General features: G+C 30.4%; 46 protein-coding genes (1 of these 46 cut by a window edge). 12 read left to right on the forward strand and 34 right to left on the reverse strand.

Going from position 1 to position 45162, the window contains the following annotated elements:
- The 3 genes in view from B5X81_RS18695 to B5X81_RS18705 are tightly spaced (at most 48 nt apart) and all read left to right on the forward strand, a layout consistent with a single transcriptional unit that may run on beyond the window.
- Positions 1-102, forward strand: the final stretch of a protein-coding gene (locus B5X81_RS18695) for an SHOCT domain-containing protein (RefSeq protein ID WP_208985095.1). It extends 135 nt beyond the left edge of the window; 102 of the gene's 237 nt are visible here — the last part of the coding sequence; its start codon lies beyond the left edge, outside the window; its stop codon occupies positions 100-102.
- 48 nt (positions 103-150) lie between these two features.
- The gene (locus B5X81_RS18700; RefSeq protein WP_079493906.1) at positions 151-846 is read left to right on the forward strand and encodes a response regulator transcription factor; all 696 of its coding nucleotides are present in this window, start codon (positions 151-153) and stop codon (positions 844-846) included.
- Positions 847-849: 3 nt separating this feature from the next.
- The gene (locus B5X81_RS18705) at positions 850-2268 is read left to right on the forward strand and encodes a HAMP domain-containing sensor histidine kinase (RefSeq protein WP_079493908.1); all 1419 of its coding nucleotides are present in this window, start codon (positions 850-852) and stop codon (positions 2266-2268) included.
- Positions 2269-2323: 55 nt separating this feature from the next.
- Here the strand turns inward: B5X81_RS18705 and B5X81_RS18710 are convergent, their stop codons facing one another.
- The 5 genes from B5X81_RS18710 to B5X81_RS18730 all read right to left on the reverse strand — a co-directional run bounded on the left by B5X81_RS18710 (position 2324) and on the right by B5X81_RS18730 (position 7716).
- The gene (locus B5X81_RS18710) at positions 2324-3610 is read right to left on the reverse strand and encodes an L-cysteine desulfidase family protein (RefSeq protein WP_170917494.1); all 1287 of its coding nucleotides are present in this window, start codon (positions 3608-3610) and stop codon (positions 2324-2326) included.
- A gap of 409 nt (positions 3611-4019) precedes the next feature.
- Positions 4020-5456: a sigma-54 interaction domain-containing protein gene (locus B5X81_RS18715; protein WP_079493911.1), complete on the reverse strand. Its 1437-nt coding sequence runs from the start codon at positions 5454-5456 to the stop codon at positions 4020-4022.
- Between the two features lie 134 nt (positions 5457-5590).
- Positions 5591-6160: a GNAT family N-acetyltransferase gene (locus tag B5X81_RS18720; RefSeq protein WP_079493912.1), complete on the reverse strand. Its 570-nt coding sequence runs from the start codon at positions 6158-6160 to the stop codon at positions 5591-5593.
- 16 nt (positions 6161-6176) lie between these two features.
- Positions 6177-6938 (reverse strand): DUF2087 domain-containing protein, encoded by a 762-nt coding sequence (locus B5X81_RS18725; protein WP_079493914.1) that lies wholly within the window; start codon positions 6936-6938, stop codon positions 6177-6179.
- 169 nt (positions 6939-7107) lie between these two features.
- Positions 7108-7716, reverse strand: coding sequence for a YhcN/YlaJ family sporulation lipoprotein (locus B5X81_RS18730; protein ID WP_079493915.1), 609 nt, complete (start codon positions 7714-7716; stop codon positions 7108-7110).
- Between the two features lie 490 nt (positions 7717-8206).
- Between B5X81_RS18730 and B5X81_RS18735 the strand changes: the two genes are divergently transcribed.
- From B5X81_RS18735 to B5X81_RS18745, 3 genes are all read left to right on the forward strand, one after another.
- Positions 8207-8524: an ArsR/SmtB family transcription factor gene (locus B5X81_RS18735; protein ID WP_079493917.1), complete on the forward strand. Its 318-nt coding sequence runs from the start codon at positions 8207-8209 to the stop codon at positions 8522-8524.
- Positions 8525-8686: 162 nt separating this feature from the next.
- The gene (locus tag B5X81_RS18740) at positions 8687-8917 is read left to right on the forward strand and encodes a thioredoxin family protein (RefSeq protein ID WP_079493918.1); all 231 of its coding nucleotides are present in this window, start codon (positions 8687-8689) and stop codon (positions 8915-8917) included.
- 129 nt (positions 8918-9046) lie between these two features.
- A complete protein-coding gene (locus tag B5X81_RS18745) occupies positions 9047-9241 on the forward strand; it encodes a thioredoxin family protein (RefSeq protein WP_079493920.1) in 195 nt (64 codons plus the stop codon).
- A 65-nt stretch (positions 9242-9306) separates the two neighbouring features.
- Here the strand turns inward: B5X81_RS18745 and mgsA are convergent, their stop codons facing one another.
- From mgsA to B5X81_RS18760, 3 genes are all read right to left on the reverse strand, one after another.
- Complete coding sequence (gene mgsA / locus B5X81_RS18750; RefSeq protein WP_079493921.1) at positions 9307-9711, reverse strand: methylglyoxal synthase; 405 nt, start codon at positions 9709-9711, stop codon at positions 9307-9309.
- A gap of 168 nt (positions 9712-9879) precedes the next feature.
- Positions 9880-10548 (reverse strand): DNA-3-methyladenine glycosylase, encoded by a 669-nt coding sequence (locus B5X81_RS18755; protein WP_330397413.1) that lies wholly within the window; start codon positions 10546-10548, stop codon positions 9880-9882.
- Positions 10549-10637: 89 nt separating this feature from the next.
- Positions 10638-11135 (reverse strand): hypothetical protein, encoded by a 498-nt coding sequence (locus tag B5X81_RS18760; RefSeq protein ID WP_079493924.1) that lies wholly within the window; start codon positions 11133-11135, stop codon positions 10638-10640.
- A 130-nt stretch (positions 11136-11265) separates the two neighbouring features.
- On the opposite strand from B5X81_RS18760, the gene B5X81_RS18765 reads away from it, so the two are divergent.
- Complete coding sequence (locus B5X81_RS18765; RefSeq protein ID WP_139380392.1) at positions 11266-12990, forward strand: 2-oxoacid:acceptor oxidoreductase subunit alpha; 1725 nt, start codon at positions 11266-11268, stop codon at positions 12988-12990.
- The gene (locus B5X81_RS18770; protein ID WP_079493926.1) at positions 12991-13851 is read left to right on the forward strand and encodes a 2-oxoacid:ferredoxin oxidoreductase subunit beta; all 861 of its coding nucleotides are present in this window, start codon (positions 12991-12993) and stop codon (positions 13849-13851) included. It begins immediately after the preceding gene.
- Positions 13852-14010: 159 nt separating this feature from the next.
- Here B5X81_RS18770 and B5X81_RS18775 read toward each other — a convergent pair whose 3' ends face one another.
- From B5X81_RS18775 to B5X81_RS18790, 4 genes are all read right to left on the reverse strand, one after another.
- Entirely contained in the window at positions 14011-15738 is a 1728-nt protein-coding gene (locus tag B5X81_RS18775) for a S8 family serine peptidase (RefSeq protein WP_079493927.1), read from the reverse strand.
- A gap of 521 nt (positions 15739-16259) precedes the next feature.
- Positions 16260-17600 carry a tetratricopeptide repeat protein gene (locus B5X81_RS18780; RefSeq protein WP_170917496.1) on the reverse strand — a complete coding sequence of 447 codons (1341 nt, stop codon included), beginning with the start codon at positions 17598-17600 and terminating at the stop codon, positions 16260-16262.
- 303 nt (positions 17601-17903) lie between these two features.
- Complete coding sequence (gene glnA / locus B5X81_RS18785; RefSeq protein WP_079493930.1) at positions 17904-19334, reverse strand: type I glutamate--ammonia ligase; 1431 nt, start codon at positions 19332-19334, stop codon at positions 17904-17906.
- Between the two features lies 1 nt (position 19335).
- The gene (locus B5X81_RS18790; protein WP_079493932.1) at positions 19336-19806 is read right to left on the reverse strand and encodes an Lrp/AsnC family transcriptional regulator; all 471 of its coding nucleotides are present in this window, start codon (positions 19804-19806) and stop codon (positions 19336-19338) included.
- Between the two features lie 451 nt (positions 19807-20257).
- Between B5X81_RS18790 and B5X81_RS18795 the strand changes: the two genes are divergently transcribed.
- Positions 20258-20962 carry a lysophospholipid acyltransferase family protein gene (locus B5X81_RS18795; protein ID WP_079493933.1) on the forward strand — a complete coding sequence of 235 codons (705 nt, stop codon included), beginning with the start codon at positions 20258-20260 and terminating at the stop codon, positions 20960-20962.
- Positions 20963-20988: 26 nt separating this feature from the next.
- Here the strand turns inward: B5X81_RS18795 and B5X81_RS18800 are convergent, their stop codons facing one another.
- Positions 20989-21171: an asparagine synthase gene (locus B5X81_RS18800; protein WP_079493935.1), complete on the reverse strand. Its 183-nt coding sequence runs from the start codon at positions 21169-21171 to the stop codon at positions 20989-20991.
- Between the two features lie 309 nt (positions 21172-21480).
- On the opposite strand from B5X81_RS18800, the gene B5X81_RS18805 reads away from it, so the two are divergent.
- The gene (locus B5X81_RS18805) at positions 21481-22032 is read left to right on the forward strand and encodes an RNase H family protein (RefSeq protein ID WP_079493936.1); all 552 of its coding nucleotides are present in this window, start codon (positions 21481-21483) and stop codon (positions 22030-22032) included.
- Between the two features lie 40 nt (positions 22033-22072).
- Here B5X81_RS18805 and B5X81_RS18810 read toward each other — a convergent pair whose 3' ends face one another.
- From B5X81_RS18810 to B5X81_RS18885, 16 genes are all read right to left on the reverse strand, one after another.
- Complete coding sequence (locus B5X81_RS18810; protein WP_079493938.1) at positions 22073-22534, reverse strand: hypothetical protein; 462 nt, start codon at positions 22532-22534, stop codon at positions 22073-22075.
- Between the two features lie 148 nt (positions 22535-22682).
- Entirely contained in the window at positions 22683-24140 is a 1458-nt protein-coding gene (locus B5X81_RS18815; protein ID WP_244282158.1) for an aminotransferase class I/II-fold pyridoxal phosphate-dependent enzyme, read from the reverse strand.
- A gap of 232 nt (positions 24141-24372) precedes the next feature.
- The gene (locus tag B5X81_RS18820) at positions 24373-24942 is read right to left on the reverse strand and encodes an HDIG domain-containing metalloprotein (RefSeq protein ID WP_079493939.1); all 570 of its coding nucleotides are present in this window, start codon (positions 24940-24942) and stop codon (positions 24373-24375) included.
- A gap of 225 nt (positions 24943-25167) precedes the next feature.
- Positions 25168-26352 carry a sn-glycerol-1-phosphate dehydrogenase gene (locus B5X81_RS18825; RefSeq protein WP_079493941.1) on the reverse strand — a complete coding sequence of 395 codons (1185 nt, stop codon included), beginning with the start codon at positions 26350-26352 and terminating at the stop codon, positions 25168-25170.
- A 169-nt stretch (positions 26353-26521) separates the two neighbouring features.
- Positions 26522-27313 (reverse strand): HAD-IIA family hydrolase, encoded by a 792-nt coding sequence (locus B5X81_RS18830; protein ID WP_079493942.1) that lies wholly within the window; start codon positions 27311-27313, stop codon positions 26522-26524.
- A 19-nt stretch (positions 27314-27332) separates the two neighbouring features.
- A complete protein-coding gene (locus tag B5X81_RS18835; RefSeq protein WP_079493944.1) occupies positions 27333-28256 on the reverse strand; it encodes a transketolase family protein in 924 nt (307 codons plus the stop codon).
- The gene (locus B5X81_RS18840; RefSeq protein WP_244282160.1) at positions 28256-29086 is read right to left on the reverse strand and encodes a transketolase; all 831 of its coding nucleotides are present in this window, start codon (positions 29084-29086) and stop codon (positions 28256-28258) included. Before B5X81_RS18840 ends, B5X81_RS18835 begins: the two co-directional genes overlap by 1 nt.
- Positions 29067-29537, reverse strand: coding sequence for a ribose 5-phosphate isomerase B (gene rpiB / locus B5X81_RS18845; protein ID WP_079493947.1), 471 nt, complete (start codon positions 29535-29537; stop codon positions 29067-29069). The genes B5X81_RS18840 and rpiB overlap by 20 nt, the downstream gene beginning before the upstream one ends.
- 16 nt (positions 29538-29553) lie before the next feature.
- Positions 29554-30225 carry a deoxyribose-phosphate aldolase gene (gene deoC / locus B5X81_RS18850; RefSeq protein ID WP_079493948.1) on the reverse strand — a complete coding sequence of 224 codons (672 nt, stop codon included), beginning with the start codon at positions 30223-30225 and terminating at the stop codon, positions 29554-29556.
- 21 nt (positions 30226-30246) lie between these two features.
- Positions 30247-31278 (reverse strand): zinc-binding dehydrogenase, encoded by a 1032-nt coding sequence (locus B5X81_RS18855; protein WP_079493950.1) that lies wholly within the window; start codon positions 31276-31278, stop codon positions 30247-30249.
- 213 nt (positions 31279-31491) lie between these two features.
- A complete protein-coding gene (locus B5X81_RS18860; protein ID WP_079493951.1) occupies positions 31492-32754 on the reverse strand; it encodes a PTS galactitol transporter subunit IIC in 1263 nt (420 codons plus the stop codon).
- Between the two features lie 12 nt (positions 32755-32766).
- Positions 32767-33048: a PTS sugar transporter subunit IIB gene (locus tag B5X81_RS18865; RefSeq protein WP_079493953.1), complete on the reverse strand. Its 282-nt coding sequence runs from the start codon at positions 33046-33048 to the stop codon at positions 32767-32769.
- Position 33049: 1 nt separating this feature from the next.
- Positions 33050-33532: a PTS sugar transporter subunit IIA gene (locus tag B5X81_RS18870; RefSeq protein WP_079493954.1), complete on the reverse strand. Its 483-nt coding sequence runs from the start codon at positions 33530-33532 to the stop codon at positions 33050-33052.
- Positions 33525-36467, reverse strand: a complete 2943-nt coding sequence (locus B5X81_RS18875) for a sigma 54-interacting transcriptional regulator (protein WP_079493955.1) — start codon at positions 36465-36467, stop codon at positions 33525-33527. Before B5X81_RS18875 ends, B5X81_RS18870 begins: the two co-directional genes overlap by 8 nt.
- Positions 36468-36874: 407 nt before the next feature.
- Positions 36875-37984 (reverse strand): M20/M25/M40 family metallo-hydrolase, encoded by a 1110-nt coding sequence (locus tag B5X81_RS18880; RefSeq protein WP_079493957.1) that lies wholly within the window; start codon positions 37982-37984, stop codon positions 36875-36877.
- Positions 37985-38128: 144 nt separating this feature from the next.
- Complete coding sequence (locus B5X81_RS18885; RefSeq protein WP_079493958.1) at positions 38129-39616, reverse strand: S-layer homology domain-containing protein; 1488 nt, start codon at positions 39614-39616, stop codon at positions 38129-38131.
- 222 nt (positions 39617-39838) lie between these two features.
- Here B5X81_RS18885 and B5X81_RS18890 point away from each other — a divergent pair, with 222 nt between their 5' ends.
- Positions 39839-40309 carry a DUF3189 family protein gene (locus B5X81_RS18890; protein ID WP_079493960.1) on the forward strand — a complete coding sequence of 157 codons (471 nt, stop codon included), beginning with the start codon at positions 39839-39841 and terminating at the stop codon, positions 40307-40309.
- A gap of 160 nt (positions 40310-40469) precedes the next feature.
- Here B5X81_RS18890 and B5X81_RS18895 read toward each other — a convergent pair whose 3' ends face one another.
- From B5X81_RS18895 to B5X81_RS18910, 4 genes are all read right to left on the reverse strand, one after another.
- A complete protein-coding gene (locus B5X81_RS18895) occupies positions 40470-40742 on the reverse strand; it encodes a metal-sensitive transcriptional regulator (RefSeq protein WP_079493961.1) in 273 nt (90 codons plus the stop codon).
- A 414-nt stretch (positions 40743-41156) separates the two neighbouring features.
- Positions 41157-41396 (reverse strand): hypothetical protein, encoded by a 240-nt coding sequence (locus tag B5X81_RS18900; RefSeq protein ID WP_079493963.1) that lies wholly within the window; start codon positions 41394-41396, stop codon positions 41157-41159.
- A 58-nt stretch (positions 41397-41454) separates the two neighbouring features.
- Positions 41455-41940: a hypothetical protein gene (locus tag B5X81_RS18905; RefSeq protein WP_079493964.1), complete on the reverse strand. Its 486-nt coding sequence runs from the start codon at positions 41938-41940 to the stop codon at positions 41455-41457.
- A gap of 312 nt (positions 41941-42252) precedes the next feature.
- Entirely contained in the window at positions 42253-43527 is a 1275-nt protein-coding gene (locus B5X81_RS18910; protein ID WP_079493966.1) for an ArsB/NhaD family transporter, read from the reverse strand.
- Positions 43528-43980: 453 nt separating this feature from the next.
- On the opposite strand from B5X81_RS18910, the gene B5X81_RS18915 reads away from it, so the two are divergent.
- A complete protein-coding gene (locus B5X81_RS18915; RefSeq protein WP_079493967.1) occupies positions 43981-44424 on the forward strand; it encodes a rhodanese-like domain-containing protein in 444 nt (147 codons plus the stop codon).
- Between the two features lie 156 nt (positions 44425-44580).
- Here B5X81_RS18915 and B5X81_RS18920 read toward each other — a convergent pair.
- Positions 44581-45162, reverse strand: a 582-nt coding sequence (locus tag B5X81_RS18920; protein ID WP_208985096.1) for a hypothetical protein, incomplete at its 5' end; no start/stop codon positions are given.

The following is a 45162-nucleotide window of genomic DNA, read 5'->3' on the forward strand; positions in this document are numbered from 1 at the left end:
AGAAAAAATAATGCTCTAAAAATTTTAGATGAAAAGTATGCTTCCGGAGCAATCACAGAAGATGAATATCTCCATAAGAAAAGAATTCTAAAAGACGACTAATGTCGTCTTTATTAACATTTGGAAATTAGACTATGAAGGGTGAGAGTTATGAATGAGCAATTTAAAATCCTAGTTATTGAAGATGAAGAAAAAATTTTAAATGTTATAGAAGCTTATCTTAAAAATGAAGGATATACTATTTATAAAGCCAAAAATGGATTGGAAGGGCTAAATATCTTTAAAAGCTCTTCTCCACATCTAGTAGTTCTGGATTTAATGCTTCCTGGTTTATCGGGAGAAGAAATATGTAAAAACATAAGAAGCTCTTCCGATATTCCAGTAATCATGCTTACTGCAAAAACCAATGAAAAATCTAAGCTTGAAGGTTTCTCCCTTGGAGCCGATGACTATGTAACTAAACCCTTTAGCCCAAGGGAATTGGTGGAAAGGGTTAGAGCAATATTAAGAAGAAGCTATAGAAAACAAGGTCCTTTGTCAGATATATTATCCTTCAATAATAATGAGCTTACTATTAATATCAAAAAACATGAAGTTACTAAAAATGATAAACTAATTAATTTGACTCCCAACGAATACGATATTTTATTAATTCTTGCTTCAAATCCCGGTCAGACTTTTTCTAGGGAAAGACTTGTAGAAACAGTTTTTGGATTAGATTACGATGGATACGATAGGACAATAGATACCCATGTAAAAAATATTAGACAAAAAATTGAAGAAAATCCTAAGTCTCCAAAGTATTTACTTACCGTATACGGTATAGGTTATAAGTTCGGAGGTTAGATAATGAAAATAAGTTTAAATAAAACCTTACTTATAAGTTTTATATCAATAATTTTAATATCTCTTATAATCACAGGGATTACATCAACTTATATGATTGATAAAGAATTTAATATTTATTTGTTCAAAGAACATGAAGAAAAAATTGAAAATATTAAATCTATAATCAATTCAGCTATTAGTCAAAATCCTGTGTCTCCTGATTTTGATGGTGTAGGACTTAATAAATATGCTCTAGCAGAAGAGTATCTCATTAAAATTGTAGATGCAAACAACAATTTGATTTTCGATACTGGTATGTATCCTCTTATGGGCCATGAAAACAATAGTCATATGAATATGATGGGACATATGATGGGAAGAATGTTTGGCAATTCCCTTGAAAATTATAATGAAGAAACCTATACAATAAGCTATGATGATAAAAAAATAGGAACAGTAACTATAGGTTATATAGGACCATCAAATATTTCAGGAGAAGCAATAAAATTTAAATTCACCCTTTATAAATCAATATTAATCTCTAGTTTTATAGCTATTATTATTAGTGTTTTAATAGGTATAATAATTTCACGTCAATTAGGTATACCTATAAGAAAAATTACCACTGCTTCTAAAAATATTAGGGAAGGAAATCTTTCAATTCGCACCAATATTAAAACCAGAGTAGAAGAAATATCCCAGCTTTCTTCTTCAATAAATAACCTAGCCAGCACTTTAGAAAAACAGGAGTCCTTGAGAAATCGTCTTACTTCAGATATGGCACATGAAATACGAACTCCTTTAACAACAATAAAAAGTCATATTGAAGCCTTTATAGATGGTATATGGAAACCAACACCGGAAAAGCTAAATGATTGTTACGATGAAATTAATAGACTTCACAGCTTAGTTGAAAATTTAGAAGATATAAATAAACTGGAAAAAGCTAATTATGTTTTAAATAAATCAATATTCAGTTTAAATGATGAGCTAGAAAAAATAATAAATTCTCTTATACCACAATTTAATAAGAAAAATCTTAAGTTCAATTTAAACATTAAAGATAATATAAAGGTTTTTATGGATAAAGATAAGTTTAAACAGATAATGTATAACTTACTTTCAAATGCTATTAAGTATTCCTATGATAATGGTATTATAAATATTAGTTCATATATAAAAAATGAAAGATTGTATATTGATGTACAGGACTTTGGAATAGGAATTTCTTCAAAGGATTTGCCCCATATATTTGATCATCTCTATAGAGGTGATTTATCCAGAAGTAGAACTCAAAATACAGAAGGCTCAGGTATTGGTTTAACTATAACTAAAACCTTAGTAGAAGCTCATAATGGTACAATTAAAGTAAAATCTGACAACATTAATGGAACTGTCTTTACTATTGAATTTCCTTTAAGTAAAGTTTTAAAGAATTAAGGAAGGAAGCAGGCCCAAAGGTCTTTTAAAAAACCTCTGGGTCTGCTTTTGTTTCTTACACACAATTTTTTTGCATAACTTCAACAATAGCCGCATTGGTACTCTTCATTCCAGGGCCACACACATATCCAAGATTAGATATTACTTTACTGAATTCCCCGCACAATATTCCATCATTATAATTCACTACTGCACCATTAATTGAAAGTAGTGCCGATTGGATGGCCCATCCCGATGCTAATGCCAGTTTGTATGCACATCCTTCTTTAGCCCCATCACATATAATACCAGAAATACTCCCTACCATATTTAATATTGTTCCAAATATCTGGTCACTACTGCCATCCATCATAGAAACTATTCCGCAGCTTGCTCCAATACCAGCAGCTATACCACATCCACACATAGCAGATAGTGCCCCTGTATGATTTTTTATATAAACATTTATCAATTGTCCCAGTGCCAGTGCCCTTGTGATTTTTTCATCACGGATATTTAATTTCTCTCCAGCCGCTGCAATAGTTAGAAATAAAGTAATACCATGATTGCCGCTTCCTGTACTTGTCATAACTGGAAGCTGTACTCCTGACATTCTTCCATAGGAAGCCCCACTACATAATTTTTGGGCATAAACAGCTGGGCTTTCTCCCATTGAATATCCTTTATCGATAAGAGTATCAAATTTATTACCTATGGAGTTAACATCTTTTAACCCAGCCTCTGCCATTTTCAAGTTGTATTCTATTCCTTCTTTTAAAAACTCTATTTTTGTTAAATCAACATTTGTTGCAAATTCTATGAAATCATCTAATGTATAGTTACTTATAGGGTTAGATTTTTCTTTCTTTTTCAAATATTCTACAAAGTCAAAATCTTCCACTGTATTTTTTGAAATATCAACTATATTATTATGTTTTTCAAGGGTAACTACCCTTATAATTTCTTTATCTGTTTTTAAAATGCTTTGTATAAATAAAATATCACAGTTGTCTACGACTTTAAGCTTAATTGCGTTTCTTTTTAAAAGGTCCTTAGCCTTTTTTATAACTTCCTCACCCATATCCTTTAAAAGATTTAAACCCTTCTTAGTATCTCCAATAATAAGACCTAAAGCTGCAGCCGCTTTGACTCCTTTTTGATCAAATCCTGGTATTGAAACGTTTAGAGCGTTCTTATACAGATATGAATCTACCGTTATTTCTAATTGTATTATATCCCCAATTACTTTTTCCCTTGCACTTGCACATGAATATGCAATGGCTGCTGGTTCAGTACATCCCGTGGCAAGTCCAATAGTATCTTTTAGTATATTTATTAATTCATTTTCTCTTTCAATAGCCATCTTTTTTCCTCCTTTCATATAAATTCTTTATATTATTTATAGAAGCATAATTCATGCCAATATATCTAAGAAAAGAAATAAAAAAACTCAAAACCCTTAATCTAAGTATATATAAGGTCTTGAGCAATTCTTGTTTTTTGAAAATTATTTATATCATTTAAATGATAGATAAAATTTACTTAAAATTTATCAAGCTTGATTAACATTTCTCACCCATGAGAAATGTTAATCGACAAACTTGCATAATTGAGGAAATTGCATAACTCTAACTTGGCAAAATTGCATATGCGAATATTATCCTTAATTTAATTATTTATAATCAAATATATTTTGGTGGTGCATCTTTGTAGATTCTAAAACTATATATAGTAGATAGTTTTTGCTGAAGGTAATTATGCAATTTGCTCAATTATTTTAACAGGTCGTATTTCCTTAATTTCCTATATAATGTTGCAGTACTTATTTGAAGCTTTTTAGCTGCTTCTTTTTTCTCATCCACCGACATATTTTTATCAATATATTTTTTTATTATATCCCTTTCATAATTTTCCACCATTTCTTCTAAACCAATGTTTTCTCTTTTATGTTTCTTAGCAAATAAATATTCTGGAAGATTCTCTAAAGTTATAATATTTGTTTCACACATATTTACAGCATATTCAATAACATTTATTAATTGTCTAACATTCCCCAGCCATTCATAATGATGAAGCCATTTTTTTACTTCTTCATCAAAGATCATTTTCACCTTTGATAAATCTTTACATGTTTTATCTAAATAATAGTTTGCCAATAATAAAATATCATCTCTTCTTTTCCTAAGGGGCTTAAGGTGAAGAGGAATTACATTTAATCTATAATATAAATCTTCTCTGAATTCCTTGTTTTCCATCATCTCTTCCAAATCCTTATTGGTGGCTGAAATAATTCTTAAATCTAAAGGAACAGCCTCACTTCCTCCAATTTTACTAACTTTCTTATCCTGCAATACTCGTAGTAGCTTGGCCTGCATTGTTAATGGCATATCGCCTACTTCATCTAAAAATAATGTTCCTCCATTGGCTAATTGGAATTTTCCTAGTTTCCCACCTTTTTTAGCACCGGTAAAGCTTCCTTCTTCATATCCAAATAGTTCACTTTCCATAAGGTGCTCAGGAATAGATGAGCAGTTTATAGCTATAAATGGTTTGTTCCTGCGGTAACTATTGTAATGAATTGCCCTAGCCAGAATCTCCTTTCCCGTTCCACTTTCTCCCCTTATAATGACAGTTGAAAGACTGTTGGATATTTTCTTTGCCTTTTTTATTATTTTAAGGAAAGCCGGTGTATTTCCAATAATAGAATCAAAGGAGTAGGATTTATTGTAATTTTCAAGGGTTTCATTAAATTTTTCATTAATCCTTATATTTGCTTCAAGTAAAAGAATTTTGTTAACAAAGAGTTCATTTATATATTTTATAAATTCACTAATTTTTTTTAGGGATGATATTAGTATTTCTCTTTGTTCTTCATTGAAGGCAATTATTCCTATTACACCTATTACTTCACCCTTTTTATGTATAGGAAAACCAATATTGGCTAATTCACGGCAATAATAATTTTTCTCGCATTTTTTGCATCCAAACTCTTTTCTAACATTTTTAATCATACCCATCTTACCTGTATGTAGTATTTCTCTAAAAAAAGATGTATGGGGAACTTCCTGCCCTATTTCCCTCTCGTATATACCTGTTCCTGCTATTCTAATACATTCTTGGTCAGTTATGGTTACCTCTACATCTAATATTGCCGCAATGGCTTTGGCACATTGCTGAGAAAAAATTTTAATATTTCTTAAATCGGCCATTTAATCACCTCCAATAAATTGATAAGTTTTATATATTTCTTCTTTTAAAGAAATTTCTATTCATTTGAAACTTAACAACTTATCTATAGTTTATCACATCATTTAACCCAAATTAACAATATTTAAGATTAAAACTACTTTACGGACTTTGGATATTTATCCATATTTTTTATAATGCTATTTTCCATTCTAAATACTGTTGTCTCAATATTTCCTATCTTATAATTTTCTATCCTTTCTATAACAACGAATCCCATTTTATTCCAAAATCGTAATCCTTTTATATTGTCTTTTAGCACCCCTAAATTTATACTATTAACATTATTCATTAATGCCAATTCTTCAAAGCCCTTATAAAATTTTTCTCCTAAGCCTCTATTTCTATAATTTTTTGATATCATCATTTGTCCTATATACCATATATCCTTTTTAGGAAAATCTCTAATTCCTTCTATAATTCCGATTAAAGTATCTTTATTATTATAAACCCCTATAACCATCTTGCTTTCATCCTCTTTCCCTGGAGGTAATTCTTCAAACACTTCCTTAGCTGTATCTAAATTTACTGATTTTATTCCAATGAGCTTATAATAATCTAAACATTCCTCACAAAGCTTCAGTAAATCTTTTAAATTCTCTTCAACCTTCATTTTTTTTACTTTATAACCCTTTACTTCAAATAGAAAATTTTTAATACTATTCATACTAATCTCCTTCTTTCTAGTTCTTAACCCAATAACTGCTGCAATCCTTTGTTCGATTCAAAAAACCATATTCTATAAGATATCTTCTTAAAACTACATAGTCATCCTGTATTTTTTTAAGTATATTGTTTACTTCCTTTTCAGTATATTTCTTATTGCTTATAAATTTTTTAGATATATGACTAAGAACTATAATTTTTCTCTTTTCTTTTCTAGGTAACGATATCAATTTACCATTTCCTTCCTTCTCAAAGTATCTGTTGATTATGCTTTCTCTTTCTTTTTCTGTAATGGCATATCTTTCATCCACCATTGTAGCCCCCTTATGAATATTAATTAAACTCTCATCTTTTCCTTGATTATTTTCAAGTAAACCCATTATGGCTAAAAATACTCTAGCCTGCTTTTCTTTTTCTTTAAGTCTAAAACGATGATTTCTTATTGTAGATGTACTTCCACCACCATTTTTTTCTACAATTTGCCTATCGCTTAATCCTTCATAAAAATATTTTATCATTTCATTTTGAATGTCAGTTAAACCTGTATATTTCTTATTCATATTAATGAGATATTCAAAAACTGAACTATGCTTTTTCTTTATATGATTTTTGACAGCTCTTTCTGCTTCAAATAAAACTTCATTCTGTGGATAAATTATTCCTTTTTCAAATTCTTCTCCACATATTAAACATACATATTTTTCACTTCTAGAAATATATATATATCCCTGTTTAATTTCATCTATTGTGGCATCCCAAAACAATTTATCTATATCCATTCAAACACCTCTATATTTTGTTTTTATTTTTACAAACATTTTATTATAACGTCTTTATTTTGTCAAACTTTTGCCTTGCATAATATTTTCCAATTTTAAAAAACAACTTTAAATTACTATAAATTTCATAAAAAAAGCTTCCCTTTATATCAGGGAAGCTTTTCTATACCTATCTAAATAAATTTTCTAAATCATTCATGAAATTTCTTGCAGGTGTACCTATATTCATGTCTCTTACCATATTCTTTAATCTGGTTATTTTATTTGAATCTACTGTTACAACTACCTTATTAACAGATGGATCAATTTTTCTAATTCTATTGGCACATTCTGTACGAAGTGCTGCAAGATTCTCGTTTGTTCCTTGATCTTTGTCGACACCTACATAAGCTGTTTCTCCATTTCTTACAACAGTAACATCATTAACTCCTTTGATATCCTTACATGAATCTTCCATTCTTTTTACTTCCTGAGAATTTGCTGCGGTCCTAGATGGAATCATCATATTATTTGGTATATTGTCATAGCCTATTCCTCTTCTATTATCACCAGTATCAAAGAAGCCATACATTCTATTGTCTGGAAGATTTCCCTGTCCATAATTATATGGGCTAGTTCTATCATATCCTACATTGTATCTATTATTGTCCATGTAATACCTAGTACCGTATTTTTCTGGTGTAGGTCTTTGTTGTGGTGTACATCCTATGATAAAGGCTGAGACAATAAGCACTAATGACAGGGTAAGAATAAGCATCCTTAACTTATTGTTTTCCACAATAATTCTCCTTTCCAAATTAGTTTCTAAAGCTCTTGCATAGATAAACAACTATTATTTAAATTTTTTAATTTCTGAAGTTGTTTATCTTTAATTTGTAAATGTATAATGCAAAATAGTTTTCTATATTTTATGTTTCAAAATTTTATTTACAAATAGACTTTTTAAAACATAAAATATAGATTTTAAATACATTATACTTAAGTGATACATTTATATTTTTTGTTATTTTACATTCAATTATCTGTTGTACTTTTTTGAATACTTTCTATTATTTTCTAAATTAAAATATAGTGAAACAAATTAAAAGATGAATTTATACATCAAAAAAATCGTAAAAGAATCCATATTTTTATAATTTATAAATTGCTTTTTGAGATTTTTTCACTATAACTGCACAATATTTAACTAAAAACTATTGAAATATTTTATAAAAATTATATAATTACATTAGAATATTCTAATATAATAATTTTAAAAAGGAGGAATTATGTCAAATATACATTTTGATTTAACTTCATCGTTTTTAAAGGCCCTGGCCCATCCTACTCGTCTTAAAATTATAGAACGCTTAAAGGATGAGGATGAATTATGTGTATGTCATATTTATGAAGACCTTGAACTTGAGCAGTCAAATGTATCTCAACATTTAAAGATTTTAAAGGATAATAATATATTGACCAGTAGAAAAGACGGTATTAAAGTTATGTACAGTATAAAGCATAAAGAAGTTTTAGAAATAATTAATCTTGTAAAAAAAGCCCTATACAGTCAACTAAAGGAAGAACAAGAATATTTTCAAATATAATAGGTATTATAATAGGTACTGCACTATCATTTATGATGTCGGTAGTGGCTGTCTATCGCTCCCTGAAATGATTCTATTAAAGCAGGTTATTAAACCCAAGCTAATTGCTATATTTGTTTAATATTATCTTGTAATCCAACAACTAATTTAGGAGGTATTTATATGAATATTAAAATTTTAGGTTCAGGATGTAAGAAATGTAATAAACTATATGAGCTTGTAGAAGAAAGTGTTAAGGAAATTGGTGTAAATGCCGATATTGAAAAGATTACTGATTTTAAGGATATCGTTTCATATGGTGTAATGAAAACCCCTGGCTTAGTTATTGATGGCGTTGTAAAAGCTTCCGGAAGAATTCCATCAAAGGATGAAATTAAGAAGCTTTTAGGTTAATAATATAAATTTCTCATAGTATAAATTAACTATTTTACTGGAATATCTATAGAATAATATCAAGATATCTTGGGAGGTTAATTGATGAAAATTAAAATTTTTGAAAGAACATGTTGAGGTGGAAGTAAAATGGCACCTATCGTTGATAGGGTATTAACTGAATTGAATTTAGATGATGATTTTGAAATTATTGGGGATATTCCTTCAATAGTAAAGGCAGGTATAATGGATCCACCTGCTTTGATGATTAATGATAAGATTAAATTAGTTGGTAAAGTACCTACTTTTGATGAAGTTAAAAAGGCAATAGAGGAAGAAATGTAATTTTTATATTAGAGAAAGGCCGTAGTATATAACCTATGGCCTTTTTGGCAGTCTTTATTTTTATTTTAGTATCTATCCTTAATTTCACGCCAATTTGTAACTTCTTCTCTATGAAGAGCATTTAATAAAATTTCTGCAGTACTTATATTTGTAGCTATAGGTACTGAATGTACATCGCAGAGCCTCATTAGTGCAATTATATCGGGTTCATGGGGCTGAGCTGTAAGGGGATCCCTTAGAAATATAACTAAATCTATTTTATCACACGCAATCTTTGATCCTATTTGCTGGTCTCCTCCTAATGGTCCAGAAAGGAATCTTTCTATATCCAAATTTGTTTCTTCGTTGATAAGTCTTCCTGTTGTACCTGTTGCACAAAGATTATGTTTACTGAGTATATCCTTGTATTTCTTTGTGAAATTAATCATTTGTTTTTTCTTCTTATCATGGGCTATGAGCGCAATATTCAAAATTATCTCCCTTTCATATTTAATTTTATTTAAATATTCTATCAAATATAGATAGATAATGCTAGAATTTAAGATGTTATATCTAAAATTTACATTATCCCAGATTACATAGAATTAGGATCAACATATTATAAATATCTAAAACAGAAAAATATAGCTTAAACTTCTCTATTTTGAAACATTTAAGTTTCCCTTTATAAAAAATCTCCATGGAAAATCCTTGGCTTCCTCTGCATAGTCTATATTTATTCTCTTAGAGATTCCTATATCAAAACATTTATACCCATCATCGGTTATAAATAATTTATCTCCTGTCAAATCATCACCATAATTATCCTTTGTGATATTTAATGCTCTACATAATTTCCCAGGTCCATTGGTTAAATTTTTTATCTGTCTTTTATTGATTTCTTCTAGGGTCTTTCCATACCGATTTAAGGCCATCTGATTTATTCCATTTATTGGCTCCAATGCCCTTATGAGAATTGCCGCTCCTTCTCCCTTTTTCTCTGTTACTACATTCATACAATAATACATTCCATATATAAGGTATACATAAGCATATCCCGGTGGACCAAACATCACTTTGGTTCTCTCAGTACGTCTATTATCATAACAGTGACATGCTTTATCAACGGCTCCCACATAGGCTTCTACTTCAACTATTCTTCCCATAATTTCTACTCCATCTATTCTATGAACCAAAAACTTGCCTAAAAGCTTTTTCGCTATTTTAGTGGTATCTCCTTCATAAAAATTTTTACTTAGTTTATTCACTTCTACCCAGCCCTTCAATTTGTTTTGTTGATATCTTTTAAAATCTTCGAACTTATCCACAAAATTTTATACAATTTAATTTTATTACAATCTTAATCAGTTTTAATAAAAAAACTGATCTTCATAATTAAAAATCAGTTTTTTAAAATTTATTTCAATATTTTTATATTTCCAATCATACTTTTTATTTTTCCTTCTTCCTCTATTGTAAATCCATCCTTTTTATAAATCAATAAATTAATTATTTTTTCATTTACCCTAAATTTATAATAAAACATATAGCCATTGGTAGAATTGTCTCTAACAAGTATACCATATATTTTACCGGTTCCCTCTACGTCTAAGGTCTCTTTTCTCTCAATATGTAGATAGGAATCTTCTCCAAGATCTTTCTCTATACTTTCTTCATTTACAACGGTTTCTTTATCGTCTACTTCATTTATACTAAAAATGCCACCATCTTCATTTTTATAGGAAATAAAATAAAAACCATCCTTAGTTTCTTCCTTGTCCTTTTTATATTCATTTGGTATTTCAATACTCCAGTCCTTGTCCATACTTTCATATGAAAAAACTTCTTTTTTATCACAGCCCAGCATAATCAGCCCTATAACCATAATCATCATAATCGTAAGTATTTTTTTCAATTTAATCCCCCTTGTTAAATTGTTTTAAAATTCATAATATATATTATACTATATATTTTCTTGATTCTGGGAAATAATTTGATTAAATTGGAAAATCTTTTGGTAATAATAAATTAGAGGAGGTGTCATTTTGAGTAATAATATTACATTAATGATCGGCGGAATTCAGGGAGAAGGAATTGTTAGTACTGGAAACATACTTATAAAAACCCTTTCAAGACTCGGTCTTTATACATATGGTTTTAGAAATTTTGCTTCCAGGATAAAGGGTGGCCATACCAATTATATAATAGAAATAAGCAGTGAAAAAGTTCTAGCTAAAGATGATAAAATAGATATTTTAATTGCTTCAGATATGGAAACGGTAGAAAATAATATAAACATCCTCAAAGACAATGGACTCCTTATTCATGATTCTACAATTGATCCCAAGGACTATTTTACTAAGGAAAATTTCCACATTCTATCCTTTCCATTTACTGATATAGCAAAAAAACATGGAAAAGCCATTATGAAAAATACTGCTTTAATTGGTTTTTTGGGAAAGCTTTTGAGGATTCCTATGGAAAATATAGATGAAATAATTAGGGAAACCTATAATAAAAAGGGAAAAGATACGGTACTAAAAAATCTCCTTATCCTTGAAAAAAGCTATAGCTATCCTGTAGACATTGAAAATTTTTCTGACAAATATGGATTAAAAATTACTTCTTCTAAAGAAGCAAGGGCCTCTATGGTTGGAAATGAGGCTGTGGCTCTAGGTGCACTAATGGCCGGATGCAGGCTAATGACTGCATATCCAATTACACCTGCATCTGAAATTATGGAATATCTATCTAAAAAACTTTATAAATATAATGGAAAACTAGTTCAAACTGAAGATGAAATAGCCGCTGTTACCATGGCTATAGGAGGAAGCTATGGCGGGGTACGAAGCATGACGGCAACTTCTGGGCCTGGTATTTCCTTAATGATGGAGGGAATAGGTCTTGCAGGTATGGCCGAAATTCCCCTTGTAATAGTAGACTCCCAAAGAGTTGGCCCAAGTACAGGACTTCCTACCAAGCATGAGCAAAGTGATATAAAAATACTTTATAATGGAAGCCACGGAGAAATACCCTTGATAATTGTTACTCCTTATTCAGTTGAAGAATGCTTTTATAGAACCATAGATGCATTTAATCTAGCTGAAAAATATCAATGTCCAGTATTCATTCTCAGTGATCTTACTCTAGGGTTATCTCGTCAAACCATTGCCCCTTTAGATAAAAATAAAATAATTATTGACAGAGGAAAAATTGTTGATGTAGATAAATTGTCAGAATCCACCTGTGATTTTAGAAGATTTGATTTTACTACAGACAATATTTCTCCAAGAAGTCTTCCTGGAATGGAAAATGGTATCCATAAGGTCACTGGCCTAGAACACTCTGTTATCGGTGTTCCCAACAATAATCCTGAAAACAGAAAAAAGATGATGGACAAACGTCTAAATAAGCTTAAGGAGATGGAGCTTCAAGATAATATTGATCTATTTGGTAATTTAAGTAGTGAGCTATTGGTGCTTTCTATTGGCTCTAATTACGGAATAATTAAAAAAGCTGTTGAAGATTTTGACCTCCCTGTGATCTATGGAATGTTTAAAATGATAAAGCCCTTACCTAAAAAGCAGCTGGAATATTTATTTAATAAATATTCTAAAATTCTCATAGTTGAGAATAACGCAACTAAACAATTATTTTCAATAATTAAGCAAGAATTTTCTAACCATGAAAAACTTTATAGTCTGACTAAATATGATGGCTTACCCTTTAAGATTAGGGAAATAAAGGATAAAGTTGAGGAGTTGATATAAATGAATACAATTGATAAATATAGTAATAATGTAACTCCTACCTGGTGTCCAGGCTGTGGTGATTTTTCAGTTTTGCGTTCTATTAAGGCAGCTGCCATGAAGCTTAATATAGATAACCATGATTTAGCAATTGTTTCCGGTATTGGATGTTCAAGTAGAATTTCAGGATATATTAATGCCTATGGATTTCATAGTATCCACGGAAGATCCCTACCTGTGGCTCAAGGAATAAAGCTTGCAAACCAAGGGCTTACTGTAATTGCCACTGGTGGAGATGGAGACGGCTTTGCCATAGGTACAAATCATACTATTCATGCTATGAGAAGAGATATAGATATAACATATATAGTTATGAATAATCAAGTCTATGGTCTTACAAAGGGGCATACTTCTCCTTTGAGTCAAGAAGGTTTTATAAGTAAAAGTACTCCCCTAGGAGCTTCTGAGCCTCCATTAAAACCAAGTCTTTTAGCCCTTGCTTCTGGAGCTTCCTTTGTGGCTCAAGGCTTTTCTGCACAGCAGGATCAATTAATAGATTTGATAATAAAGGGTATTAATCACAAAGGCTTTTCTTTTATAAATGTTTTTAGTCCATGTGTTACTTTCAATAAATTCAATACATATCAATGGTTTAGAGAAAATCTTATTGATTTAGATAAGGAATCAGGCTATGAGCCAAGTGAATATAAAAAAGCTGTGGATAAATACATTAAAACCAGTGGCTTATTTACAGGACTGCTTTATAAAAAAGATTTTTCACATGTTCAAGATAAATCTAAGGAAGAAACTATTACCCCTATGGTATTTGAAAATTTAGATATAAAAAAGGATTTTGATGAATTAATGAAGGATTTTCTATAATTTATTATATAAATAACCAGCCCCTCTTGATTTAAAATCAAGAGGGGCTGGTTATGACAATTGTATCTTTTGAGAGGAATTTACAAATAATTATTTCAAATGTCTATTTTAATTTTATAGCCATGCTAAAATAATATTATTGAAAATTTAACTTTTGAATTATTGATTTTGAACTAATGTTAAATTATCAGCTCCTGCGCTTAAATCTAGGAAGTAATCACCACTATCTGAATAAGAATATACTTCTATTTTATATGTTCCTGTAGTTGAAGGAGTAAAGTTAATAGTTTCCTGTCTAGTTGACCCAGTTGAAGATGCTAATTGATTTTGATTTGAATCATAAAGATATAGGTCAAAGTCAGGTTCTCCACCCCACCATGAGCCTCCTTGCCAATTAGGCATTATTAATGTTATTGCAATTGGATAACTGGTATCAGTAACAGTAAATTCCCAAACATCTGTTGAACCTTTGTTGGCTAAGCTATCGGAATCATATATGTGATTAGGTAGGTCTATATTATTGCCACTAAATCCGCCAGCTTCTTTAATAGCTTCATATCCATCTAACTTACCAAATCCATAATCTACATCTTGTCCATTTCCTCCCCAGTCCTGAGCAGTAGAAATTAAATTATCTTTTATTTGGGTAGGTGTTAAATTAGAATTGGCATCTAACATTAGAGCAACAGTTCCAGCTGTAAATGGAGTAGCCATACTTGTCCCACTAAATTCTACATAGTTATTTGTACTATTAGCCTCTGGAGCAGTAATTTTGTATCCTGGTGCACTTATATCGGGTTTCATTCTTTCATCAGCAGTTGGTCCTCTACTTGAAAAATCTGTAATATTAAATCCATTTTCTCCTACATCAGCCATCGCTGCCACAGTTATAGCTTTTTCAGCTGCCCCTGGTGAACCTACTGTATATTTAGCTGGTCCAGAATTTCCAGCTGCTACTAATACTGCTATTCCACTGTCAGCAGCTCTATTTACCGCCAATGATGTTGAGTCAGTTCCATCTGAGCTTCCACTTGTTCCTAAACTCATATTAATTATATCTATTCCATACAAATCTTTGTTTGTAATACACCAATCTATCGCAGCAGTTACATCACTCATTGATCCGCTCCCTTGATCATTAAGCACTTTAAGACCGACGAGGGCAGCACCTTCAGCAACACCTTTATAATCTTGATTTCCATCTCCTTCTCCAGCAATTATTCCAGATACATGTGTACCATGACCATGATCATCGTATGGAGAAGATTGATTTCCTACATAATCTTTCCAAGCAATTATCTTTCCTCCATCTAAATCAACATGGTTTCCATCTATTCCAGTATCTATAACTGCCACTACCACGTCATCCTTTGAATAGTTATTTATATTGCCATCTCTGTCTCCGTCTAGATCAAAATCATTTCTTGCCTTTTCCGTACCAAACCAATAATTTGCTGTATCATTAAAGGTTTTAACTTCTTCATCATATTCTATATGCTTTACTATATCAAGTTTTGATAATTCTTCAATTTCTTCCTTATTTAATTTCATTGCTGCAGCAGGAATATTTTTGTATTCATGCTTAACTTTATATTTTCCTAATAAGCTTTTTATATTATTGCTTTTTACTTTATCAGATTTTTCATTAAATACTATTATAACAGGAAGTTCATCTTCTGTTTTCTTCATTTCTTTAGATAAACTTTCGAAAATTTTATCCTTGTTCTTATCAAAAATTTCTTTCATCTCTATTTTTTCAATCTTAACTTTAGGTTTATCTGCTTTAATCTTATCATCACTTGCAAACCCACAGATACTAAGCGAAGCTACCATTGTCAAACACAACATAATTGAAATTGCTTTTTTACCTGAAAATATTTTTCTCATTTTCCTTCCTCCTATTCTTATTTAATATAAAATCTGTAGTGCTCAAAAATCGATATACATGTACATTGGAATCACCTCCCTTTCTTTATTCAAGATTTAGTAAATCGTTATTTTATAATTTTAGTATTTTAAGTAAATTATTATTGGATTTCTATTTACTTTAATTGTAATGGTATTTTTTTACTTTGTCAATATATTTTTTATTTTTTAGTAATTGTTTCCATATGCTTCAATTAATATATATTCGGCTATATCAGTACATCACAAGGTCTTTACACACATACCAAAAATATTTGCTTTCTTTAAAAATAAACAAAAAAAACTGCTGTCAAAATCTAACAGCAGCTTTTAAATATTTTAATTATTACTTTTCTAAAATAATGGTTTCTACTGGGTCAACTGACCAAGGGCGTGGTTCAGCTATATCCGCCATAGCCACTAAGCCTAATGAGGCACTTAAAATCCCAGTAACCAGCATAATAACTAATGCTTTTTTAAATTTCACTATAAGTCCTCCTTCCTTAAGCTATTATTTCTAAACTAAATTTTAATAATTTTTCACTTTTTTCAACATTTTTATTAATATAGTAATGGGCAGCTTGAAAAAATATATCCTTAATCTGATTGATTTTATTATATTTGTAAGCTTTTTCTTTTAAATCTTCTATTAATTTATCCATGGTTTTGTCATTATTGCTAAGCATGTAATTATTCATCAGTTCTTTATAGATATCTATCTGTAAAGATGAATCTTTTATCTTAACATCTTCTTTCGATGCTTTTAGCAAATATTCTTCTGCAAGTTCAAATTCATTTATTTGATTATATAATCTGCCTAAAGATAAGTATAAATTGACTATATAGAAACTATTATTACAAAAAATATTGTTATCTAATCTAATTTTGATACTCTTTTTTAAATTTTCGATGGCTTTTTCTATTTTATTTTGCTTAACATATATTTCACTTAAATTTTTTAATGTCATTGATTTAATTTCCAAATAATTTTTCTTATTTGTGATATCCATAATCTCATCGTATATTTTTTCTGCAACAGTATATTCTTCTTTCTTAAAATAACAGTTTCCTTTAGATAATAAAATGTTCAGATGCTGTTCCTCTGTTAAATGGTCTGCCATTTCATTTTCTAATTTCTTTAATAAAGCCAAAGATTCATCATATTTATTTATTCTTCTATAGGCTAATGAATTATTAAATAATATCTTTTTAACTATTGACATATCTTCAATATTATTTTCCTTTAAGAACATAAATGCATACTTGTTAAGATTTATGGCTTCTTGATAGTTTTTCATCCAAATGACACATTTGGCTAATTCTGAATATATAAAAGCAGTCTTTAAATTGTTTGAAATTCTTATATAATTCTCTAAAGCCTTTAGATAGCTGATATAGCTTTCATCGAATTCTTCTTGTCTATAGTAATATTCACCACATATTTCAAAAATTTTTGCTTTTTTCTCTGTAATATCCCAATCCTTTAGAATTTTTTTTGCTGCAAGTAACTCATTTTCAAATTTTTTATTTTGTTCATTCATATATTTTTTTAATTTTTCTATATATTTCTCTAGCAAAATATTAGCTTGGCTAATTTCATCTAGCATTATATATTCTACATCAATATTAAGGGGAATTTTCTTTTTCTCAGCCCATTCATTCATATTGTCTACAATTATTTTAGCAGTATTTTCCACTAATTTTGTTTTTCCATTTTCTATATAGCTAATTAAATTTCTAGTAATTTTTCCACCAGTTATTTCATATTGCTTAAGTCCTAAATATCCTCGTATTCTTCTGATTTTCTCACCTGGAGGCAGAATAACTTCTTCTAAAAAATACACATACATTCCTCCTCATTTCCTATTATACATAATATATATTGTACGTCATCTACCTCATAGTAACATATATATTGCCGATAAGTAAATAATATTCCAATTCTTTTTTATTTTTGTCAAGTAAATAAAAATATATCATTTACTTTTTACAAGTTTTTATCTGATTCTATCTTGGGTTAATTAATCATATAATCAAACCTAAAATAGGCTCTAAAAAAACAGTAACACCCACCTCTAAAAGTGAGTGTTACTTTACGTAATCCAGAATAAGATATACTATTTGTTATAATTTTCTTATAGCATTTCCTATAAATCAAAATACATTTCATATTCCATTGGATGGGGAATTGTATTGATTTTTGAAAAATCTTCTCTTATTCTCTTTATTTGGTCTTTTATAATACCTAAGTCAAATACTCCACCTTCAAGTAAAAATTCATGGTCTTTTTCTAAAGCAGCAGCTGCTTCTTCTAAGGATTTTGGTAATCCTTTTATTTTTTTCTTTTCTTCCTCAGGCAAGTCAAAAACATTGACATCATAGGGTCCATAGCCTTCTTTTACGGGATCTATCTCGTTTTTTATTCCATCTAGCATAGCCATAAGTAGTGCCGAATAAGCCAAATATGGATTGCAAGTAGCATCTGATGGTCTAAATTCAAATCTCTTGGCATCAGGTTTTTTTGCATATCCCGGTATTCTTACCACTGAGCTTCTATTGGCTGTTGCAAAACAAATACTTACCGGGGCTTCATAGCCAGGGACAAGTCTTTTATATGAATTTGTACTTGGATTGGTAAATGCCATTAGGGAAGGTGAATGTTTAAGTATTCCTCCTATGGCATAAAGAGCTGTTTTACTTAACTGGGAATATCCCTTTTCATCATAGAATATTGCCTCATTATCTTTAAACAATTGAAGATGGACATGCATTCCATTTCCTGCTTCTCCCACAAATGGTTTTGGCATAAAGGTTACTGTTTTATTATGCTTTATAGCTTCATTTTTTATTATGTATTTACTCAGCATGGTTCTATCAGACATTTCAACTAATCCACCAAAGCTAAGCTCTATTTCAAGCTGACCCGGGCCCCCAACTTCAGGATGATGATATTTTACCGGTACTCCATGTTCTTCCATCATTAGCATAATACTGTTTCTTAAGTTAAAATTAATATCTGCCGGTATATCTACATGATATCCCCCTTCATGACCTACTTTAAACCCTAAATTTTTAATATCCCTTTTATTAGTATTCCACTGGGCCTGCTCAGAATCCAGATAAACTTCCATATGGTTTGATGAATTTTCAAATGAAATATGATCTAATATGTAAAATTCAAATTCCGGACCAAATAAAGCTTTATCGGCAATTCCTGTGTCCTTCATATATTTTTCAGCTTTCTGTGCAACATATCTTGGATCACCTTCAAATCTTTTAGTTTCATCTCCTAAAGAATAAATATTGCCTATCATTGTTATAGTTGGAATTTTACTAAATGGGTCTAAAAAAGCACTACTTAAATCAGGCTTGAAAACCATATCTGATTTTTCCACTGTTAAAAAACCATAACTTGATCCGTCGAAGCCTATGCCATCTTCTAAAATTTTCTCAGAAAATCTTGAAGCCGGTATTGTAAGGTGATGCCATCTTCCAGCTAAATCAATTATTTTAAAGTCTACAATCTTGATTTCATGATCAATATAATAATCTCTAAATTCTTTTAAATTCTTAAACATATTAAATCCCCCTATCCCTTGTTTTGAAATCGTTTTCCTCAAGGCTGATTTTAATTGTTTCTTTAGTAGTAGATAGTGCTAAATATGTATAGGTATTCCTAGCCACTCTATTAATCCGGTCTATTAGGTGTTCTAATTTTTTAGTGTTTTTGACTTTAACCTTTATAAGGTAGCAAGTATCTCCCGTTACCTTGTGACACTCTAAAATTTCAGGCATTTCAGATAAAAAATTCTCCATTTCATGTATTGATAAGTCACTAACTGGAACCGATATAAATGCCGTTATATCCATTCCCACCTTATCACCATCTATTACTGCAGTATATCCCTTTATTATCCCCTCCTGCTCTAATTTTTTTATTCTCTCCTTAGTTGCCGTAGTTGAAAGTCCTATTTTCCTACTTAGCTCTGCAGTACTTATCCTTCCATCATCTTGAAGCTCCATAAGTATTAGATAATCATATCTATCCATGGTCCACTTCCTTTCTAATATAATTATATATTAAATTAACTATCTTTTCTATATATCTTAGTTGATTTGAATTATTTTTTAATATAATTTAGTTGTTGTATTTCTATATTTCATTATAAATAGTTCATTGAGGAAATTGCATAACTCTAACTTGGCAAAATTGCATATGCGAATATTATCCTTAATTTAATTATTTAGAATGAAATATATTTCGGTGGTGTATCTTTGTAGATTCTAAAACTACATATAGTAGATAGTTTTTGCTGAAGGTAATTATGCAATTTGCTCAATCAAATTAATTTTTATACATATAAATTGAGTTATAAATTTTTTTGACTATATAATAACAGGAAATACAAATCACCATACTAATGGTATAATAATTAAGTAGAAAAATTAAATTGTAATTATACAATTAGAAAGGAGGAGCTGGATTTTATCAGCTTAAATAATGAGTTTAATTCTTAATATATTTGCCAAGACAACAAGTATTTTACCTAAAAGTACAAGAATAAAACTGACTGAAAAACTAATAGATAAGTTTTTAGATAAATATGCTAAAGTAAAGGTGATAAATGAAGATATTATTACAAGTCGAAGGGGTATGCCAACAATATATATTGGAAATCATCTTAGTAATGCCGATGGAGTTATTTTAAATAAATTGTTAAAAGATAATGATGTGGCTTTTATAGCAGGGGTAAAGTTAAGTAAAAACATTGTCACCAATCTGGTGCTTGAAACTGTAAACACTATACAAATAACTCCCAATACTGCTGATAAGCAGGCTATAAAGCGAGCTATAAATCACTTGAATAATGGAGGCTCATTATTTATTTTCCCCGAAGGTACTAGAAGCAGAACAGGCTCAATGATACCAGCTAAAAAAGGATTTCTTTTAATAGCTAAAATGGCTAAAGCTGATTTGGTTCCCATGGGTATTGAGGGAACTGAAAAATTATTACCTATTAATACTGAAGACATGGGGAAAGAAAGCTTTAATTATTCAGATATTAATATTATTATAGGTAAGCCTTTTAAGCTTCCAGCAAAAACAAAAGAAAATAAAGAAACGTGGACAGAGTTTTCTACTGAATATTCTATGAAAAAGATAGCTGAGCTTTTAAATCCAAAGTATCGGGGAGTGTATAAATAGATAAAAAAAGTAAGGGAGAAACTCCCTTACTGATCTCTATGCTGTACCATATCTATTGTACCCAAAAGTATATGTGCCAGTCCTAATCCCATTATTCCCCATGCAACTTTATCTCTATTGCCACGTGAATTTCGTGACATTAAAGCTCCTGTTGTAGTAACTGCTGTTCCAAGGACAGTTGGTATTAACCCTTCACGGAATCTGTTCATTTAATAATACCTCCTTCAAATTTAAAGGATACTAAAAATAAACAACTTTAATGCTTAATAAATTTGAAGTAAAAAATTCTCAAGCATTTACTATTTGCTTTCAAAATTATTTTGAAACTGAGCGTTGTTTATCCATAGCAATTTGTTTATTTCTATGATAGATTACAATTTTTAGATAAAAAATTATATATCTATACATTATTATAATAAGTAATTTTAAAATAAATATCCCTGTTAAAAAAGAACAAAACAATTTTTAAAATTTAAGGTTTTGTAATGAATTAAAATCTAGGACAAAGAGGTGATTATATGAAATTTATAAATATTTATACAGATGGGGCATGTTCTGGAAATCAAAATAAAGATAATTTTGGTGGATGGGGAGCTATTTTAGAATATGGAGAAAAGAAAAAAGAATTATTTGGTGGAGAAAAAAATACTACTAATAATAAAATGGAGCTTACTGCGGTTTTAATGGCTCTTAAAGCATTGAAAAAGAATAATTTATCTATAAATATTTTTTCCGATAGTTCATATTTTGTAGAATGCTTCACCAAAAAATGGTATGTTAAATGGCAGCAAAATGGATGGCAAACATCTCAGAAAAAGCCTGTTGAAAACAAAGACCTTTGGGAAGAGTTAATATCCTTGATAAATAAACATAATAATGTTAATTTTTACAGGGTTAAAGGTCATATAAGCCTTAGCAATGAAGCTCAAATAAACAAATGGTTCAAAAAATTTATATCATGGAATGGAGATAGCTTTAGCAAAGAAGATTTTCTATACATAACAAAAATGAATATAAGGGCAGATGCTTTGGCCAATATGGGTATAGATGAATCTAGAAATAATAAATAAACCCAGTGAGGTTTATTTATTATTTTCATCTTTTAAGACCTTAATTTAATTTTTCATGTCTATCATTTATATTACTTGCTAATTTATAAAGTCTTCCATGTTTAACCTGCCCAAAGGATAAAGTTAGTGTCAAACCTATTCCCTGCTCTAAGCTTGCCCTATATATATCATAGGCACCATGACAATTATCAATTTTATATCTGCTTTCTAAAAACTCCCTGATATTATCTACTAAAGCATCGCTTATGTATTCTGCCTGCTCATACAGGATTGCTTGATTTTCATCCTCTGAAGAATAATCTAAATCCTCTATTTGACTTCCAAGTAAATCCTCTACATAATCACTATTTAGTATTATATTAAATACCATTATATCCTCACTGATGGAATCACTTACATTCTTAACTTCACCTACACCATCAAAACTCTCAATAATATTTTTAATATCTTCGCTATCAATTTCTATATTATTATTTTGTGACCCAATCGTAATTTTTTTCATTGAAAATCCTCCAATTTCTAGATTGAGATAAATATTTAATATTATGATTGGCAGTAGGTTTTATAATTATTCTTTTTTCAAAATGAAATTAATAGTATAAAATTTTAGTATTTACTTTTTTGAGAATTTATGTCATTAAAGATTAACTTCACATTCCCAGCACTTTAATATACTCAATACATTGATCTTCTGGCCCTTGTAAAAGGCTATGTTCTTCTTTTAATCTTACAACATATTCTATCATTTCCTTAGTTATACGTTCACCGGGTGTAACAAGTGGAATCCCTGGAGGATAAGTCATTATCGATTCTCCGCTGACTTCTCCAGCCGCTTCTTCAAATCTTACTATTTTTTTTCTACTATAATATGCATCTCTAGGTGAAACTATTATCTCCGGATTTTTTAAAATATCTCGTTTACCTTTAATAATTTTCTCCTTTTTATATTTCTGTGCTATATCCTTTAAAGCATCTATTAAAGCTTTTATAGATTCTTCAGTATCCCCCAAGCTTACTATGGCAAGTATATTGTACATATCTCCCAGTTCAGTCTGAATATTATATTCGTCTGTTAAAATATCGTATACCTCAAATCCACTTAATCCTATTTTCCTTACGTTTACACCTAGTTTTGTTTCATCGAAATTGAATACACCTGGAGTTCCTATAAGTTCTTTACCAAAGGCATATAGTCCATTGGTTTTATTTATTTCATCCCTAGCCCATCTTGATAAATATAATACTCTTTCCAGCATTTTTTCTCCCCTGGTAGCTATTTGCCTCCTGGCAATGTCTAAGCTTGCCATCAGTAAATATGAAGCACTTGTAGTTTGAGTAAGATTAAGGGTAGTTTTTACATATTTTGAATCAATTAAGCCTTGATTTAATAACAGTATTGAACTTTGAGTTAATGACCCTCCTGTTTTATGGGTACTAACTGCACACATATCTGCACCTGCATCCATTGCTTCCAAAGGTAGTTCATCATGAAATTTCATGTGGGCACCATGGGCTTCATCAACAAGAACAGCCATATTATTTTTATGGGCTATATCAACTATTGATTTTAAATCAGAAGTGGCGCCATAATAGGTTGGATTTATTAAAAATATTGCTTTAGCATCTGGGTGATTTGCTATTACTCTTTTGACTTCATCAAAGCTTATTCCCATGGCAATACCTAATTCATCATTTATTTCAGGTTGAATATATACTGGAATGGCACCACTAAGTATCAAAGCAGTTGTTGCTGATTTATGTGCATTTCGTGGAAGTATTATCTTATCACCTGGACTACATGCACTCATAATCATTGTTTGAACTCCAGCTGTAGTTCCATTTACAAGAAAGAATCCATAATCTGCACCATAGGCTTTGGCTGCAAGGTCTTCTGCTTCTTTTATTACTCCTATAGGATTACATATATTATCTAAACTCTTCATGGCATTTACATCTAGTTCTAGCATAGCCTGACCAAAATAATCTGTCATTTCTTTTATACCTATCCCATGTTTATGGCCTGGAACATCAAAGGGGATGACATTTTTTTTATGATATTCCTTCATAGCTTCAAATAGAGGAGCTCTATTTTGATTCAATAAGTTCAAATTTTACCACATCCTTTTTTATCTATATTGAAATAATCTTAAATCTTTAATTTATATATCTTAAAAATATTCATTTACTGTTTTTTGAGATGTATAAATCAAACCTACAATTTATTTTCTATATTAATATATTTAATTATATTTTTTACTAAATTGCAATAATTAATTATTGTAAATTTAATTTATATTATACAAAAAAAATTAAGGCTAAAAAGACAGCCTTAATTTTTTACTATTCTATTAAACTCAAACCCTGTTCCTTTAATTCCTTCTCTCTTTTAACTAAAGCGTCTATAACCGTTTGAATATGCTCTGTCAGTTCTATGCCAAGCTCCTGGGCACTGTTTTTAATTTGATCTCTATCTACAGCCTTGGCAAAAGCTTTATCCTTCAGTTTTTTCTTAACTGATTTCACCTTTAATCCTTCAAATTTATTTGGTCGTACAAGTACACAAGCGATTACAAAGCTAGACAGTTCATCTACAGCATATAGTGTCTTTGCCATTTGAGTTTCCCTTGGTGTATTTGTATAATCAGCATGACCTTTGACAGCCATTACAAAATCTTCAGGATAGCCTTTCTCTTTTAATATTTCTGCTCCCTTAAAGGGATGATCATCAGGATATTTTTCAAAATCAATATCATGCAAAAGTCCACATGAAGACCATACTTCTATATCCTCACCGAATTTTTCAGCATATCCCCTCATTGATGCTTCAACTGCCAAACAATGTTTTAATAAGCTCTTAGAATCTACATATTCTTTAAGTAAATTGAAAGCTTCTTCTCTTGTTATTTCCATTTTAATCCTCCCTATATTGTTTTATATAAATCATTGCCATCTTTATGTATAAAGATAACTAAATCAAAAGGTAAATTTATACAAACCTTAATCTTACTTATTTTTAATTTTTCTACTTATATACTATTAAATCCTTTAAAAATTTATTTTTATTTCAAAAAATGATAAAGCACGTCTTATATTAGCGAAATTTATGGCTGTAAGACGTACCTTATCATATTTTCATTAATATAGTTTTTCAATAATATATTCTGAAGCATTTTTTAAAACATCAATTTCTGCTCCATAGGATAATATTGTATATCTTTTTCTAGTAAATCTAGCTTTCAATAAGGCTTCTTTTAACAAATCCTTTTCGATTCCATAATCAATAGGAGATTTGGAAAGTCCAATTGCCCTTAACCATTTTTCTACTTCTAAAGTATCTGGTACATATTTCTCTAATGATTTTTTTAATTCTCTACTGTTTCTACTATTTTTAAATTCTTTTGACTCAAGTATATAATTATATACTATACTTCCAATTAGTGTTCCAATAGCCACAGCGGTTCCATGATAAATTGGCTTTCTTCCCTTTTTCATAAAATCCACTTCAAAATAATGGGCAAGCAAATGCTCTGTTCCCGAGGCCGGTCTGGAATCTCCAACAATGGATATTGCTAACCCCGACAAAATTAGCGCCTTTAAAAGTTCATTAATTCCTTTTTCTTCTCTATTATAAATATTATTTGCATTTTCAATACATATGCTTGTGGCACTTTCCACAAGATTTGCAGCATACTCACAAAAATATTCTCCCTTGAGCTTAACAGATAATATCCAATCGCTAAGGGATATTTTTTTCCCAATTATATCTCCAAATCCTGACTGAATCATATCTAATGGAGCATTCTTGATTATATCAATATTTCCTAATATAGCTTCAGGAGGAACTCCTGGAAAAGTTATTTTTTCATTTTTTAGAATTAGTGAAGATACAGCCGATGCATATCCATCCATTGAAGGTGCCGTTGGTAGGGATATAAAAGGCACTCCTAATCTGCTTGATATAAAGCGAACTAAATCATTTATCGTTCCAGAACCTACTGCTATCATTCCATCTATTTTAAAACCTCTATTCATTAAAATAGTCCCTATGGCCTTTTCATCTGGTACTAATTTCTCATCATCAAATACTACTGATTGTATTTTAAATTCTTTTTTTAAATAACCTATTATTTTTTCTCCCTGTATTTCATAGGTATGGATATCCGATACAATTAAAATATCATTTCCTTTAAAAAATCTTTTACAGATTTCTGATATTCCTTTTATATTATATTTTAAATCAATATATTCAATAGGAATATAATGTTTATTACCGCATTTACATAAAATATCCTTATTAATTATTTCTGTAAAATCACTCATTATTGCACCCCATTTTATACAATATTAATGTGTATAAATTAACTATTTTACTGGAATATCTTTAGATGAACAACTTTAAAGATTAATGAATTTCAAAGAAAAAGTGCTGAGACGTTTATTATTTTCTATGAAACTTATATTAAATTCTAACATTATTTATGCATAGTGATTAAATTATTGTTATTAAATCTTTTATAGAATTAAATACATAATCTGCTTTAATCTGTGATTTTTTATACATCTTCTCTGTAGTTTCTCCTGTCAAAACCAATATAGTAGTAATGCCTAAATCCTCACCTGCTTTTATGTCTGTATATAATCTATCTCCAACTATAGCAATTTCTTCTCTATTTAGTTTGTATTTTTCTATAATCATATAAATTATATATTTATTAGGCTTCCCTATGATTAAAGGGGATTTTCCAGTAGAAGCTTCAAACATCTTTATCATAGAACCTGTATCTGGCATAAACTTCTTGCCTTTAAGGGGACAATTGAAATCTGGATGGGTGGCTATAAAGGGAACCCCTTCCATTATAAAATCACATGCCATCCAAATTTTCTCATAATTAAGAGTAGTATCAAAACCTAGAACTACAAAGTCTGGTTTATCTGATTTTTCCTTCACTAATCTAAATCCTGACTTTGTAAATTCTTCTTCTAAAAAGGAGTTTCCCATGAGGAAAACTTTAGCCTTCTCCTTTTTCATTTTTAAATATAAAATAGTTGCCTCTCCAGATGTAAAAATTTTTTCTTTATCTGCACTATAACCTAAATCAGCTAATTTTTCTTTATATGCTTCTTTATTCTTAGATGAGTTATTTGTTAGGAAAATAAAGTCTTTGTTTTTATACTCTAAATGCTGTAAAAACTCCAATGCTCCATCAATAAGACAATCATCTAAATATATTGTGCCATCCATGTCCAGTAAAAAGCATTTTATATCTTTTAATTCCTTCATATAAACCTCCATCCAGAAGTTATATCAACTCTTTTACTTTTTCAATAATATTTTCAACTGTTAATCCATATTTTTTTAGCAGCTCTTCTGGTTTTCCTGATTCTCCAAATTCATCATTTATACCAATCTTTAATACCTTTGTAGGATAAGTAGATGATACGGCATCACAAACTGCGCTGCCTAACCCACCGATAACAGAATGTTCTTCAACAGTTATAATTCCCTTTGTTTCTTTTGCTGCCTTTGCAATTAAATCTTTATCTATAGGTTTAATGGTTGAAATATTAATTACCCTTGCTTTAATTCCTTGCTTTTCGAGTAAGTCTGCGGCATCTATACATTTACTAACCAATAATCCCGTACCTATAATAGTTATATCAGAACCTTCTTTAATAACATTTCCCTTACCCATAACAAATTTATAATTTTCATCAAATATAGTAGGAACCGCTAATCTTCCTAATCTTAGGTATACTGGTCCATCGATATTTGCAGCTGCCCTTACAGCCTGCCTTGCTTCAATATCATCTGCCGGTACAATTACTGTCATATTTGGCAAAGACCTCATAATAGCTATATCTTCAACTGCTTGATGGGAACCTCCATCTTCTCCCACTGTTATTCCAGCATGGGTTGCTGCAATATTGACATTTAATTTTGGATAGCATATTGAATTTCTAATTATTTCAAAGGCTCTACCTGCTGCAAAAACAGCAAAGGTACTTGCAAATGGTATCTTACCTACTACTGCAAGGCCTGCAGCCATACCCATCAGGTTTTGTTCTGCTATTCCAGCATTTATAAATCTATTTGGAAATTTTCCTTTAAAGTTTGCAGTTTTAGTAGATTTTGATAAGTCTGCATCTAAAACAACAATATTATTATTTTCTTCTCCCAATTTAACCAACTCTTCTCCATAGGATACTCTTGTTGCAATACCCATTACTCTCCCTCCTTTTCAATAAACCCCTTCAATTCATTGAAGGCTTTTAGTCTTTCCTCATTAGATGGTGCCACGCCATGCCATCCAATTTGATTTTCCATAAAGGTTACTCCTTTTCCCTTCACTGTTTTTGCAATAATAGCAGTTGGCTTTTCTTTTTTATTCCTCGCTTGGGTAAATGCCTTTTTTATTTCTTCAAAGGAATGTCCATCTATTTCTATTGTATTCCAGCCAAAGCTTTCCCACTTTTCCTTTAAAGGGCTAACTTTCATAACCTCATCGTTGGCTCCATCTATTTGCAATCCATTATTGTCTATAATTGCCACCAAGTTATCAAGTTTGTAATGGCTTGCTGCCATTGCAGCTTCCCATACAATGCCCTCCTGCAATTCTCCATCTCCTAGCAAAGTATATACTCTGGATTTTTTACTATCTATTTTATTTCCTATTGCTATTCCCACCGAAGCTGAAAACCCTTGACCTAGTGATCCTGTTGACATTTCAACCCCCTGAACTTTTTTCATATCTGGATGTCCCTGAAGAAAACTGCCTACTTTCCTCAAACTTTTTAAATCTTCAATATCAAAAAATCCCTTCATTGCAAGTACCCCATAAAGTACTGGTGCAGCATGTCCTTTGCTCAAAATGAATCTATCTCTATTGGGATCATCTTTATTGTTAGGATTAATATTCATTTCTTTGTAATATAGATACGTTAGAATATCAGCTGCTGAAAGACTTCCTCCCGGATGACCTGAACCTGCCTCAGTCAACATATCTATTATGTGAAGCCTTAACTCATTAGCATATTTATTCATTTTTTCTATCATTATCTGCACCTCCAGTTTCTTCATAATTTCTTATGAAATCTATTCTTTTCCTATGCCTTCCTCCATGAAAAGGGGTGTTAAGCCATTTTTTTACAATTTCCACTGCAAGACCTTTACCGATCACTCTTTCTCCCATACAAAGGATATTTGAATTATTATGTTCCCTTGTGGCTTCCGCTGAAAATACATCATGAACTAAGGCTGCTCTAACACCCTTAACTTTATTTGCCATTATAGACATTCCTATTCCCGTTCCACAAATAAGTATTCCCCGTGAATTCTCTTCACCGGCAACCTCCTCTGCAACTTCCATTGCAATAGGCCCATAGTCAACAGAATTTGTAGAATAGCAACCATACTCTACAAATTCTATTTTCAATTCTTTTAATAGGGTAATAATTTGCTTTTTTAAGTAAAAACCACCATGGTCACTACCAATATGCACCTTCATAATTGACCTCCATCCCTTAATAATTTCCCTCAGCTTTCCCTCCAGATATAATTGCAACGGCTCCACTTGTTCCTATTCTATTAGCTCCAGCTTCTATTACAGCCTCAGCATCCTTTAATGTTCTAATTCCTCCGGCAGCCTTTACTCCAAATTCTTCTCCTACAGCTGATCTCAATAGTTTAACATCTTCTACTGTGGCTCCTCCTCCATTAAAGCCTGTTGCTGTTTTAACATAATTGGCACCGGCTTCCATTATCAGTTTACATGAAGTAATCTTTTCTTCCTCTGTCAGTAATGCAGTTTCAATAATAACCTTAGTAATTAATCCACTGGATGCCTTTACTACTTCCTCTATATCATGTTTGACAATATCGTATTCCTTTGACTTTAAAGCTCCTAAATTTATAAGCATATCTATTTCTTTAGCCCCATTTTTTATTGCTTCAATCGTTTCTGTTACCTTTGTTTTTGTTGTTGCTCCTCCAAGAGAAAAGCCTATTGGCACTCCAACTTTTACATTGGCATTCTTCAGTAGCTCATTGGCATAGGAAACATAAAAAGGGTTTACAAATACTGTTTTAAATTTATACTTCTTTGTTGTTTCACAAAATCTCCTTATATCGTCCCTTGTAGCTGTGGGCTTTAAAAGTGTATAATCAATTATATCTACTAACTTTTCCTTATCCATAAAAAAACCTCCATTATATTTTTATTCAACGGGTGTCATAATAACTTTAATTGCATCTCCATTTTTTATAGTTTCATATGCTTTATCCCACTCTGTTATTTTAAACTCATGGGTTACTAAGGCTTTACTATTTACAAGATTGTCATCCATAAGCTTTAAGGATGGTTCCCAGTCCCTTGGCTTTTGGCTTCTACATCCTATTACTTCAATTTCTTTTTGAACTATTTTTTCAAAATCCGTCATAATTTCTGCTGTAGGAAAAATTCCCACTTGAATATATTGTCCTTTTTTTCTTAAGAGATCTAATCCCATTTTTACTGCAGGTACTGCCCCAGCACATTCAAAAGCTATATCTGCACCATATCCATTAGTCACATCATCTACTATTTTCTTTACATCTTCATTTTGAATATCTACAGCAAAATCTATTCCCAATTCCCTTGCCTTTTCTAGTCTGATCTTATCCTTTTCTAATCCTGTAATCACAACCTTAGCTCCATAGGATTTTGCAACCTGTGCAGTAAGAAGTCCTATAGGTCCTGGTCCAAGAACTACTACAATATCTCCTTCCTTTATATCTGATTTACTAACTGCATGATATGCACAGGCAAGGGGTTCAGTTAAGGCGGCAGAAACATAATCTACATTCTCAGGCAATTTATGAACACTTTCTTTGCGGGCTATTACATATTTTGTAAATCCTCCATTCTGCTGGCTCCCCAATCCTTTTCTGCTTTTACATAAATTGTAATCCCCAGAATAGCAGTACTTACACTCTCCACAAATATAGAATGTTGTTTCTGAAGTAACCCTATCTCCAATTTTAAAATCATCTACATTTTCTCCAACCTCCACTATCTCCCCTGAAAATTCATGGCCCAATATTACTGGAACCTTCACCTTATATTTTCCCTCATAGGTATGTAAATCCGAGCCGCAAATACCAGCATATTTAACTAAAATTTTAACCTGGTCCCTGCCAGCCTTTGGTTCCTCTACTTCAACCAGTTCTAAACTGCCAAATCCCAATTCTTTTTTCATTAGGGCTTTCATCTTTATAACCTCCATTAAAATATTTAAATAATATCTATTGATAATACTTTCTATTTCTAGTTTCCTATTGACATTATTAATTCTACATATGATAATATTTTTTGAAGATATAATATTTATCTTTAAAGTTGGCTAACATACGAGTTTTAGTGGGCAAGTATGTTAGCTGAACTTTTCTAAATTATATACATTATATTTGAGCCTATATGGATTTTAATTGAAAATTCCAAATATTTTATAAATTACATAATTGATTAAATTTCCACCTTGATCTATACTTGAAATCATGCTTGCACCTTCAGGCATATTGAATTTTGCATCTATTGCCATCTGTGTATGGAATGCTGCCACATCTGTTGCCATATACAACGACATTGCTATTACTATTGTTCCAGCAATTACTGAATGGACTATATTCCCCCTTGCAGCCCCTACAATAAAAGCTACAATAAATGGAATAGTGGCTAAATCTCCAAAGGGAAGAACATTATTTCCCGGCAATATTACGGCTAAGGCAACAGTAATAGGTACTAATATCAAAGCTGTTGCAATAACTGATGGATGTCCTATTGCCACCGCAGCATCTAAGCCTATATAAATATCTCTATCTCCAAATCTTTTACTTAAAAATTCTCGAGCAGATTTTGAAATAGGCATCAATCCTTCCATAAGAATCTTTACCATCTTAGGCATCAAAACCATAACACCGCCCATTGACATTCCAACCTGTATTATTTCACCTGGTTTATATCCTGCCAATAGACCTAATATAGCTCCTAATATAACTCCCATAAAAATTGGTTCTCCAAATACTCCAAATCTTTTTTGTATAGTTTCCGGATCAGCATTTAAATCCTTAATTACAGGAATTTTTTGTATTAGTTTTACAAGGGGAATACCTAAGGGGGCATAGGATACTGTACTTCCAGTTGGCACAGAAACTCCTGGTAATTCAAAATAGTTTTCCAACATCGGTGCAGTCCAGTCTGCAATTTTTAAAACAATAATTTCAAAAATAACTGCTGCAAGTAGCCCCTGAACAATACTACCTGATAGGGAATATACAAATGCTCCTGTAAAAGTAAAATGCCAAAAATTCCAAATATCAATATTCATAGTTTTTGTTGTTTTTGTTAAGAGCATAATAACATTAACTAATAGTCCTACAGGAATAACAAATGCTGCTATTGGAGAAGCCCATGATATACTGGCAGAGCCTGGCCATCCAATATCTATAACATTTAATCCTATTCCAAATCTTTCTACCATTCCATGGGCAGCGGGGCCAAGATTTGTAACAAGTAAATCAACTACTAAAAATATACCTACAAAGCCTACTCCAATAGTCAGCCCTGATCGAAAAGCTTTACTTGGTTTTTGACCAAAAAACAATCCTAGTAAAAATATAGCCACTGGTAATATTACTGTAGGGCCTAATCCTAAAAATGATTGTAAAAGTTCAACCATGTCCTTCATAATTAAATCCTCCTATTTTTTTAATTCTTCTAAAATCTGTTTTCTTACATCATCTAGTCCTATTCCAGTTAAAAATGCCCTTGCATTGATTACTGGAAAGTCATATTTTTTCTTTACAATTGTAGTGGTAACTAGTAAATCTGCACTTTCAGCATATCCTGGAACCTCTGTAATCTTGCATTGAATTACCTTTGCATCTATACCATTTTCTTTGCATATTTTTTCAACTTCGTCATTTACAATAGTAGAAGTTGCAATACCAGTTCCACAAGCTACCAAAATAGTTTTTTTCATCCTATTCACCTCCCTTTAAAGCTAAATTTAATTTATTTTTTAATAAATTTTTAATATTTGTTTTACTTTTTTCAGTAATTAAATATTGTAGTACATCCTCATCCTGAAATATTTTCATTAATTTTTTTAGCAAATCAAGCTGAGAATGTTTTGTATTCATTGCCAGCATAAATACTATCTTTACAGGAGTAGTAGTGCTTTCTTCTCCCATTATTCCAAAGTCAATACAGCTCTTGAGAACACCAACACTAATAGCAGCTTTTTTAACATGTTCAATATCTGTGTGGGGAATTGCAACGGAATAGCTTTTTGTTGGCAGTCCAGTGGAAAAGTTTCTTTCCCTTTCAATAACAGCTTCAACATAGCTTTCTTTAACAAATCCCCTATGGTATAAATTATTTGCCATATATTTTAAAATTTCTTCATTACTCTTTCCCTCTATATCCTTTAAAATTAATTCTTCATTAAAATATATATCATTCATTTATCAGTGCCTCCTCTATTTCTTCTGCTTCTTTTGCTTTTTTAAGTAAATTTACAACTCTTTTATTTTTGAATTTATTATAGAGATACCTTATAGCATCCTTTTCATTTGTATCCACCGCCAGCAAGCATATCAATGACACTTTTTGCTCTTTATCCCATAGAATTGGATTTTTTAACTTTACAATAACGATAACTGATTTATTAATATACCTACTATCTGCATGGGGCAGGGCAACTTCTTGATTTATAACATAGCTTGTCATTTTTTCTCTCTCAATTACAGCCTCATAATATCCTTTTTTTACATAGCCTTCTTCAGCTAAAATATTGCATATACTTTTTAATAACTCTTCTTTAGTTTTTTCATTAGAATTAACAATAATCTTTGACTCTTTTACAATATTAGGAACTAAGCCCTTAAATGATTTTATAAAATTGCATTTATTACCATTTTCTAAAAGGCTTAATATTTGTTTTTCTCCATAATTACTATACAGTTCTTCTAAGGATATAAAAGGTATACCTGGATATTTGGGATTAATACTTCCTATAATTGCAACAATTTCATATTTTTCCATTGTTTCTTGCATTTTTTTATAGAAATCTCTTCTCCCGATAAATCCCATATGAATTAGCTCTACATCCTTAAGCTTCTTTCCAAAAGATTTTCGAAGCTGCCTTCTACAATGAAGAGCTATTCCTTCACCAGTTAAGCATATTACAATCATTGCTTTCTCTTTTCTTAGTAATCTATTTTTTACTCTTATTTTATTGAATGAGTAATTTAAGTTCTCTATTGCATATACCACATCTTTTAAATTTGAACCTGGCAGGATACTTCGTCTAATAGCTTCTATGACCATAACAGTATCTACACGATCAATAGTTTCTATTTTTATGTCTGTTCTTTGATAAATTATTTCTCCAAAGGTCAGAAGAGAGCCCATATCTACCAGCATTAAAACGCCTTTTCCCTCATCGACAGCTTTTACTACAGAAGTAACTTTTTTCAGGACCTCATGTGGATTTTCCTCCAATGTCATAACTACAGCCTTACCATGATTTGTATTTAATAGCTTATTGGCTATTTCCAGCATTCCAATACTAACATTACCGTGGGTGATAACAACTACCCCTACTTTCTTTTCTTTTTCTTCTTCTATCTTATTTCCACGAAGATATAAAGCTATGAATCCAATTTCATCTTCGGGTAGGTTAAGACCGTAATAATTCTTTATATATGCCACTATTTCTAAAGCCACATTATATTCTTCTTTATAATCTCTTTTAATCTTTTCTAAGTTTGTATTTATAATTTCTCCTCCTTGTTTTATCCGATTAAAAGTAGTATTTAAATGAATTGCTAAACAATAAAATATGGTAGAGTCCATTTTTCCCAATCTTTTTTCTGCAATTTTCAATATTTGTTTTACTAAAAATGTAATTTCATCTCCAACTATATTTGATATCTCTTCTGGAGAAAGGGGCATTAAACTATTCTTGACATGCTTTATAACATTTTTCAATCTTCTTTCTATTTCATTACCGATACGACTGTTAATTTCGTCGATATCAAGTCCTTGTTTTCGATAGCCTATATATGCCTTTTCAATATAACTATAAAGCTCCTTTGAAAAACCATATATGCTTTCATCGGCTTTAATAGGATTCCTGTACTGATCAGGACTAAAATAGAAGTCTTCCCATACAATCTTGTCTATTTCATTTCTTTTAGTGTTTATTTTTATTAGGCCTTTTTTTACATGGGTATTAAGATCAGAAATATTTATATTAACAACCTCTTCTTTTCCCATAACATATGGTAAAAAGCTCTTTGCACAAGCCACTTGTATATCACTTTTTAATTGTCCAATATTTCCAAAGCATTCATATAGGAGAAAAGCTCTTATAACATCTAAGGTAACATGTATTGGAGCATTCATCCTCGTTGACTCATAGCCAAAAAAAATTTTAATTAACTGTAATCTTTCCTTTAAAGGCCGCTCTTTCAATGAAGGAATTTGAATTACCATTGGAATACGTCTTCTAAATGTCGCCAAAAGCGTCGATTCAACATTTTCTGTAGTAGCAGCAATAAGTAATACATTGGCTCCTCTTGAAGCTTCAGTTTCTCCTAATCTTCTAAATCGTCCTTTGTCAATAAGCTGAAATAGTATTTCTTGCCCCTCTGGTGCCAATCTATGTACTTCATCCAAAAATAATATTCCACCATTGGCTTGTTCTACAAGACCTTTTTTATCATTTACTGCCCCTGTATATGCTCCCTTTACATTTCCAAACAAATGAGAAATTAACAGTTGGGAATTTTCAGCATAATCAGCACAGTTAAAAACAATAAAAGGAGAATCCTTTGACAGTCTTTTACTTTCAATGGCAAATTTATACATAGCTTCGGCCAGCTCACTTTTCCCTACTCCCGTTTCTCCCAAAATCAAACAGTGAAGACCATTGGGAGGATACAGCACTGCTGCCTTCACTTGTTTTATTTGCATTTCTAAACTTCCACGATAACCTATTAGTTTGTTAAACGCCCCTTTCATATCCTCTGCTTTCTCATCTATTTTGTTTCCTATACTGTCTTTTGTACTGGGTAAATTTTTTGATATTTCATCATTATTCTTAATAATTTCATTCATATACTTGGTAATCAAATACCGTGACACATTATATCCTTTTTTATTTATTATCCTTGTTAATTCCCGATAGGATATATTTTCATTGCTTTTCAAAATTTCAACTATTTCTTTACATATATACTGTTTTCTCCTTTCCCTTGAATCAAAAATCTTTAATTCATTTCTAAGGGAAGTTATATATTCTCTACTAACTAAAAGCTTTTCACTCAATTCTTTATCAGTATATGGTTGTTTTATATCCTCCTTAAGAATAATATCCTTTATTTGCTCCTTCACATTTACCCCTCCTGCAATATATTTTCGCAAAGTTTATGCCAAGCATTGGTTAATTTCTTTCTATTAGTATTAAAAAGCCTATTTCATCACTACTTTTTATGCTTTAAAAAATAATAAATATTTCGATTTTTTTACCTTTTTCAATTTTTTTTACGTTTTCAGTCATTTTCTTTACTATTTAAAGCCACTTTACTTACCATTGCCGCCAATAAAAAATCCCATTAGTCCTTTGGCTGATAAGGTAACTATTCTATATTTTTTTGCAACTAAAAAATGAGTTGCTTCTTTACAACCCATTATTAGAACTTCTTTATGTTGATATTTATCTTAATTTCAAAAAAATTACAAAGGACAGCTTCTAATCACATATATTGTAACTAGAAACTGTCCCTTGTTATTGCTCAATATTAAGCTGTTTTTATTATTTCTAATACCAATTTAGCTGTATTTACTAGATCTTTAATTTCTAAATGTTCTTCTAAAGTATGGGCCTTCTTTTCACCTATACCAAGGTTAATAGCCTTTATACCATTTACATTAAGAATATTTGTATCACTGCCTCCTCCTGTTGAAGCTGTAAAGGCTTCTAAACCAATATTTGCACAAGCTTTTTTAGCAATTTCAACAATCTCTTCATTTTCATCTACTAAAAATGCACCATAGGCTCTGGAAGTTTCTATTTCTGCCTCTGCTTTGAATTCTTCAGCAGCTTTTTTAAAGCATTCTACCATATGGGCTGTTTGCTTGTCTAGTTTTTCATCGCTCAAGCTTCTAGCTTCTGCCTTTATTTCTACCTCAGGGCACACAATATTAGTTGCCTTTCCACCATTTATTATACCTATATTTGCTGTAGTGTCTTCATCTATTCTTAAAAGGTTCATTCTATTAATGGCAGATGATGCAACCTGAATAGCACTTATACCTTCTTCAGGACAAACTCCAGCATGGGCCGGTGTTCCTTTTATTTTAACATCTATTTTATCTTGGGCCGGGCCTCTAACTATTATTTGTCCTGGAGAACCGCCACTGTCCAAAACAAATGCACGCTTAGATTTTATCTTTGAATAGTCAAGATTTTTAGAACCATTAAGTCCTCCTTCTTCCGCTATAGTAAATACTACTTCTATATCTCCATGGGAAATGTTTTCCTCCTTAATAACTTTTAACGCCTCTATTATTGCCGCTATACCTGCTTTATTATCTCCGCCTAAAATAGTAGTTCCATCACTATAAATTACGTCATCCTTTATAACAGGCTTTATTCCCTCTCCAGGCGTTACAGTATCCATATGACAACATAACATAACTGGCTCTACATCTTTGTCTCCTTTTAGAGTAGATATAATGTTGTTGGCATTGGACCCTATTTTTTCACCAGCATTGTCAACTGTAACTTCTAGTCCAAGCTTTTCAAGCTCTCCTTTTATGAATTTTGCAAAATCTGCCTCTTGTCTTGTAAGGCTGTCAATTTGAACATACTCCATAAATTCCTTTACTATTCTGTCTCGATTAACCATTATAAAACCTCCAAAAAATTTTTTTCTTGATTTTACCACTATCTCTATTATACTATTCTTAATATAAAAAAAATAATAAATTTCTATTAATATTTTAAAAAATTAAAGACGGCCATTGCCGTCTTTATAATATATTGTAATAATCTAGTTTTGCTCAAGCTTTTTATCTTCCATTTTAAATATATCATCCTCAGTTATTTCTGGGAAGATTACTTCTTCACCTAAATCATAATAGTTAAACTGACCTTTCATATTATAAACCATATTCATCTTAACATTAGATAAATCAATAGCTTCATCTTTCTCAGCCATTTGAGCAATGAGTTCCATAAATTTATCCATATTCATATACATTGTAGCATCTGTATCTACCTTTTCGTAATTCATTGTTTTCTTATTAATGTAGTATTTACTACTCATTTCCATATCCATATCATCAATCATTTGCTTTACGCCTTCTTTTACCATATCCATTTCAGCTGCATCTTCTTGTAAATTATCTATTTCACTTTGCTGCTGCAGTGATAAATCAATTGAAGCATTCATGATTTCCCCCATATAATCCTTCATGAATTTTTTATATGCTTCTTTATCAATATCTACATTAATTACATAGTATTCTTTGCCATCTATTTTTTCATTTTCACCATAGCTTGCATAGTTCTTATAAAACATAAGCTCTTTATCGGATACTTCAACAATATTCTGGGGATCATTACCCTGCAGTGACTGTATCTGACTTTGTATTGAGCTTATATCAGTTTTAATCCATTTATCTCCACTCAAAGACATCTTCTGATACATTGTATTTCCATCTATAAACCCTTCTGTAGTCTCTTCTGTTTCAACTCCATCAGCATTTGTTTTTAGAACTTGTTTCACATATGACCTATCTGGATTTTCAGTTTGAATATCAAATTCCATATTCATTTTCATATTCATCTGGTCATCGGTCAATGCTTCTTGCTCTTTTATATCCTCTGGCAGCCCTTCTATAGACATTTTCATATCTACGTCCATTTTGCCATTTGCTTTAAATGTTTTTTGCTCTTTTAAATTTTCATTGGCCATTTCTAAAATATCATCTGCCGATAGTCCATTACGGGTAAAGTATTTTTCATGGGCTTCTTTAGCATAATCAATCATTTCCTTAGACATCTTTTGGTCTAAAGGCATTACTGGATAAAAAGCTCCTCTATTTTTCTTAATAATATCATTCTTTAAAGCATATGCAATATTTTTTTCAGCTGAAGTACTTACTGCTTCCTTATCTATAAAATCAATTTCTTTATGTACAGTCTCTTCAGTTATATCCTCTACCCTTGTTCTTTCTCCAAAAACCTTTACAAGTATTATAATGGCTTCTTCTTTAGTTATTGAACTATTAGGATCAAATTCTTCATCCTTTAAAATAATATCTTTTTCATATGCAGCTTCTATGTAAGGCAAATATTCTTCACTTACAACGCCTTCATAATTACTTTCTTTCAATTCGTTAATTTCTACCTCTTCAGCATCAAGTACCTCTTTTATAAATTCTATTTTGGTAAATTGTGCTTCATTTGCAAAAGACATTATTGACATAGACATTATCATAATCATAGCCAATAATAAAATAGCTCTTTTTTTCATATTTTATTCCTCCTATATTTTTTTGCTTCTCAAACTACTGTATTCAAAAACAAGATACTTTTGCTAAAATTATATCATTTATAGTTAAGAATTTAAAGAGCAACAAATTTAAAGATTGAAAAGTCGGTATAGTTTTTATTATTTAAGAAAAAATAAGGAATAAAGAAATTATGGAAAATCTATATTGAAGTTTAACATTAACTTAATTATGGAGGTATTTTAATGCATGTTATATATCATGATATTGGAGGGAGCCATTCTTCGGTAGTAGCTTCTTATATTCATCTAAATAAGCTTCCAATCGATAGAATTCCTTCTGCAAAAGAAATAATTGAAGTTCCTATGTTCGATAAATTAAGAAAAAATCAAAGGGGAAGACTGATTTTTCATGGAATTGATGAATATAAAAACAAAGTGTATACATTAAGCAGATTATATTATGAACACCCTATTACAAATGCTTTAATGTCAATCCCAAGTATGATAGGTATTGATGAAAGGGAAATAATGTTAGTAGACACCTCCCCTTCAGTAAATTTTATAATGAAATTAGGAGGAGGTAGTTCCAGAAAATTAAAAATGGTTACCTTCGGAAGACCGATTGTAGCCTACGGGATAACAAAAACATATGGTAACATTGTAGATTTAGTGACTAAAACCAAACTAAAAATATCATCAAATTTTTTGTCCTAAAATATAACTTAGGGAGTTTTAATATTTCATTTGAGTGATTTTTATAAACCTGTTTTTCCATTAAAAGTTATATAAAAAAACAGGTTTATTACATGAACGAAAAAGAAATATTGAAACTCTCGATATAGGAATTAGCACAATAAGTTAATTTACAAATATTCTATTTAGCATAATTTATCAGTGTCTTTATTACTTTCTTGACCTTTTCTTTATCCATAGGCTCATCCGTTTCTTCTTTTAATAAGCATTCTAGAGCATGTTCTTCTACTATAATGGTTCCTATTTTATGGATTGAAGATTTTATAGCTGCTATTTGAATCAATATTTCTTCACATTCTTTACCATCTTCTATCATTTTTTCTATACCTGAAATATGCCCCTTTAATGTTCTTAATCTGTTTATGATTTTCTTTTTAGAATCTTGAACTGCCAAACTACCAGCTCCTTCTTACAATACTTTAAGTCTTCAGTATAGATGCCTTAAAATAAATTTGGTTTGATTTTTTATCAATTTCATCTTTTCTTATTGATTTCATTCAATAATTCATCACAATTCACATTATATATTTCACAAGCATTACCAATGCTCTTAAACAATGCTCCACCTCAACCAAAACATCTTATGCCAAATTCTTTAAATATCTTTTCTATTTCTTTATTCTCTATTAAAACATCGTATATAATATCTTCTTTTGAAAACATATTTTATCTCTCCTTCAACTCTTTATCCCCTTAGGGGGGTGGGGTATTTATGCTATTTTATACTTTTTGTTAATAGCCTGTCAATAGAAAAATAAATTTTTCCAAAATTTTTATTTTATAAACAAAGAAGAGCACTAAACGTGCTCTAAAACGCTTGACTAACTCCCCAGAACCTAGCTTCTTCAATAGATATATAATTCTTTAAATCTGTATTCTTGGCTTTTTCATCTATATTAATATCAACTCCATAAAATTTGGCTTCTTCTAATAAGAGATCCTGTGCAATATCTATTTTCTTTATATTATCTTTATTATTTATACATGTAATTCCAATAATTACTATGAGAAAAATTACTAAAACCATATCTTTATTTATTTTTATCAAAAAATCAACCTTCTTTCATCGTATATTATATATTAATTACAGAGTTTTAATTATATTATTATAGATTATCTGGTTCCTTTGAAAAATAAATTCTCTCACTATTTTCTTTGGTATGTCCGATTTCTTTTTGTATTTCACTTATTTTACCTAAAATAATTTGTGTTTCTATTTTAGGAACATTATAATATAGAAATAAATCTTCAAATTGCTTAATAGTTTTATTAAGCTCAGAGCTTATAGCAACAAATGAGTTAATATTTTTACTATTAATTGCACTCTTAAATTGCTCTAAATCTATTTTAATAATGTCAATTACATGGGATTCCTTTGTAAATTCTTTCATAGGCAGAGGGTATGGCTTAATCCGCTCTAGAAAATATTTGCCCTTTTTGTTAATGTTATATACATATGCTAATTCATATCCCTTTATATCAAACTTAACATAACACATCTTTCCGTTTATTTGTTCAACCTTAGCTCCTAGTTGAATAAGCTTCATATCATGTTGACTTGCTTCTGAATTAATATAACTATACTTTCTCATAATAGCACCCCCAAGTTTTTAATTAAATCAGTAAAATGGATAAAGAAAAGTCTCTTAGTAAAACCTTTAAAAATTGTCTTTTCTTGAAACATATATGAAAAATGATATTTATCTGATCAAATTACATAATTACCTTCAGCAAAACCTATCTACTATATATATAGATTTCCCATAGTAAAATTTAATTTATACGTATCAAAATATCCAGCATTTCTAAGGATTTTTGAGATGTATAAATTAACTATTTTACTGGAATATCTATAGCTTTATAATCTGCTGAAGTATACTAAATACATTATGCAATTTCCTCATCTATATATAAAATATCATTAAATATATAGTAGAAATAATTATTGAAATTACCATTAAAGGAAATCCAACCTTCATATAATTCACAAAGCTTAATTTATGACCTTGTTTTTGAAGCATTCCACCCACAATAACATTGGCTGAAGCTCCAACTAAGGTTCCATTTCCTCCTAAACATGCTCCCAAGGCCAAAGCCCACCATAGTGGCGTAACCTTTATTGCTGAAATAGCTGCAAGATTTTTTATAAGTGGTATCATTGTGGCAACAAAAGGAATATTATCTAAAAATGAAGACGCTATTGCTGAGAGCCATAATATTAGCATGGTAGTCATAACTAAATCTCCTTTTGTAAAATCTACCAACTTTTCAGCTAAAAGTTTTATGACTCCAACTTCTTCTAACGATCCTACCAATACAAACAATCCTATAAAAAAGAATATAGTAGTCCATTCTATTTCAATTAGGACTTCTTCAGGGTCTATTTTACTAATTAATAATAGAAAAGTTCCTCCAAATAATGCAACAGTCGCTGATTCTAAGCCAATAAATTGATGTATTGCAAAGCCTATTATTGTTAGACCTAAAACTATTAAACTTTTAACCAACAATAATCTGTCTTTAATTGTTTTAGTTTCATCAAGATCAAAAACTTTTCTTTTATTTTCTTCATTAACTTTTAATGAGCTTTTATAAATAACTTTAAGCAATAATATAGTAATTATAAAAATTACTAAAACCACGGGAGCCAAATTTATAATAAAATCCATAAATCCCAGTCCCGTTGCTCCTCCAATCATAATATTAGGCGGGTCACCAATTAATGTGGCTGTTCCCCCAATATTGGCAGATAATATTTCTGGAATAAGAAATGGTATAGGATTCATTTCTAAAGTATCTGTAATTACAAATGTAACTGGAGCAATAAGTAAAATCGTTGTAACATTATCAAGAAGCGCTGAGGAAATTGCCGTTATTACTGTAAAAGATACTATTATCCTCCAAGGCTCTCCCTTTGCTATTTTGGCAGTCTTAATAGCCACATATTGAAATATTCCTGTTCTCTTCAATATATTAACTATCATCATCATTCCAATTAGCAAACCTATCGTATTGAAATCAATTATCCCAAAGGCATGCTCTTGTGATATGACTTGAAAAACAATCATAAGAACTGCTCCAAATATAGCTATGGCAGTTCTATTAATTTTTTCAGAAATTATTGCTGTATAAGTTAGAGAAAAAATCATAATAGCTATAAGTAAATGGTTGTGTATCATTTTCTTCATCTCCTATCGTATTTTTTACATAACTACTATACTCTTCTAAAATATAATTTCAAGTACTATTTTAATTTTTAACATTCTTTTAACATATATGGATAACCAATCTTAAAACTTAATTTATACATCCTAAAAATATCGATGATTCTACGATTTTTTCATGTATAAATTTACCTTTTTATTTTGTTTCAATATATGAATTTAAAATTAAAAGTAATAAAATAGCCTAGCTTAAAATATATTAGTAATACGAATAAAAATGTGAAACTTTAATACTATAGATATTCCAATAAAACAGTTAATTTATACCTATCAAAAATCTCCAGAAACATTGGATATTTTGATATACATAAATTAAGTTTTGCTATGGAAAATCTATACATATAGTAGTTAGTTTTCACAAGAAGTAATTATGCAATTTCCTCAAATATATTTTAAAGAGGTGATCTAATGTTAAGAGTTCTGATAATTAAGAGAAAACATCTATACATAGCACTAGCAATTTTAATAATTCTGATAATTGGTATTATGTTACTAACATTTATGACAAACTCCAATGAAACTTTTTCAGAAACATTAAAATATGCATATAAAAATATTTCTCCTGAGCAGGCTCAAGTACTGATAAGCAATAATAAAAACTTGACTGTGTTAGATGTAAGAAGCGAAAGAGAATTTTTAGATGGACATTTACCTAATGCAATTTTAATGCCTTATAAATTAGCTAAGAAAAACTATTCCAGTTTACTGGAAAGAAAAAAAAAATATTTAGTTTACTGTGATACAGGAAAGGAAAGTACAAAAATAGCTAAAATCCTATCTTCTAATGGCTATCCCCAAGTTTATGTCCTTGCTGGAGGGATTGAAAAATGGAGCTATGATTTAACTAGATAAGGAGTTAAAAACATCTGATGAACCTTTGTAATTATAACTTCTATGAAATTGTTAAAAAATAGATTGCTTTACATAATGAAAGCACACCTTTATTAGGTGTGCTTTATTTCTTGAAATGGTCTCTACTAAATTCTAGATTTCTTATGCTTGAAATTTTCAGTTCATTGGTGGAACTGTTGGTTTCATTGGAAATACAGCATTTCCAGTCTTAGAGTCTATATGAAGGAGCCAATATCCATAATCTCCTTTTTCTGGTTCCCTATCTTCAAGGGGATACCAAGATATAAAGCCTGTCATACCTTGGCAGGGTTGATCTGTAGCTACATATCTTCCAGGTACTCCATAGACATAATATTTAACTTCCATATCCTTATCATAAGCCACTCCAAAAATATAGTGTCCATATTTATTCATTAAATTATAGCAATTATTCATGTAATAAACATAGGGATTATTGGCATAAATACTTAATATATAACCAAAAAACGGAAGAAAACCTCTATAGATGCTTTGCCTATCATAATTCATTTTCCACCATTTATAGCCTTCAATATTTTTCTCAAAAGGCTCCACTTTTTCATGATACTTTAATATATCCTTTACATATTTATAAACCATCTTATGATATTTTTTGTAATGAATTTCTGTTCTTTTGCTAAATTGATTTTTATCATGTTTTTTACTTTTATCTTTCTTCTCAGGCTTTATTTCCTCTTTCTTCTGAGGCTTTATTTCCTC

It is taken from the genome of Maledivibacter halophilus (genome assembly GCF_900167445.1).
Taxonomy (GTDB): Bacteria; Bacillota; Clostridia; order Peptostreptococcales; family Caminicellaceae; genus Maledivibacter; species Maledivibacter halophilus.

Coding starts and splice junctions, on each gene's coding strand:
- deoC (WP_079493948.1), bottom strand. CDS start 30,225: ATGGATAAGGAAAAGTTAGTAGATATAATTGATTATACACTTTTAAAG.
- B5X81_RS18825 (WP_079493941.1), bottom strand. CDS start 26,352: ATGAGTGATTTTACAGAAATAATTAATAAGGATATTTTATGTAAATGC.
- B5X81_RS18915 (WP_079493967.1), top strand. CDS start 43,981: ATGTTAAGAGTTCTGATAATTAAGAGAAAACATCTATACATAGCACTA.
- B5X81_RS18735 (WP_079493917.1), top strand. CDS start 8,207: ATGTCAAATATACATTTTGATTTAACTTCATCGTTTTTAAAGGCCCTG.
- B5X81_RS18905 (WP_079493964.1), bottom strand. CDS start 41,940: ATGAGAAAGTATAGTTATATTAATTCAGAAGCAAGTCAACATGATATG.
- B5X81_RS18860 (WP_079493951.1), bottom strand. CDS start 32,754: ATGAAGGACATGGTTGAACTTTTACAATCATTTTTAGGATTAGGCCCT.
- B5X81_RS18790 (WP_079493932.1), bottom strand. CDS start 19,806: ATGGATAGATATGATTATCTAATACTTATGGAGCTTCAAGATGATGGA.
- B5X81_RS18775 (WP_079493927.1), bottom strand. CDS start 15,738: ATGAGAAAAATATTTTCAGGTAAAAAAGCAATTTCAATTATGTTGTGT.
- B5X81_RS18855 (WP_079493950.1), bottom strand. CDS start 31,278: ATGAAAGCCCTAATGAAAAAAGAATTGGGATTTGGCAGTTTAGAACTG.
- B5X81_RS18885 (WP_079493958.1), bottom strand. CDS start 39,616: ATGAAAAAAAGAGCTATTTTATTATTGGCTATGATTATGATAATGTCT.
- rpiB (WP_079493947.1), bottom strand. CDS start 29,537: ATGAAGGTGCATATTGGTAGTGACCATGGTGGTTTTTACTTAAAAAAG.
- B5X81_RS18800 (WP_079493935.1), bottom strand. CDS start 21,171: ATGAACAGATTCCGTGAAGGGTTAATACCAACTGTCCTTGGAACAGCA.
- B5X81_RS18725 (WP_079493914.1), bottom strand. CDS start 6,938: ATGGATATAGATAAATTGTTTTGGGATGCCACAATAGATGAAATTAAA.
- B5X81_RS18770 (WP_079493926.1), top strand. CDS start 12,991: ATGAATACAATTGATAAATATAGTAATAATGTAACTCCTACCTGGTGT.
- B5X81_RS18745 (WP_079493920.1), top strand. CDS start 9,047: ATGGCACCTATCGTTGATAGGGTATTAACTGAATTGAATTTAGATGAT.
- B5X81_RS18700 (WP_079493906.1), top strand. CDS start 151: ATGAATGAGCAATTTAAAATCCTAGTTATTGAAGATGAAGAAAAAATT.
- B5X81_RS18715 (WP_079493911.1), bottom strand. CDS start 5,456: ATGGCCGATTTAAGAAATATTAAAATTTTTTCTCAGCAATGTGCCAAA.
- B5X81_RS18890 (WP_079493960.1), top strand. CDS start 39,839: ATGCATGTTATATATCATGATATTGGAGGGAGCCATTCTTCGGTAGTA.
- B5X81_RS18880 (WP_079493957.1), bottom strand. CDS start 37,984: ATGGTTAATCGAGACAGAATAGTAAAGGAATTTATGGAGTATGTTCAA.
- B5X81_RS18810 (WP_079493938.1), bottom strand. CDS start 22,534: ATGAAAAAAATTACGATTGGGTCACAAAATAATAATATAGAAATTGAT.
- B5X81_RS18830 (WP_079493942.1), bottom strand. CDS start 27,313: ATGAAGGAATTAAAAGATATAAAATGCTTTTTACTGGACATGGATGGC.
- B5X81_RS18710 (WP_170917494.1), bottom strand. CDS start 3,610: ATGGCTATTGAAAGAGAAAATGAATTAATAAATATACTAAAAGATACT.
- B5X81_RS18835 (WP_079493944.1), bottom strand. CDS start 28,256: ATGGGTATTGCAACAAGAGTATCCTATGGAGAAGAGTTGGTTAAATTG.
- B5X81_RS18795 (WP_079493933.1), top strand. CDS start 20,258: ATGAGTTTAATTCTTAATATATTTGCCAAGACAACAAGTATTTTACCT.
- B5X81_RS18820 (WP_079493939.1), bottom strand. CDS start 24,942: ATGGAAATAACAAGAGAAGAAGCTTTCAATTTACTTAAAGAATATGTA.
- B5X81_RS18740 (WP_079493918.1), top strand. CDS start 8,687: ATGAATATTAAAATTTTAGGTTCAGGATGTAAGAAATGTAATAAACTA.
- B5X81_RS18840 (WP_244282160.1), bottom strand. CDS start 29,086: ATGATAGAAAAAATGAATAAATATGCTAATGAGTTAAGGCTTCACATA.
- B5X81_RS18910 (WP_079493966.1), bottom strand. CDS start 43,527: ATGATACACAACCATTTACTTATAGCTATTATGATTTTTTCTCTAACT.
- B5X81_RS18870 (WP_079493954.1), bottom strand. CDS start 33,532: ATGAATGATATATATTTTAATGAAGAATTAATTTTAAAGGATATAGAG.
- B5X81_RS18720 (WP_079493912.1), bottom strand. CDS start 6,160: ATGAATAGTATTAAAAATTTTCTATTTGAAGTAAAGGGTTATAAAGTA.
- glnA (WP_079493930.1), bottom strand. CDS start 19,334: ATGTTTAAGAATTTAAAAGAATTTAGAGATTATTATATTGATCATGAA.
- B5X81_RS18705 (WP_079493908.1), top strand. CDS start 850: ATGAAAATAAGTTTAAATAAAACCTTACTTATAAGTTTTATATCAATA.
- B5X81_RS18805 (WP_079493936.1), top strand. CDS start 21,481: ATGAAATTTATAAATATTTATACAGATGGGGCATGTTCTGGAAATCAA.
- B5X81_RS18865 (WP_079493953.1), bottom strand. CDS start 33,048: ATGAAAAAAACTATTTTGGTAGCTTGTGGAACTGGTATTGCAACTTCT.